The following is a 54210-nucleotide window of genomic DNA, read 5'->3' as shown; positions in this document are numbered from 1 at the left end:
ACCTGCAGGCAGTAAGCCAGAACAAGATTTTGCCAAGCTCGGTATCGAGCTAAAAAGCATTCCGATTAGCTACTCTGGCAAGCCACTCGAAACCACCTTTGTGTGTGTTGCTCCTTTGATGGGTGTGCAAGGCATAACTTGGGAAACCAGCCACGTTCGAAACAAGCTGTCTAAGGTGTTGTGGATCCCTGTCGAGGGAGAAAGAGAGATCCCGCTAGCAGAGAGGCATGTAGGATCCCCATTATTATGGACACCTAGCCAAGCTGAAGACGAACTCTTGAAGCGAGATTGGGAAGAACTGATGGAGTTGATCGTTTTAGGCAATGTTGAACAGATAACAGCAAGGCACGGTGAAGCGCTGCATCTACGACCAAAAGCCGCCAACAGCCGAGTGTTAACGGAAGCCTACGGTGCAAGTGGAAAACCTATCAAAACTAAACCACGTGGTTTCTATCTGCGAACTCAATTCACCCATAAATTACTGACAACACATTACGCATAGATCGTTTAATCGAGCCTCGATAGCCAAAACTATCAGTGCGTTAAAAAACAGTCTGGAATTAGAATCAATATCTCGCTACCAACGCCTCTTAATGAGGTTTGAGCGCCAGTTCAATATCACAGTAGCTTTGGCTTGGCTCATTACCAAACTCATCATAGGCGTTGTGTAAGCGAAGATACGCCTTTTCAAAGCCGAGCCGGAGTAACTCTTCTTTCACTTGATCCAAGGATCCAAAGTGAAGCGGCTCACCGTCTTGCTTTACCGGTTCTAGCTTGTGTTTATATTCCACTGCTAATAGATATTCCGAGATATCGGAACAGCCAATAACGTATACCTTTGGTGTTTGATACGAGTCTTTGTGCTCTCCATGTAACCACATGTCTAATTGATGCTTTTGCATAGCCAGCCTCCCTTGCTCTATAAAGCGTAGTAGAACTCTTTTTCTTTACTAGATAACGACTTAAAAAAGCACACATAACGGCTTAAAAAAGCAAAAAAGAGAAGCAAGTGCTTCTCTTTTTTGGCCAGTTCTAGTTCAAAAGCTTGCACTTCCGACGCCACAACTATCGCTGATATTTATCTTAAGGGGTGAAAGGCGCTATCACCCCACAAGATTACGTCGGTATTCGCGCGCTTAAGACTCGACGAAGGTAACGAACTCGACGTTCAATCGTAACGACTTCAGGTTCAGAAAAACCAATTGGTCGACCATCGGCTTCAAGGCCAATATCTCTCAATAAATGAGTATTGTTCCATGGTAGATCGTATGAACTACGACGAACTTTTCGTTGCCATTCACGTTCTTCACGACGAAGGTCTGCACGGATAAGGACTGTTGCTAGTTTTAAGTATACTGAGTGACGCATAATAACTCTCCAGTTGTAAAATAAACTGAGGAAAAATAGCGTGTTAAATAGTATGAGGGCTTCTCACTTAGCTGCTATTTTTCCGCAGCCAAATAAGGGTACGGATCTATTAGTTAGGTTTATCTTGGGTGTTTCGATCGGCCATGGCTGATGTTTGTGACATAACAGTCACCATGTCAGTACACGGATCAAACGACGCGCAAATATGCTGTATAAAATCGAAATGTTTCATTTGCGCCTCCAAACTAACTAAAAAATCCAAAAAGAAATGAGATAATAAAAGCAAATAAGTCTTTGTTAAACCATTGCTTTCACGGTTAAAGTCTAACCAAGTGAGTATATTATTCAACCGATAATTGATTAACAATTTCAAAACAAATGATTCACCCAAAATATTAGTTGCATATTACTTTATATATAACATATTCACTATGATTATATAAAATCACAGAACATCTCTCTTAAAGACCGAGCCTCTAATAGCTCAATCTATCAACCTGTCAATCTGTCAGCAGTCAACGATCAACGATCAACGAGAAGTTGTAGCAATGGATATAAAAAAACCACGCATCATGCGTGGCTCTTAGATTGACACTAACGGGATAGAATCAATGAATAGAGAGCTCTAAACAACACCTTCAGAAATCAGGCTATGTTTGTTCAGCAATCGGTACATGGTTGCACGCGAAACTCCAAGCTCCTTAGCGGCCAACGATACTTGACCACCATAAGATTCCAGAACAATCAGCAACGCATCTCGCTCTGAACGCTCACGGATACTTTTGAGACTGCGGCGCTCATCATTCTGTTTTGGTAAATCCAGTTGGTGATCCTCAATGATCACAGCATCAGACATCAACACAACACGCTTAATCTGATTCATCAGCTCACGCACATTTCCAGGCCAATGGTATCGATTCATCGAACGGATAGCATCGTCTGAGAAGCTCTTCGCTTGAGCATTAAACTCTTTCGAGTACTCACGCAGAAAATGATTCGCCAGTACTGAAATATCGCTCACACGTTCTTTTAAGCTTGGAACATGAATACGCAGAACATTGATATAGTGATAAAGCTCTTCATTGAAGTCGCCCTCGATCAACGCCTTCTCGATATCAGAGGAGTTCGCGGCCAGAATACGCACATCGACAGATTTAGGTCCATTCGCAGTTTCAATCTTACCTTCTTGTAGAAAGCGCAACAGGTTCAGTTGTTGATTGCGTGGCATCGCTAAAACATCATTAAGCAAGATGGTTCCGCCATCGGCTTCTTCCAACATACAAGGCGCAGTCGCTGACTGTGCTGATATGCCAAACACCTCGGCCTCTATTCTCATTTCAGACAAGGCACGACAGTTAACCGTTAAAAATGGTTTCTGTGCTCGCGACGAATTTTGATGAATCGAGCGTGCAATCGTCTCTTTACCAGCCCCACTCTCGCCATAAATCAAGATACTGACATCAGTCGGCCCAATACGCTTTACTTGGTCTCTCAAGCGCTTCACGGCCACAGAATCGCCTAGCAGTCCCATGTTGTTATTGATGCCGTAGTTTGGCCATACCTTCTGCTCAAGCTTAAGCATACCCAGTTGGTGACCAATGGTACTCAGCAATTGAGCATCTGGGATTGGTGCCGTGAAAAAGTCGATACAGAAGTTGACGATAAACTGGCAGATCGTATCAGAGCTTAATTGAGATTCACGGATAAAGGCGAGCCATCTCACCTGCTTGTTATTGCTCACAAGGTTAGCAATACCGTTGAGACTGAACTCATCATGACTAAGATCGACAATACCAATACATGGGCCAATATCAGCAATCAAGGCATCGGCTTTTCGTAAATCTGCACACTGGGTACACTGCCAACCCACTTGTTCTAACACTGATAACCAGGGTTCGTACGCACCACCAACGACGATAAGAGAACCTGGTAAGGAATCCATCTTAAATTGAGTTCCCATCCTTCTTCCTTATTCTATTTTTATTTAAATCAGACTAATACGAGTCACTGCTTCATCGTTCGACAAAATGCCGCGAGAGCGTATTCAGCGCAGAGACGTATAGTAGTGAGACTATCTTAGATTTTATGTCTCAATAGTAAGACTATGTCAGAAATAACGATTTTTCGAATCAAGAGTGCGGTACAGACTAGGTTTTGAAGCCCCAAAACAGAAAAAGCCACCCGAAGGTGGCTTTTTAATTACATAGGCTGTTACGCCCTATAAGCGAGAATTACGCCTGTGGACGCATTGCCGGGAACAAGATCACGTCACGGATTGTGTGCGTGTTTGTAAATAGCATTGCTAGACGGTCGATACCGATACCTTGACCCGCTGTTGGCGGTAGGCCGTGCTCTAGTGCAGTAATGTAGTCTGCATCGTAGTACATCGCTTCGTCATCACCCGCGTCTTTCGCGTTAACTTGCGCTTTGAAACGCTCGTCTTGGTCTTGTGCATCGTTAAGCTCAGAGAAACCATTCGCAACTTCACGGCCACCGATGAAGAACTCAAAACGGTCTGTGAAGAACGGGTTGTCATCGCTACGACGAGCTAGAGGAGAGATGTCCGCTGGGTAGCCAGTGATGAACGTTGGTTGAATTAGCTGAGGCTCAGCCGTTTCACCAAAGATCTCTTCTAGAAGCTGACCACATGTCCAGAACGTTTCTACGTCTACGTGTACAGATTTTGCGATAGCAACCATCTTTTCACGGTCTTGTAGGTCTGCTTCTGTTAGCGCTTGAATCTCAGCGTGCTCAGGGTTGTAGTGTTTGATTGCATCGAACATGCTCATGCGAGCGTAAGTGCCACCGAACTCAACCGTTTCGTCACCGTAAGGCATAGAAGTAGAACCAAGAACGTCCATTGCTGCCGTGCTTAGCATCTCTTCTGTCAGATCCATAAGGTCTTTGTAGTCAGAGTACGCTTGGTAGAATTCCATCATTGTGAATTCTGGGTTGTGACGTGGAGATAGACCTTCGTTACGGAAGTTACGGTTGATCTCGAATACACGGTCAAAACCACCCACCACTAGACGCTTAAGGTAAAGCTCTGGTGCAACACGTAGGTACATGTCGATGTCTAGTGCATTGTGATGAGTGATGAACGGACGTGCAGTTGCGCCACCCGGGATCACGTGCATCATTGGCGTTTCAACTTCTAGGTAGCCTTTCGCGCTCATGAAGTTACGGATTGAAGATACAAGCTTAGAACGCACGATGAATGCATTACGAGAATCTTCGTTCACGATTAGGTCAACGTAACGCTGACGGTAACGCATCTCTTGGTCAGTTAGACCGTGGAACTTCTCTGGTAGAGGACGAAGTGCTTTAGTCAGCAATTCAAACTCTTCCATGTTCACGTAAAGGTCGCCTTTACCTGATTTGTGAAGCGCACCTTTAACACCGATGATGTCACCGATATCTAGGCCTTGGTACTTCTCTTTCAGTACTTTTTGAACGTCTTTCGCTGCGTATGCTTGGATACGACCAGAAGTTTCTTGAATCGCAAGGAATGGACCACGCTTCGCCATAACACGACCAGCGATCGCAACGATGTGGTTAAGCTCTTCTAGCTCTTCCTTAGTCTTCTCACCGAATTCCGCTTGAAGATCGCCAGCTAGGTGCTCACGACGGAAGTCATTTGGGTGACCGTTAGCTTTGCAGTTTTGGCGGATGTGATCCAGCTTGCTGCGGCGCTCAGCGATTAGTTTGTTCTCTTCAGGTGAAGAAGCTTCTTGTGCGTTTTCGTTTTGAACAGCATCAGTCATTAGAGATGTACCCTGCTTTTAAAATTTGGACCGCTATATTTTTGCAAATATAGGCATTTTTACCAATATTATTGGTAAAGCTTAATAGTTGATAAAGCTTACAGACCTGATTTCAGGCTAGCTTCAATAAACTTGTCTAAGTCACCGTCAAGAACCGCTTGAGTATTACGGTTTTCGATGCCGGTGCGTAAATCTTTGATACGAGAATCATCCAGCACGTAAGAGCGGATTTGACTGCCCCAACCGATGTCTGATTTCGTCTCTTCGCTCGCTTGTTTTTCAGCATTTTGTTTTTGAATCTCAAGTTCAAAAAGCTTAGCACGTAGCTGCTTCATCGCTTGATCTTTGTTCTTATGCTGCGAACGGTCATTCTGACACTGAACCACAGTGTTAGTCGGAACGTGAGTAATACGTACCGCTGATTCCGTGGTGTTTACGTGCTGACCACCAGCGCCAGAGGCACGGTATACGTCAATACGTAGGTCAGAAGGATTAATGTCGATCGTAATGTTGTCATCAATCTCAGGATAGATAAACGCAGATGCAAATGAAGTATGACGACGACCACTTGAATCAAATGGTGACTTACGAACTAGACGGTGAACACCAGTCTCTGTGCGTAACCAACCGTAAGCATACTCACCAGAAATACGTACCGTTGCGCCTTTAAGGCCAGCAACATCGCCATCCGACACTTCGATAACTTCAGTCTTGAAGCCTTTCGAATCTGCCCAACGTAAGTACATGCGCAACATCATTGAAGTCCAGTCTTGAGCTTCTGTACCGCCCGAACCTGACTGTAAATCGATGTAGCAATCTGATGCATCGTGATCACCAGAGAACATACGACGGAATTCCAGCTTCTCTAGCTTAGCTTCAAGCTCGGCCAGTTCTGGTTCAATTTCATCGAACGTTTCTTGATCTTCTTCTTCAACCGCAAGCTCTAATAGGCCATCAACATCCTCAACACCTTGGTCAAGTTGGTCGATCGTTTCTACTACCGCTTCCAATGCAGAACGTTCTTTACCTAGCGCTTGAGCACGCTCAGGTTCGTTCCATACATCCGGTTGTTCTAATTCTGCGTTTACTTCTTCTAGACGCTCTTTCTTAGCGTCATAGTCAAAGATACCCCCTCAGGATATTTGTGCGCTCAGACACATCCTGCAGACGGTTTTTTATAGGATTGATTTCAAACATTTTAGCTCATCATTTATGAGTAGAATTTAACCGAAGAATTGTACTCAAAAGTGTGACGGAGATACAGAATTTTTTAGAGTGGTGAACCAAGATTCAACAACTTAATGGGATATAAAATTGACAGGCATAAAAAACACGTAAATTTTGTAAGGGCAGGAAGGAAAACAAGCCCTGTTTTTGAACAGAGCTTGTTGAATTTGGCACTATATGATGAGCATTATTGAGCCCAAAATCACTATTTGGCTTCGATATGATCAATCATCAGCTGCAACGATTGGTTGCCGCGAAATTCGTTGATATCGAGCTTAAATGCAAGATGAACGGTTTTTACTGATGCATCAGGCCAGCGACGTAGGTCGACGTTAAAGGCAATACCGTCAATCATCACATTGGTTGGGTGGCCTTTGTAGAGCGGCTCAAGCATCAGCTTAAGGTGCTTTTCACCCACCAGCTTTTGGTGCAGCACTTTAAACTCACCATCGAAGATTGGCTCAGGGAAAGCTTGTCCCCACGGGCCACCTGAACGCAGCGTTTCAGCGGTGTGCATCGAGAACTCTTCTGGTAACAGCTCACCATCAGACAAGATAATGCCCTTCAGTGCTGTTTCTCCAAGTTCATTCTTCACCACATCATTGAACAGCTTGCTGAAGCGTTCAAAGTCCTTTTCCATGATGGTTAAACCAGCCGCCATTGCGTGGCCACCAAATTTAAGAATCAAGCCAGGGTTTTGAGTATCAATTCGGTCCAATGCATCACGCATGTGCAGACCCGGAATTGAACGACATGAACCTTTGATACTGCCTTCGCCGCCATCTGCAAACGCAATCACTGGGCGGTGGTATTTGTCTTTGATACGCGAAGCCAAAATACCAATCACACCTTGGTGCCAATCACGTTGGAATAGTGCCAAGCCAGAAGGTAGGTCGTCTTTACCAAATTCAAGGCGCTCACAAAAAGCCATCGCTTCTTGCTTCATACCCTCTTCGATCTCTTTACGTGTTTGGTTCAAGCCATCTAACTCACTCGCCATTCGACGAGCCGCATGGATGTTGTTACTCATTAGCAGCTCAACACCAAAAGACATGTCGTCTAATCGACCAGCTGCATTGATACGAGGACCAAGAGCAAAGCCAAAGTCAGACGCCACCAAACGCTTAGCGTCTCGCTTAGCAATTTCGATCAAGGCTTGAATGCCCGGACGAGCTTTACCCGCACGAATACGTTGCAAACCTTGATGAACTAAAATTCGGTTGTTTTCATCGAGTGGAACCACGTCGGCAACCGTACCCAGCGCCACAAGGTCAATCAGTTCCATCAACTTAGGTTCTGTCATGCCGCGCTCTGCAAACCAACCCAATTTACGCATGTGAACACACAATGCCATCATCAGGTAAAAAGCGACACCAACCCCCGCTAGGGCTTTCGAAGGAAAAGCACAACTTTCAAGGTTTGGGTTAACCATAGCATCGACCATTGGCAGTTCATTGCCCGGCAAGTGATGATCGGTAACCAGAACCTCTAGCCCTTTCTCTTTAGCAAAGCGAACACCTTCAATTGAAGATACACCGTTGTCGACCGTCATGATCACTTCAGCACCAAGCTCGATTGCCTGTTCAACAACCTCAGGGCTCAAGCCATAACCATCTTCAAAACGGTTTGGTACCAGATAGTCGACGTTAGAGCTGCCGAGCATACGTAACGCTAAAACAGACAGCGCCGAGCTGGTCGCGCCATCGGCATCAAAGTCACCAACAATGATGATGCGTTTTTGCTGCTGAATAGCTTTGAACAACAGCTCAACCGCAGCATCAATGCCGCCCAGTTTTTGATAAGAGTGCAAGCCTTTCGCTGCTGTCTCTAGTTGGTCGGCACTGTCGATTCCACGACTCACATAAATGCGCTTTAACAAGTCAGGTAAGTGAGCAGGTAAGACTGAAATGTCGACCTCAGGACGGCGTTGGATCTCTATCATATAAAAATGGGCCCGATATCAATCAGGCCACTCCTTAAATCAAAAACATGGGGGATAAATTGGCAATACAGAAAACGAGATTATTGCTCTAAACGTTGAAGAAGTTGTGCTGGCGGTAAGTAACCACTCACCAACTCACCACTTGCTAGCACGATAGCCGGTGTGCCATTGATGCCAAGCTCACGACCCAGTTGGTATTGTTTAGCAATGATCTGCTTTTGCTCTGCTAGGTCTTTACCAGACGCTGGCATTTGACGATTTACTTTAGCGTCATGCATCGCTGTTTTTGGATCATCTGAAGCCCAGATTGCTGCCATTTGATCGGCAACTTGCCCTGTCGCACCTTGGCGTGGGTAAGCCATGTAACGAACGGTAATACCCAGATCGTTGTAGCCCTGCATTTGGCTGTGCAGACGAACACAGTAGCCACACGTAATGTCAGTAAATACCGTCACAACATACTTTTCGTTATCGGCTTTGTATTCAATAACCGTATCCGACATCGCTGCCACTTTTTCAGCATTCAGCGGAGCTTGACGCTCAGCCAAAACATCACTGAACTTTCCGTTTTCATCCAAAGAGTAAAGAGTGCCGGCTAGAAAGTGATCGCCCTCTGGAGAAGAAAAGATAATGCCGCTGTTGGTTTGAACTTCTAAAAGACCATCGATATCCGAAGGCACAATCTTATCGACCTTAATACCGATTTTTTCAAAACGCTTAGTTAACGCAGCTGTATCAATAGCTTGAGCTGGAGCAGCTTCTACGGCTGTTGATGTTGTTTCTACTTTCGCTTCTGATGCATTACATGCAGTAATCATAAGAGGAAGCGCTAGTAGAGGAAGACGGCGTAATACGCTCATTAAGTTCACCTTAAAAATAAATGGATTTAAGCACGTGGGTGATGCTGCGCGTGAATTTGCTTCAGCCTTTCAGTCGCCACGTGAGTATAAATTTGGGTTGTCGATAAGTCACTATGCCCAAGTAACATCTGTACGACCCTGAGATCTGCGCCATAGTTCAGTAAATGCGTCGCAAAAGCGTGTCTCAATACGTGTGGTGACAACAGCTCTGTATCGATCCCAGCGACGACCGAGTAGTGCTTAATACGATACCAGAACGTCTGACGGGTCATTTGCTTGGCGCGTTTACTCGGAAAAACCACATCAGAACTGTTTTCGCCAAGTAGATGTGGACGACCTTGTTCAATAAAAGTCTCTATCCAATCCACCGCATTTTCGCCCATTGGTACTAAGCGCTCTTTGCCACCCTTACCAATAACACGCACCACGCCCTGTCTTAGGCTGATGTTTTCCATCGTCAAGCTAACCAGTTCTGTCACACGCAAACCGGTTGCATAGAGTAACTCAAGCATCGCCTTATCGCGAAGCTCAATCGGATCGTTCGGATCTGGCGCATCGAGCAAAGCATCAACCTGCTCTTCGCTCAAATCTTTCGGCAAGCGTTGCGGCAGCTTCGGGCTGATCAACAAGGCACTTGGATCATCGCCTCTGATTTTCTCGCGGTGCAAATATTGGAACAAGCGACGAATCGCCGACAACATACGGGCACGAGAGGTCTGCTTAAAATCGGCGTCGGCTAACCAGCCTTGATAATCCTGTAAACCTGAAAGGCTAATGAAGTCGAGGCGGTAATTGTTCTTTTCCATCCACGCTAATAACTTGGACAAATCGGTACGGTACGAGACAAGCGTATTCTCCGATAATCCTCGCTCCATCCACATAGCATCTAAAAACTGCTCAACGAGACCGTGGTCTGCGCTCTGCCCTTGAGGCGACTGCATAGTGTTACTCACAATATTGGAAACTGTTTTGAGAGTATGCCAGAGCAAATATGAATGCCATAAAAATTACGACTTGAGCGGATAATCGCTGCAATCGAAGTCGATTTATGGTTAGAATTCGCCATCTGAAATTAAAATCGAACGTTTGCTATGAAAATTGGATTATTTTACGGCTCAACCACCTGCTACACAGAAATGGCAGCAGAGAAAATTCGCGGCATTATTGGTGAAGACCTAGTTGATATCCATAACGTGAAAGAAAGCCCTCTTTCATTGATGGCGGACTACGACCTTTTATTGCTGGGCATCTCGACTTGGGACTTCGGTGAAATCCAAGAAGATTGGAATGAACTGTGGGAAGACATCGCAACCACGCCTATGAAAGGCAAGGTTGTGGCTCTGTTTGGTTTGGGTGACCAAGAAGGCTACGGCGAATGGTTCCTAGATGCGATGGGTCTATTGCATGATGAACTGAAAACCGCGGGTGCAGAGTTTGTTGGCTTCTGGCCAAACGATGACAGCTACGAGTTCGAAGCGTCTAAAGCGTTAACCGAAGACAAATCTCAATTCGTTGGTTTGGCGCTTGATGAAGATTCACAATACGAGCTAAGCGACGACCGTATCGCAAGCTGGGTTGAGCAAGTACTGGTTGAGTACAGCGAAAAGCTATAACCAAACAGAAGTACTCCCGGCTAAGTAGCTAACCAAGTAACTAGCTGGATATAAAAAGACCACAGAATACAAAAAGGCCTCATTACTGCGAAGTAATGAGGCCTTTTCTATTTCATCTCGAAGGACAATCTAATCTCAACGGAAGATTAAACAGTCTCCTCAGCCATCTCTTGCTCTGTTGATTTACCAACGAAGAACATACAGATGATTGCAGCAGTCGTTGGAAGCAACCAACCCATACCGATCTCAAACAGTGGCAGCATCTTAAGTGCAGACACGTCTACACCCGCTACTTTAGCGCCATCAATAAGAGCAAACAGCAGTGACACTAATACTACTACGCGGTAAGCCACTTTTGGATTAGGGAAACGGCTACGTAAGAATGTCAGAGCAACCAACGCGATAGCGACTGGGTACAGTGCAAACAGTACTGGAACAGACAGAGAAATCAGTTGAGAAAGACCAACGTTCGCAACGGTTGCACAAGCTACACCATTGATGATTACCCAAGTCTTGTAAGACAGAGGCGTTAGCGAGCTGAAGTAATCAGAACATGCTGACACAAGGCCAATCGCCGTAGTTAGACATGCTAATAGTACGATCACAGAAAGCACTAGCTGACCAGAAGGACCAAACAACGATTGAACGTATAGGCTTAAAATAGCACCGCCATTGTCTGCACCAGCTGCGACTGTTGCACTTGTTGCGCCTAGGAAAAATAGAGAGATGTAAACAAACGCCAGACCCGCTGCGGCAATACAACCCGCGCTAATTAGGTACTTAGTCGTCGCTGCACGGTCAGTAATGCCCTTGCTACGAATCGCATCAACAATCAGCATACCAAACATCAAAGAAGCAAAAGTATCCATGGTGTTGTAGCCTTCAAGGAAACCTTTGGTCAGTGGTTGAGTGATGTACTCACCGTGAGCCGCAAGAATATCGCCTTGAGGGTTAACGAATACAGCAATCGCCAGCACAACCAAACCAACGAACAGTGCAGGTGTTAGCACCTTACCAATGACGTCAATAAGCTTACCTTGCGACCATGAGAAGAACATCGCTACTGCAAAAAATGCAATCGAAAAGAGAGTTAGGTGAGCTTGAGAGGCATCGATGAAGAACGGTTTCACCGCCATCTCATAGGCAACAAGGCCAGTACGCGGTGCAGCAAATGCAGGACCGATAATGATAAAGATCAGTACAGCCATGATGGTTGCTGCTTTCTTAGGAAGATCTTTAGTTAAGTGACCCCAAGAGCCACCAGCCACTGCGACCGCGACGATAGTGATTAACGGCAGACCAACGGCAGTCAGCAGAAAACCAGACATCGCTGGAAGGAAGTGATCACCGGCTAATTGGCCAGCTAGAGGTGGGAAGATGATGTTACCCGCACCCAAGAAAAACGCAAAAAGCATAAAGCCCAATGCCATTATATCTGTTAGTTTTAGACTCTGTTTCACAGATAATCCTTAATTATATTTATGAATTTATGTTGTGCTTACATGAATGTTACAGCTCAAAGCTGCCAATCAATCTATAAAATAGTCGCGCATAATGACGAAACAACTGGCTAGCTGCAAGTCACCACACAAAAACACCATATAAATTTGCATATGAGAACAAAAAGCAGTGGATTCCACTAGCTATAGAAAAATAGCCACAATTATAAACTAACCATAATGCACAACAATATTTTTTCAAGCAGAACATTAACTCATACAAGCGGTTAACATTAGAGCTAATCACTTAAAATATCTCGATACTCAGAACATTAATGAAAGACAAAACAGTGCAAACTAAAAGCTTCAATTTTAAGCAATTCTCAATTTACGGCGGGAAAAGCGGTATGCCAGTCAGTACCGATGGCGTATTACTTGGCGCTTGGGTAAGCCTGCCACAAAGATCATGTGTACTCGATATTGGAACCGGGACAGGTCTGCTGGCTTTAATGGCTGCGCAGCGTTTTGAAGATGCTTCAATCTCTGCGATAGATATTGATCAACACGCTATTGATGCTGCCACTGTCAATATTGAGCAGTCGCCTTGGCAAAATCGTATCTCCCTTGATCACGGCAGCGTGTTAACAACCGACTTTCCACAAAGGTTTGATGCGATCATCTGTAACCCGCCCTACTTCAACTCTGGAGAACAGGCGCAGCAAAGCCAAAGAGCCACCGCCAGGCACACCGACAGCTTGGATCATTTAGCGCTTGCCCAGCGTTGTTTCGAGATAACAACCGACGCCGCGACTGCCAGTTTCATCCTACCGACGCCTGAGGGGGAAGGTTTTATCAAGCTTGCCGAGCAATGTGGTTGGTATCTAGCAAAACGCCTTGATGTAAAAACAACAGATAAAAAGCCAGCTAGCCGAATTTTATTCGAGTTATCTAAAGATCCTGCTTGCGAGCAAGATTTGCAGCGCGAATCGCTTACAATTCACCATCAAGGTGGTTATAGCGAAGCATTTATTGCGCTCACTAAAGATTTTTATCTCAAGATGTAGCAAATACCATGTGATCCTAATCACTAATGCTTCTATAATGTCCGACTACTCTTTTTTATCGTCTGCTTTTTGAGGCAGAAACATTTATTGCTTGTGGAGAAACAACAGTGATCAGAACCTTTGCAGAACTCGATCTAAACCAAGAGCTGCTTAAAGCAATTGACGAAATGGGCTACGAACGTCCAACACAGATACAAGCTGAAGCAATCCCACAAGCGTTAGATGGAAGAGACGTTTTGGCTTCTGCGCCAACAGGTACTGGTAAAACAGCATCATTTGTATTGCCAGCACTGCAATACCTACTGGATTTCCCACGTAAGAAATCTGGCCCTGCACGTATGCTTATCCTGACGCCAACGCGTGAGCTAGCAATGCAGATCACCGAACAAGCACGTGAGCTTGCTAAATACACCAGCCTAAATATCTTCACGATCACGGGCGGTGTTATGTACCAAGAGCACGCAGATATCTTAAGTACAACTCAAGATATCGTGGTGGCAACACCTGGCCGTTTGATGGAATACATTGAAGGCGAGCGTTTTGACTGTCGTGCGATTGAATGGCTGGTTCTAGATGAAGCCGACCGCATGCTAGACATGGGCTTTGGTCCTGTTGTTGACCGTCTGTCTGCAGAGTGTCGCTGGCGTAAACAAACTTTACTGTTCTCAGCAACACTAGAAGGTAAAGGCATTGAAGGCTTCACTGAAGATCTACTTAAAAACCCAGCGGAGATCGATGCGAAATCATCACTTCGTGAGCGTAAGAAGATCACTCAGTGGTACCACCGTGCAGACACGGCAGAGCACAAGCTAAACATCCTAAAGCACGTCATCACAGAGCAAGCTGAGCGCAGCATCGTATTCTTGAAGACGCGTGATCGTCTAGGTGATCTACGAGCTCAACTTGAAAGCGCGCAAATCCCATGTGCGTGGATCCAAGGTGAAATGCCTCAAGATCGTCGTAACAACGCGATTGCTCGTTTCCGTGACGGCTCTGTAAACGTACTACTAGCGACTGACGTTGCTGCTCGTGGTATCGACCTTCCAGACGTAAGCCACGTAATCAACTACGACATGCCACGTACTGCTGACGTATACCTACACCGTATTGGCCGTACGGCTCGTGCTGGTAAAAAAGGTAACGCGGTTTCTATCATTGAAGCGCACGATCAACTAATGATTGAGCGTGTGGCTCGTTACACAGACGAACCAATCAAAGAACGCTTCATCGAAGGCATGCGCCCTACGCATAAGAAAGCGGCCGTGACTAAGAAGAAGAAGCCGAAGAAAGAAGATAAGAAAGCGGTAGAGAAACAAAAAATCGCGAAGAAGAAAAAAATCGCGAAGAAAAAGAAAGCAGCAAAGAAGAAGTAATCTACCAGCTTCAACGATTCAATAAAAAAGCCCCATGCAGTTCGCTGCATGGGGCTTTTCTCTATCTGGTCTGTCTCGGTCTCTAATATTAACTACAGGCTAAAACCGAGAGCTACTCGTTAGCCAAGGACTACTAGTTTTGCTCTTCGCGCTTAAAGACAAGCTCTTTCGCGTTCGACTCTTCTTCAACGAAGTAGTAGCCCGCCGTATCAAACTGGGTCAGCGCCTCAACCGAGTCGATCTTGTTCTCGATGATGTAGCGAGCCATCATGCCACGCGCTTTCTTCGCGTAGAAACTGATCACCTTGTACTGACCGTTCTTGCAGTCTTTGAATACAGGGGTAATCACTTGGCCATCCAAGTTCTTCGGCTTCACGGCTTTAAAGTATTCGTTAGACGCCAAGTTGATCAACACATTGTCGCCTTGAGCATTCAACGCTTCATTCAGCTTGTCTGTGATTATGTTGCCCCAGAACTGGTACAAGTTAGTACCACGAGCATTGGCTAAGCGTGTACCCATCTCTAGGCGGTATGGCTGCATCAAATCTAATGGCTTAAGCAAGCCATATAACCCAGAAAGCATGCGCAGGTGGTCTTGTGCGTAGTCAAAATCTTCATCCGATAGCGTTTCAGCGTCTAGGCCAGTGTATACATCGCCTTTAAAGGCTAGGATTGCTTGGCGTGCGTTGTCTTGGGTAAAGGTCTCGCTCCACTGCTCAAAGCGCGCTACGTTCAACCCTGCGATTTTATCGCTGACTTTCATCAGTGCAGAAATATCTACTGGCGTCAGTTTGCGGCACTCTTCAATCAGCTCAGCAGAGTGTTCAACAAACTCAGGCTGACTAAAGCGTTCCGTCGCTAATGGTGATTCGTAATCAAGTGTTTTGGCTGGAGAAACGACAACTAACATAACTTTACCCTAATCGGTTATCTAACTGGATGCTGCTAGAGTATAGAAAAAACATCAACTTGTCTTTATGACTGTTCCTATTACTTCGATAGGGAGAATGAGCTTCGATAGACAGAATGAGACAAATGACAGGCAAACAAAAAGGCTAAGGTCGAAACCTTAGCCTTTCTAATCACTTTAGGATGAGCCGTTTATCGCTCCAACAAGATTACTTCTTGTTGTTGTCCCAAATACCGTCTTCCAGCTGAGACTTAAGCTCTGGGAAGTCATTCGAATCGAATGTTGGTACTTTACCCGCGTCTAGTTGGCGGTTGTAGTCTTTAGCTAGCTTAATCACGATGCCTGATAGCAGGATAATCGCCACCAAGTTAACAATCGCCATTAGGCCCATCGATACGTCAGCCAGTGCCCATACCGTTGGTAGAGTTGCTAGAGAACCGAACATAACCATACCCAGAACAACGATACGGAACAGCACTAGGCCTTTCTTGTTGTTGTGCTCAAGGAAGATAAGGTTCGTTTCAGCGTACGAGTAGTTTGCAATGATTGAAGTGAAAGCGAAGAAGAAAATCGCTACCGCTACAAAAATGCCGCCCCATTCGCCCACTTGTGCTGTTAGTGCACGTTGCGTTAGTTCGATACCCGTTACTTCACCGTGTGGTACATACTCACCAGACATCAGGATGATTGCGACTGTTGCTGAACAGATAACAATGGTATCCATGAACACGCCTAGCATTTGCACGTAACCTTGTGATGCTGGGTGCGGTGGGTAAGGCGTAGCAGAAGCTGCTGCGTTTGGCGCAGAACCCATACCCGCTTCGTTCGAGAACAAACCACGTTTGATGCCGTTAATCATCGCTTGTGCGATCGCGTAACCTAGGCCACCCGCTGCTGCTTCTTGCAGACCGAATGCACTCTTGAAGATAAGAGCCAGAACTTCAGGCACTTTCTCAATGTTCATTAGCATTACGTAGATAGCGATAGCTAAGTAAGCCAATGCCATGATTGGAACAATGATTTCTGCAGTGCGGGCAATCTTACGGATACCACCGAAGATAACGAATGCAGAGATAATTACGATACCAACACCAACGTAGCCACGCTCAAAGTCGAATGCCGTGTTCATTGCACTTGCAATCGCGTTCGCTTGAACCGCGTTGAATACTAGACCAAATGCGATGATTAGGAAGATAGAGAATAGAACCCCCATCCAACGCATACCTAGGCCTTTCTCCATGTAGTATGCAGGGCCGCCACGGTAGTTACCGTCGTTATCACGCGTTTTGTATAGCTGTGCTAGTGTGCTTTCAGCAAATGATGTTGCCATACCTAGCATGGCGATTAGCCACATCCAGAAGATAGCACCAGGGCCACCGGCGGTTAGTGCCACAGCAACACCTGCCATGTTACCTGTACCTACACGAGCAGCAAGACTAGTACAAAGAGCTTGGAAAGAAGAGATACCAGCACTGTCTGCTTTACGGCTGTTTCTAAGAACAGAGAACATGTGGCCGAAATGGCGGAATTGAATGAAGCCTAGTCGTACAGTGAAGTAGATACCCACACCAACGAGTAAGTAAACTAAGATAGATCCCCAAAGGAGATCGTTCATCAAATTGATTAAGTCTGTCACGTGAACCTCGTAATTGAGTTTAAGCACCGATCTTGCTTCCGAGCCTTCCTCTAGATCACCTATGCCAGTGTCAATAGTTGTGTCGGCATTAGATTTATATTTATTTGTTGCGATCTAGATTGTAAATGTCGCTTCATGCATCCATTTTACGTATCAGTGTATTTTTTGACGGGCGGATAATGCAGCGATACGGCCTAAAAATCAATATGCAAATACATTTATATTAAAATGACATTTCACTAATAACACACCTTTTGTTAACACAATTTTCAACAATACAGCCCAATAAAAGTCACATTATCGGGACATAATATCAACAACAACCAAGGTACCACCAAAACAAGAACGACATCCTATAAAGATGACGTCAGCCTAGGTTTTACAAGGTATAGTGAAGATCTGTATTTTTTTCTAGGGCAATGAGAACCCGCTACCGCACGGCGCAATACGCACTTAAATGCAGTGTAGTAAAAATACCATTCCATTCGCACAATGAATTAACATTCCATAACCCCTAATTTAATCGTTTACTTAGGTTTGTTTGCTTGTTTTTTGTACATAAAAATCCCCACAATGTGTGAGCATGCATAAGAAAACAGAACAAAACCTTCATAGATTTGAAACAAATGAGAAACAAATCAAGGTTATTGTGAACCTAAATATGATATTTAATGGTTCGTAAGAACGATTCCCACGGAAGGAGATATGGCTTATGGATAGCTTTCAATTCGATGAACTATCAGAACTAGAAATGCCTCGTGCAACTCAAAAAACTCGCTCGAAACCACTCAAGCGTAAATGGCGTGAAATCGAGGCAATCAACGATCGTCGGCAGCTTGAGAAAGAGCTCAGAGAGATGAATCTCGGTCTCGATTTTAGCCTTGATGATATAAAGATTTAATCTGCACGACAAAAAATCAGATAGCAAAAGGCACCTATGCAGGTGCCTTTTTATTGTATGAAACCACTCTTCGATTTAGAGCACAATTTGAAAGCGAGCGTCTTAATAGAGAGCGCCTAATAATAGCAGCGTTTCAATACGACAACGGGCTACACGCACTCTTGCTCATTCTGTCGAACACGAGCCGCGAGTTGGCGGTACTGATCGGCAATTGTCTCTCCAAAGACAGGGTCGTCTTCCGGTTGAAGCCATTGAGACTCTACTTCTTGCCAATCTTTGACCGTGAATGCCTTCACAATCATCGGTAACACATGCTTCTCTTCATACTCCATGTGCTTTCGTTGAGCTTTAACAAAGGCTTCAAGCTGCTCAATAAAGACTTGCTGAGGAACAACCGCATCTTGGAGGATCATATCGACCACACCTAAAAAGTCCGCGGTTTTCTCAGAAAGCAATTGATGTTCCAGCTCCAAGTCTTCAATCATTTGATCGCTGCCGTATTGCTTGAGGTAGTAACGATAAATAACGTCTTCTTTCGGGTGATGCACCTTATCTGAATGGTTCATGAGATAATGAACCACCTCTGCGATCAAGCTATAGTTTATTTCTCGCTCTTGTTTTAGATGCTCTAACTTATTGTTGAGTATCGCGAGCAAGCGAGCCATATAGCCATGCTCTCGTCTTATCCTTTCAATCATCATAGTATTGCACTCCATTACACCTACTATTTACAAGTGTATACGAAGATGCTCATTTATGATTTGACCCTGCTCAGAAAACCACCAACCTACAACTCTGCTGATAATCGCCAATCTATAGGTTGTTGATCCATAGAAGAAAGCAGCTTATTGGTTGTTGAGAAATGCTGACAACCAAAGAAGCCACGATGGGCGGATAATGGCGATGGATGAGGTGCAGTCAACACATGGTGCTTGTCTGCATCAATGGCTTGGCCTTTCTTTTGGGCATGCGCGCCCCATAATAAGAAGATGATCGGCTCAGAACGCTGATTTAGCTCAGCAATGATGGCATCGGTAAAGGTTTCCCAACCACACTTAGCATGTGAGTGTGCTTTTGCCTCTTCTACGGTCAGTACCGTATTCAACATTAATACCCCTTGAGATGCCCAAGTGTCGAGGTAGCCATGACTAGGGATCTCAAAGCCGTCTATATCTTGTGCGAGTTCTTTGTACATATTACGTAGAGACGGTGGAATTTTAACGCCAGGTAGCACAGAGAATGCTAAACCGTGAGCTTGCTTAGCGCCGTGATAAGGGTCTTGCCCAAGGATAACCACGCGTACAGACTCAAAAGGCGTCATATCGAAAGCACTGAACACTTGCTCTTGAGGAGGGTAGATGGTTTTTCCACTATTACGTTGCTGTTCGACAAAAGCGAGAACACTCTGAAAGTACTCTTTGTCACGTTCATCATTAATAATGGATTCCCAACTCTTTGGTGCGCTCATCGTTTTACTTCCCAATCATCAAGGTTTCTAGGGGCTTTCACCAGACAAAAAAATAGCTGTATCGGCTAACTGTCCTAAATAAGGCTCTAGTTATACCTCATACAGCTATCAATAAACATGATGTGTAGGGTTCACTTGTTGATGAATCATAATAATCAGTTCAAGTTGTGTTTATCTCGATTAACCACTTTTTTGCTGTGTACGATGGTGGCCATGGCTATGCACGTGACGGTTTGGTGTCGGTAAACGGCTGGCGACAGCAACAGTTGAAGTTGAAGTTTGGGTGATTGAATACATAAAGGCACCTCCTGTAAGACATCGTGAACTACATATTCACTTTAATACTATGAAAGAAAGGTGCCAATTATTAGAAATAGATGGAAATAAATTTCCCCCTCTATTATTACGCTTCTTCGCTCGCTAGCGTTACTGAGCGATGAAACATTCTAAGTTGTTGAATTTCCTCTTTCCAGATCGTCGAATCAATGGTTTCCAAGATAAGAGGAATACCATTAAAGCGAGAATCAGAGGCAATATACTCAAAACAATCCCAGCCAATTTCGCCTTTTCCTAAAGAATGATGTCGATCGACTCGGCTCGCAAACTCAGCTTTTGAATCATTGATGTGCATTGCTCTTAGATAGTGCATACCCACAATGCGCTCGAACTCAGCAAAAGTATGCTCACACGCTTCTTTTGTTCGTAAGTCATAACCGGCCGTAAACGTATGGCAAGTATCTAAACACACACCGACACGCGACTTATCTTCTACTTGGTCGATGATCTCTGCTAGGTGCTCAAACCTCCAACCCAGATTAGTCCCCTGCCCTGAGGTATTCTCAATCACTGCAATTACATCAGGCACCGCTTGATGAGCTAGGTTGATCGATTCAGCGATCTTCGCCAAACATTCGCTTTCTGAGATTTTCTTCAAATGACTCCCAGGATGAAAATTCAAAAGCGTGAGTCCTAGTTGGTTACAACGCTCCATTTCATCAATAAAAGCCGCGCGTGATTTCTCTAGCTTCTCTTCTTCTGGTGCTCCTAGGTTAATTAGGTAGGAGTCATGAGGAAGAATATTCTCAGCACTAAAACCCAACATTTTGCAATTGGCTTTAAAGGCACTAATGGTTTTCGCTTCTAGTGGTTTTGCCGCCCACTGTCTCTGGTTCTTGGTAAACAGTGCAAACGCATTGGCGCCAATTTCACGTGCACGCATAGGCGCCTGATCAACTCCACCAGCAGCCGAGACATGAGCGCCAATAAACTTAATATTTGTTTCCGGTTTTGAGGATGAATTATTGTTTGTCATTAAATCACTTTACACTTTCAGAATGCTTAATAAATAAAGGGTCGTATCGGTTGTAGTTCAATAAAAACACAACAAATGTAGTAAACTTACAACAAATATGGCTGTTAAATATTTTTTATACTTTAAAATATTTTGTAATTACTTTGTTTTCAAAGGTTTTATTGATTTACCTCAATATAATCACCTTTGTAAAAATATGGTTTTTGGTTGTTTTTTGACTTAAATCAATGTTAACCTTACTAATATTAGGTATATATTACCCAGCTCAATAAAAATCGAAAGTTAACACCATAATCAAACCACATTCAGTGGACTAGGAGATAGTTATGATCCAAGGTATTCAAATTACTAAAGCAGCAAACGATGACCTACTAAACTCAATCTGGCTACTAGATAGCGAGAAGAATGAAGCTCGTTGTGTTGTTGCTACTGCAGGTTTCGAAGCTGACCAAGTTATCTCAGCTGCAGACCTAGGCGAGTACGAAAGCCGTGAAGTTGCAATCGAAGCAGCACCACGCATCGAAGGTGGCCAACACCTAAACGTTAACGTTCTTAAGCGTGAAACGCTAGAAGATGCAGTTGCTCACCCAGAGAACTACCCACAGCTAACTATCCGTGTATCGGGTTACGCTGTACGTTTCAACTCTCTAACAACTGAACAGCAACGTGACGTTATCGCACGTACGTTCACTGAGTCTCTATAATTTTTAGAGCTTAAATTAGAATACAAAAACGGCGCTCATTGAGCGCCGTTTTTATTTGTTCGAAAAACAAATGGACGTTACGGTTGAACTCGACGAAGCACAGCTTTTAGCGCTTCAAAATCGTTATCAAGATCTTCAGACAACAATTCCATCGCCGCGTGTTTTGCTAGCGGGCCAGGCAGTTCGATATCAGAACCTAGGATGTCATCAACCACTTCTTTGAATTTCGCTGGGTGTGCTGTACACAGGAACAAGCCAGTTTCGTTCTCTTGCAGTTGCTCTTCCAGTAGACGGTAAGCAATCGCACCATGTGGTTCACATAGGTAACCTTGTGCTTTTAGGTCGCGAACTGACTCAGCGCTCTGCTCGTCAGATACTTTACCTTTGCCTAGTGTATCTAAGCCCCAACCTTTCAGTTGGCAAAGCTCTTCGATACGAGGCCAGTTGTTTGGTTGGCTTACGTCCATCGCGTTCGATGTTGTCGCAACAGTCGGTTTTGGATCCCATTGACCTGTTTCTAGGTAACGAGGAACAGTGTCATTTTCGTTAGTTGCTGCGATAAAACGCTTAACAGGTAGACCTAGCGCTTTAGCCAATAGACCAGCCGTTAGGTTACCAAAGTTACCACTTGGTACAGAGATAACGAGGTTTTCACGTTGCTCTTTAGTCAGCTGAGAAGCCGCCTCAAAGTAGTAACAGATCTGAGCCATTAAACGACTGATGTTGATCGAGTTTGCCGAGTTAAGACCGATCTCTTTACGCAGTTCAGCGTCATCAAATGAGTCTTTAACTAGAGCCTGACACGCATCAAAGTCACCATCAATCGCCACAGTGTGGATGTTCTTGCCAAGCGTACAGAACAGCTTCTCTTGCAGTGGGCTGATCTTGCCTTTCGGGTAAAGAATCACAACATTGATGTCTTCCATGCCGTAGAAAGCATGCGCAACCGCCGCACCAGTATCACCTGATGTTGCCGTTAAGATAGTGATTTGACCACCATCAGAAACAGCTGCTAAAGATTGAGCCATAAAGCGGCCACCGAAATCTTTAAACGCCAGTGTTGGACCGTGGAAAAGCTCAAGCGCGTAAACGCCGTCTTTTACTTGGTTGATTGGTGCAGGGAATTGGAACGCTGCATCCACCATTTGGTCGATCTGTTCTTTTGGTAATTCATCACCAATCAATGCTGACAGAATCTTTGAGCTACGAGGGACAAAGTCCTCTGCTAGCAGCGCATCGATATCATCAAACTTTGGCAGTTCAGATGGGAAAAATAGACCTTGATTACGGCCTAAGCCTTGACGAACGGCTTGGCCAAAAGAGACTTGTTCATCATTTTCTTTGATGTTGTACAGTTTCATAACTCACTTCCTGTAACGATCGAACCCTGCTTATCTAGGCGACAAACGTGAACGAATCCTTCTTCATTTTGTACGTAATTTTGTTCTAACCAGCGTGCAACACGCTCGGCGACATCTTGTTCTTTGCAAATGCTAAATAGAGTTGGACCACTACCAGAAATACCAGTAGCCAGTGCCCCAGCTGACAGCGCGTATTTACGAGCATCAGCAAACCCTGGAAGCAGTTTCTCACGATATGGTTCAGCGATCACGTCTTTGATCATCTTCGCCGCCAGTTCAGGTTGACCTGAATGACACGCGTGGATAAAGCCCGCTAAGTGACGACCATGAGCAATAATATCCTGACGACGATATTGAGATGGTAGGATCTCTCTCGCTTCAGCCGTTGAAACCTTAATACCCGGATAAGCCATTACCCAGTACCAGTCGTCAAAACACGGTACTTCTTGGCTGATGATGCCTAGCTCTTCAAGCATGAGCTGCACACCACCAAGGTAACATGGCGCAACGTTATCGTAGTGGATACCACCTGAAATCTTGCCTTCCATTTCACCCATCAGAGCAAGCAGTTCAGTTTCATTCAGGGGCTGACCGTGAAAACGGTTTAGCGCATCCAGTGCCGCGACGATTGAACATGCACTAGAACCCAAACCTGAACCGATAGGCATGTTCTTTTCTAGTGTCATTTCTAAAGGCTTTAGCGTAACGCCTTTTTTATCAAGCTCTCTCGAGAACACCACCCAGCAGTCGTAAACGATGTTTTCTTTTGCTTCAGTTGGCAGCTTAGAAACAAAGCTGCCTGCAGTTTTAAGTGAGAATGGTTCATCACCGGCTTTAACCATAACTCGGTCACCTAGCAGCGTGCCATCCACTGGAGACACAGCGGCCCCCAGCACATCAAACCCTACACTGACATTACCGATTGATGCAGGAGCATAAACGACAACATCCATATCACTTGAACTCATTCTTAAACTCCTAATTTCCAACCAAGAGTACGCATCACATCAGAGAATACGCCAGCAGCTGTTACTTCAGTACCCGCGCCGTAGCCACGCAGTACTAGAGGGATTGGTTGGTAGTAACGGCTGTAGAATGCTAATGCGTTCTCGCCATCTTTAATCTTGAACATTGGGTCGTCGCCATCAACAGCAGCGATACGAACCTTACACTTACCTTCAGCGATTTCACCCACATAACGAAGTACTTTACCTTCTTCTGCTGCGATAGCTGACTGCTCTTTGAAGTAAGCATCCGCTTCTGGTAGGCGAGCCATGAACTCTTCAACCGTACCTGAATCATCAAAACCCGGTGGCAGAGCTTGGTCTACTTCAACATCTTCAAGTTCAAGCGCCATGCCTGCTTCACGAGCAAGAATAAGCAACTTACGCGCCACATCCATACCAGATAGATCATCTCGAGGATCCGGTTCAGTGAAGCCGTTATCTTTTGCAATATTGGTTGCCTGGCTCAGTGTCATACCTTCATCAAGCTTGCCGAAGATGTAAGACAGTGAACCTGAAAGAATGCCGTTGAACTTCTCAAGTTCATCACCTGCAGAGATAAGGTTCTGTAGGTTTTCGATGACCGGTAGACCTGCACCTACTGTTGTCTCGTACATCAGCTTACGACGTGAGTTGCGTGCAACTTCACGAAGCTGATGGTAGTAAGCCATGCTTGCTGTGTTTGCTTTCTTGTTTGGTGTTACTACGTGGAAACCAGCCGCTAGGAAATCAGCGTACTGCGCCGCAATACCTTCGCTAGACGTACAATCAACCAATACTGGGTTGATGATGTGGTTACGTTGAACCAAAGCCGCTAAACGCGCTAGGCTGAACTTTTCAGTCGCACTCGACATACGGTCACGCCACTGCTCTAACGGTAGACCATCGCTGTCTAGCAACAAACCTTTACTGTTTGCTAAACCACATACGCGAATCACGATGCCTTTTTCAGCCAGTTTGCCTTGCTGACGTTGGATCTGGTCAACAAGCTCGCCACCAACACCGCCGACACCCACAACGAATACATCTAGGAAGTGCTTAGAGTTAAATAGGTTCTCGTGACACGCTTTGATTGCTTCAGAGATTTTGTCTTCAGGGATAACCGCTGAAATAGCGCGCTCTGAAGAACCTTGAGCAATAGCAACAATGTTGACGTTCACTTCAGCTAAAGAAGAGAAGAACTGAGATGCTACGCCACGTGAAGTGCGCATACCGTCACCCACCAGCGTTACAATCGCAACGTCATCCATGAACTCAACCGGCTCTAACAGGCCATCTTTAAGTTCAAGTTCAAACGCGTCTGACAACACTTGTTTCGCTTTCACCTTATCAGCCGATTCAATACAGAAGCTGATGCTGTACTCAGAAGAAGATTGAGTAATAAGGACAATAGAAACGCCAGCAGAAGACATCGCGCCGAATACACGACTCGCCATACCTACCATGCCCTTCATGCCTGGGCCTGATACGTTAACCATGGTTAGGTCACTTAGCGTCGTAATACCTTTGATTGCTAGGTTATCTTCGCCAGTGTCTTGGCCAATCAAAGTACCTGCGCCTTGTGGGTTGAAGCTGTTTTTGATCAGACAAGGAATGTGGAATTGCGCAATAGGAGCAATGGTTTTCGGGTGTAGAACCGAAGCACCAAAGTAAGAAAGCTCCATCGCCTCTTGGTAGCTAAGAGACTTGAGCAGACGAGCATCATCAACTAAGCGTGGGTCACAGTTGTAAACGCCATCGACATCAGTCCAGATTTCACAGCAATCAGCACGTAGACACGCCGCTAACACAGCCGCTGAGTAGTCAGAACCATTACGACCTAGTGTGACTAGCTCACCTTTTTCATTACCCGCAGTAAAGCCAGGCATGATGTTAACGTGACCTTTAGGAAGTGGAGATTGTTGGAAGTTCTGAGTAGAGACATCCACATCGACCATAGCTTCAAGGTGATCGCCTTTAGCGTATAGGTATTGGACAGGGTCAATCAGGCTTGCTGGTTGGCCTTTCGCTTCCAGTACCGCTTTCATTAACTGGATAGAGATTCGCTCACCTTTACTGATGATGCGAGCATTAACGTGGTTCGGGCACATACCAAGTAGGTTGATGCCATTCACGAACTGCTTTAGCTGAGCAAGAGAGGTATCCACCTGCTCTTGAAACGCGGCACCATCGATAGAAGGCACGACCGCTTTGATCTCTGCAAACAGTGTGTTAAATGAAGATTCGATCTCTGTAATCTGTGCGTCAGCTTCACCATTTTTCAGTGCAGCTTCAATAACAGCGACCAACTTATTAGTTGTTTTTCCTGGAGCCGATAGTACAACGGCTAGCTCTTCTTGCTGGGCATTATTAGCGATGATATCAGCCGCTCGTAAAAAACGATCTGCATCAGCTAATGATGAACCTCCAAACTTTAAAACGCGCATCCCTTTCTCCATAAGTCATAAAAATGGTACAAAAAAAGGCCTGTATCTTGTTGGATACAGGCCTTTTTTTTAAAATCCGTTACTTAGCAGCCTGCCCCAACAATGTTAATGTCGGTAATAATAATGGTTGTGGTCATTACTAGGTGGCTTACGTGCTGCATATCAAATTCTCTGCTTGTGCTTTACTCTACGTGTATCAATTTTTACCACTGGACGTCAATGAAAAGTTGCGTTTTTTTTACATTCGCACCGTTTTTCAGAGCAAACCGTCATTTAAGGGATAAAACACCCTGTATAAACCTTCACTTAAGATACTGGATTTACTCATTGAACAGGCAGGAGTGATCAATTGCATATATAGTCATAACAAAATGCTATATCGATTGTGCAGCGAACGTACAAGTTCTGTGCTTTAATTGAACGATAACGTTCGAAGAACAATAATAATGACATCAGGAGTGGGAAATGAAGAGATTACTTATTCTTTTGGCTTTTGCTATGCCTGTTGTTTGTTCAGCGAATAGCTTGCCTCTACTACCCAGCCAGATCGATAGTTCTTCTCATAAATTCTTTATCTCCACACAAAACGCGTCGAGTGAAAGCTTCGATACTTGGAAGATAGACAGTGGCTACTCTTATAGCTTGTTTTCAGATGTGGATCTTTACGTCGGTACACGTATCAATAGTGCGGCACTGAAACAGGAAAGTGGATTCTTGAGTGGTGTCAGTTATCAGTTCTCAGAAAGAGTCTCTTTTAACAGTTCTCTACACACCTATAAAGACGAGACCGAAGACAATGAGAAATCGGTAGCCGCAGAGGTTTCCAGCCGAGTGCAACTAACAGATAACCTAGATTTGCATGCCACCCTTGATTATGAAGAGTGGCAGCAAGGTGTTGAAGTGGGACTAGGGTTTCGCTTTTAGTCTCTTTAGCTTGTTCTTTATTAACAGATTAGTGCGGATTGAGATCCAAACTTTTAGTACATCACAAACCATTCCCCGTTCTAATCTATCAACGGCATTCAATTTGAGTCAGTTACGATTCAATTAACAGCTCAGATGAAATTAACACGCCATTCCAATCGGCATAAATATAGTCACCAGGCTGAATCAGTTGATTATGTATAGAGAGTGTCACATTCACTTGGCCGACACCGCGTTTCTCTGTTTTGAATGGCGATGCACCTAACGCCTGAACGCCAAGGTCCATTTGCGACATCATGCCTACATCACGCACCGCACCGTTTACAATCACGCCTTCCCAACCGTTTTCTATCGCGAGAATAGCGAGTTGATCGCCAAGCAGCGCCTTCTGGCATGAGCCATTTCCGTCAACGACAAGCACTTTGCCACAGCCGTCGGTCTCTAAAACCTCGCGAACCTTGGAATTATCGTGATAACAACGAACTGTTACAATTTTTCCAAAGAACGCACCACGTTGGCCGAAGTTCTGCAATGGCATGTTCAGTAGGGTGACTTCGCTTTCAAACTCATCACACAAGTCGGGTGTTATATCGTGCATATATCCTCCGTGAGTAAGGCGTTACCGGTTATGTCAGGCTAGCCTCTATGCTTTTATATGTTATTAAAATTAATCCTTTGTTTTCATTGTTCTATGCTCAATTTATTACTCAATAAAGGTTGATTGAGCATATTTATCTACTAGACTCTTAAGACAGCTTTCAGCTTCCTTGGTTCATAATCCGGTCTTTAGCAGGCAAGATGTGAGAAGCATCTCGAATAATCATTCTAGTTTTGCTGCTAAATAACCACCATAACATTGGTTAAGTTGTAGCCATACTATTAAAGTTTGTTGCGATACGGCAATTGATGTAAATCAACAAAGTGAATGGAATTAACATTCTCGCGTTGTTAGCATGCTGTTAACATTATAGAATCCACTGCAATCACTAACAGAATGATTGAAAGGCGTACTGGATCTACGTTATTGGGCAATACTTCAAGGAAGGCAGATAGCTGGAAGTAAGTGTTTTTTTGAAAACTTTAAGTTATCATCAAAAATACATTACCTGTATGTTATGTTTTTGCCTAGAATTTATTCTATTAGCACAGTTTCGTCACAAATTTAGGTACCGCCAAATGCAAACCCCGCAGATTCTTATCGTTGAAGATGAGCAAGTAACTCGTAACACTCTAAAGAGTATTTTTGAAGCAGAGGGATATGCTGTTTTTGAGGCTAGCGACGGTGAAGAGATGCACCAAGTGCTATCTGACAACCAAGTTAACCTTGTAATTATGGACATCAACCTTCCAGGTAAGAATGGTCTACTACTTGCGCGTGAACTACGTGAGCAAGCAAACGTAGCGCTTATGTTCTTAACTGGTCGTGATAATGAAGTTGATAAGATCCTTGGCCTAGAGATCGGCGCTGATGACTACATCACTAAGCCTTTCAACCCTCGTGAACTGACTATCCGTGCACGCAACCTTCTGAACCGTTCAATGAGCACAAGCTCTGTTCAAGAAGAGAAGCGTAGCGTTGAGAAGTATGAGTTCAACGGTTGGGTACTAGATATCAACAGTCGTTCTCTGGTTAGCCCAGATGGCGAAGGCTACAAGCTACCTCGTTCAGAGTTCCGTGCTCTACTTCACTTCTGTGAGAACCCAGGTAAGATCCAAACACGTGCTGACCTTCTTAAGAAGATGACTGGCCGTGAGCTTAAGCCACACGATCGTACTGTAGACGTAACAATCCGTCGTATTCGTAAGCACTTTGAATCTGTTTCTGGTACGCCAGAAATCATCGCAACGATTCACGGTGAAGGCTACCGCTTTTGTGGTGACCTAGAAGACTAATTCGATTCGCGCCTCTTACCATTTAGCACTACTCACCAGTAAGTGTTTTGAACACTAGAAGCGTCATCAATAGTTATTAAAAAGGGAGAATGCCAACGCATTCTACCTTTTTTATTGTTCTTAATTGGATAAGATTTTAGTAAACCGTATCCACCTTAACGTCTTTCTCTACTAACCACTTCACGGTTTCGCCATCTTTAAGTTCCACCGCCACATCAACAGGCTTGTCACTGTCGATTTCTAGCTGCCATACAAACGCGACTTCCCATTGAGTTTCACTGTGTGTTCTTAAATCAAGATCGTCAGCCGTTACCAACAAGGTGTCTGCACCCTGTTTAACCGTAACACTTTCAACCGCAAGCGTTGCTGGCAGTTGTGAGTCTGACTCTAGGTAGATAGCACCATGTAGGGTCTTATCTTGAGTCTCGCCAATCGTTGGCATCTTGTTGTGCCAAAGGTTGCTTTTCATGGTAACTGTTGCTGCAGATACTTCGACTTGATTATCTTGCTGCCATTCTACTTGTGGCGCAGAACAACCCGCTAATGCCACTACACATGCGGCGAATGCTAATTTTTTCATTATTCTTCTACCTTTGATTTAACCAACTCTTTAAAACTTCAATGTCATTCTGGTATTCGTTATTTATCTCATCAACCCAATCTGAAATGTTCTCCCACCACGCAGGCAAATCTGGAGATTGAACTTTCTGGGCAACTTGTTGGATGCGTTTCAGACCAATAGAACCTGCAGCACCTTTAATCTTATGTGCCTCAGAAACGATACTGGCTTTATCTTTCGCGACCATGTTGGAGTTCAATATTTCCATATACTCCGGCATCATATCTTCGAACATCGCGATGCTATCCAAAACCGGTTTCGGTCCAACAATATCAACATAAGACTCTAGCATATCAATATCAAGCAAAGTGGTATCAATTTCTGAAAGAACAGGCTTACTCGCGTCGACTTTATCAATGCTCTCAACCTTATCGGTGCCCGCTACCTTCTCAATTACCTCTGGTGCATCTTCGATAAGTTCACTGATGACATCTTGGATAGCTCGAACCGACAAAGGTTTACTGATCGCTTCGTCCATGCCTTTCTGGAAGTACTCTTGCTTGTTGTTTAATACGTTCGCAGTTAACGCCACCAAAGGCGGTAGCTGGCTGTATTTCTCGCGGTAGTATTGAGCAATATCGAAACCCGTCATATCTGGCAGTTGGATATCCAACAACACCAAATCATAGTCTTCAGGATTGAAAGCAATTTGCGCCTCTTTACCCGTCATCACGACTGTCACTTCATGGCCAAGGCTTTCAAGTAGAGAGCGAGCCACTGTGATATTGAGTTCAATGTCTTCGACCATAAAGATCTTAAGATTCGACTGTTTTCTTGGCGTTTTGATCAGAGCCTGAGTATCGTGATTCACTGGAACTCGAATCGAAACCGTAAAGGTACTGCCAAAGCCCTCTTCACTGATGACTTCAATGTGGCCATCCATCATATTAATCAGCTGTTGAGAGACAGCGAGACCAATACCCGTGCCGACAGCGTGCAAGTTGTCCGTGCCCGATTTCACCTGATAGTACATCGCGAAGATCTTCTCGATTTCACTTTCAGGGATACCAATACCAGTATCTTCCACTTCCATCGTAATGTTGGCAAAGTCACCATCAATGTCGGCGCTGACTGTCATCACCACTCCACCATCTTTGGTGAACTTCATCGCGTTACTAACAAGGTTCCACAGTACCTGTCTAAGACGAGTACCATCCACCTCAACAGCAGCTGGAAGATCAGACAATCTTTCTAGATCGAACCTTAACCCTTTCTGCTCAGCCATCAACGCAGAGATACTTTCGATCTCGACAACGAAATCTTCAAAGTTAATAGGCGTAGGGAAGAGTTCAAGCTTACGGCGGTCGAACTTATCCATATCAATAATATCGTTGAAGATATTACCCAGTGTCACCGCGCTCACCTTGATGGTTTGCATCTGCTTGCGCTGTTCGGTGGTCAGTTGGCTATCAAGCAGCATGCGGCTCAAGCCAATGATGCCGTTGAGCGGCGTTCTTAACTCGTGGCTAATAGTTGAGATAAAGGTGGTCTTATCGCGGCTGGCTTTTTCTAACGACTCTTGATGCTCTTTACGTTCAGTAATATCGCGGCCAAAACCAACCAAGCCCAAGTGACGACCATCTTTGCTGTAGAAAGGCACTTTACGCAGTTCGAAGTAACTCTTGCGGCCATCTGGGTATTCAAGCCATTGGTCATAAGTCAGTGCTTGGTTGTCAGCAAATACTTTCTTATCGGTTTCAACAACTTGCTGAGCGACCTCTTTACTGTAAACATCCCAAGGAGTTAAACCAACTAGCTCTTTTTCTGTTTTACCAGTGAGCTCTTCAACCGCACGGTTACAACCAGAGAACACACCATCTTCATTACGGTAGTAAATAAGGTCAGGCGAGGCATCGATAAACGAGCGTAACAGTGCAGTACGTTCTGCGAGTTCAAGCTGAGTACGCTCGCGCTGGAACACCTCGTTTTCGAGATCTTGCATTGCTTCTGCGCGCGCTTCTTCCGCTTTTTCACGCTCTTCAATTTCTTGATTAAGCTTCTCGATATTGAGCTGCATTTTATTGTTGAGTTCTTGGTCTCGCTCACGCATGTCGCCAAGTTTAGAGACCAATTTCGCTAACCTTTGACGTGATTCTTCCAACTGGTCCACGACCACTGACAGAAAATAAACCGCCCAAGGCGTGATCACTAAACCGAAGAAAACTGAACGGACAATGTCGATGTCATCAACATTGCCTTTGAGTGCAAGGGTGATACCGACTTGCACAACAACAGCGAGGGCAACAAGCGCTAGGGCGAGTAAGATAGAAAAGCGGACAATCCCCAGTTTTACGAGTAGATCCACGTAATACTGGGCAAGATTTTTCATGGGTTTCATTTAGCGCTCCATGCGATAAGACTAGCAACATTCTACCCTGTTTGAAGATGGGAGGTAAGCTAGCTACATCACACGCAGCAAGTGTTCAGCGGTAATTTCGAAGGTTAATTAACCAATACAAATACTAACTAAGCAAAAATAGCCGGGGATAATCAAATTGCCAATTTTATAGCGTTAGCGAATTGAGTATGGATGCACCATTGAACGGTTGCGACCGTCTGATTTCGCTTGATACAACGCACTATCAGCCAAGGCAACAGCCGATTCCATTTCATCATCAGGTGTAGGAATGTAAGAGATAATACCAATACTCACCGTGATGAATTCAGAGACTGTCGACTTCTCATGCGCAAGTTCCAATTTTAGGACTTCATCATGAATACGCTGCGCCACCAGCTGAGCACCTTCGGTCGTTGTATTTGGCAGAATAAAGCCGAACTCTTCACCACCATAACGAGCCACACAATCAGATGAACGATTCAACACCTGCTTAAATGCCTGAGAAACCTGAATCAAAGCATCATCGCCTTTTTGGTGTCCGTAAAAGTCGTTGTAGCCTTTAAAGAAGTCGATATCACATAGCATGATCGTCAGTGGCAGCTTCTCACGCACATGATAATGCCACAGTGTAGAGAGCTGTTCATCGAAACGACGTCGGTTAGACACTTTAGTCAGGCTATCCATAAAGCTGAGGCGTTCAAGTTCAAGGTTGGCTTCTTCAAGCTTTTGTTCTGCTAGATAACGCTCTGTAATATCACGCGCCATGATCAACACACCATTAGTGCTCGATGCTGGATCTCTAAACGGTGATTTGACTACATCATACCAAGTAAATGTTCCATCACTTGAGACCACTTTGTCGATATAACGCAGTGATTTACTTTGATGAAGCACTTGATGATCGGTTTCTGATATTCGCGTATAGATGCTATGTGGCACCACATCTTGTAAACGTTTACCGATCAAGTCACTGACTTCAGAGATACCCAGCGCAGCCACAAATGGTTTATTACACGCTTGATAAACCATGTTTTCATTAAAGATACCAATCGAGTCTGGGCTGGCCTCCAGGATGTTTTGCAAGATGGTGTCACGCTGCGCAAGTGCCACTTCGGTATCTTTTCGCTTCTCCATCTCGCCACGCAGTTTCTGCTGCATGTCATGCCAATCGGTCACATCATGACTAATAGAGAGCGTGCCGATGGTTTCTCCATCTTGGGAAAGCAGCACACTTTGGTAGGTTTCAAGCAAGCAGCTTTTTCCATCTTGATCTGTAGTCCAAGAGCGTTCACTTACACGACCTTTTAATACTCCACCAGAAACACTCAGGGTGCCCTCTTCAGCACGACCATGCCAAAACTTTTTAAACGAGCGATTACTCGTCACTAACTGACCTTTCTGATCTTTCACGTAGATCAGCTCAGACAAAGAATCCAAAGCGGTACGAGCAACATTCAGTTCTCGAACTTCTTGGGACAGTTCTTCGTTAGTGTTTTTATAAGGTGAGGCGTGAATCATCCAAGCCTGCTTATTTCTAAAATGGATCTTACGACCGATCAAGTTGATCTTGAACGACTCAAATTCAGAAAGCGCCCACAGGGAGACCTGCTCGAAGGCTCGAGAGTTGATGTGGTTGGTTAAGTAGTGACGAAAGCTGTTCTCGCTTTCCACAGTAGGAAAGCGAAAATTAACACCGATTTGGCGGATACCAAGCAACTGCATGGCTTGGCGATTGGCATAGAGTATTTCGCCACTTCGAACATCAACAAAGTAGAGTGGCGACGGGGTAGCAAGTAGAAGCGTTTCGATATGCGACTGATAACGAGAATAGAGATGCCAGCAGATGAGAGCAATCAGCAATACAACAACGATATAAATACCGTAGCCATACGCCCTGTCCCACAACCAAGTCATTACCAGTTCCATTTACTCTCAATCTATACCATAAAATCTATTAGGGAAATGTTACCACTATTTATTGGTTTTATCTGCTGTTACCGACAGTCACCATTTTCTATCAATTAACTGCGTTTAAAACGGGCAGTGTGTACTCGAATGCAGAGCCAGTTTTGATGCCTTGTGCGCCAGTTTTATCAAGCGAACGGCCAATCTCAGTCATCGCTAACCAGCGGTTCTCACACCATAAAGGAGAAAGTAAGGTTGGGCGTCTCGCCGCTGAAGAAACACGGTGATAAACCACGTCCGCAGGCGTGCGTTGAATGATCTCACTCGCGATATCGATGTACTCTTCGAGGCTTGGGGCTTCTAGCTTTCCTGCCTTCCACGCCTTAGCCATGGTACTGCCCTCTACTATATGAAGGCCGTGCAGCTTAATACCATCGGTGCCAACGGCTAATACCTTGTCTAAGGTTTCAAGGTTATCCGCTTTGGTTTCTTTTGGTAGGCCAACAATCAGATGAGTACACACCTTGATACCTAAAGCGCGTGCGCGTTGGGTGATCGTTTCATACACTGCAAAATCGTGGCCGCGGTTAATTCGCTTGAGGGTTTTATCATTGGCGGTTTGCAGGCCAAGCTCGAGCCAAATCTCATAGCCTTGTTTAACGTAGCCCGCTAACAGATCCAACACCGCATCAGGCACACAGTCTGGTCGCGTACCAACACAAAGGCCGACGATCTCTGCACCGGGTGCTTTTAGCGCCTCTTCATACATATTCTTGAGCACTTGCACCTCAGCATAAGTGCTGGTGTACGCCTGAAAGTAAGCCAGGTACTTCTTGGCACGAGCAATCTCACCCGCACGATCTTTTAGCTGGTCAGCAATACTTTGAATTTGAGTTTGTTCATCGGCAAAGGAAGCCACGTTACAAAACGTGCAACCTCCACGGCCAATTGTCCCGTCTCGGTTTGGGCAGCTGAAACCACCATGAAGCGTCAGCTTGTGAACCTTCTCGCCATAACGGCGTTGAAGGTCTTGGCCGATAGTATTGACCAACTCGTGTAATTGCATATTTTCAAAGCACTCAAGTAAATAAGAATGAATATCAGTCTTTTTTTGAAAAAAAATTACATCCCTGCAAAATTCGACCAATTAGTTTACTCAAGGCTTTTTGCGAGCAACCTAACAAATATCAATAAACATGCAAAAAAATCGGCTCTATTTGCCTAATGTTGCACATTTGTTAGGCATTAAATTCAAAATAAAACGAAAAAAATGGTCTACATGGGTCAACTTTCATTGCAATTCGCCCAGACAAAATTGTAGGATACTTACACATATTGGCTATTTTTGAGTATTTACTTACAACGAAAACTTGCTAATAAGTCGGTGATATCTAACTCCCACCTATATAAACCACTAGTTTGTGGTTAAAAATAAACAGGTATCACCAAGGATTGTTTTTCTCGCAATACTTTTCCTGCGAGATACGGAAAGGATTCAAACCGCCAGCATAGGCAGGTTTAGACCCATAAATATAAAAGGACAAGGCTGACTTTATACAAATAAGTTGCGCCTAGATTTAACTGGAAGGATGTATCTATGGTAGATCAAGAGCAGAACTCACAGGGTCTGTATACTCCTGAATTGGAGCATGACGCTTGTGGTATCGGTTTTGTTGCGCATCTAAAGAATCGCAAATCTCATGATGTAGTAACTCAAGCACTCGATATGCTTGCACGTATGGAACACCGTGGCGGCCAAGGCTGCGATCCGTGTTCTGGTGATGGTGCAGGTATCCTGCTACAGAAGCCGCACGAATTCTTACTAGAAGAAGCCGTAAAGCTTGGAATTAAGCTGCCATCTTTTGAAAAATATGGTGTTGGTGTTGTACTTTTCCCTAAAGATGAACACAAACGTGCACAGTGTCGTGACATTCTAGAACGCAATGCACAACGCCTTGAGTTAGAAGTTATCGGTTACCGTGAACTTCCAACGGACAATTCAATGATTGGTGCTGACCCACTAAGCACTGAACCTCAATTTGAACACGTATTTATTTCTGGCGGCCCTGGTATCACACCAGAAGAGCTTGAGCGTAAACTGTATGTTCTACGTAACTACACGGTTCGTGTATGCCTAGAAAGCGTTTCAAATATCGGTGATGACTTCTACATCAACTCTATGTCTTACAAGACATTGGTGTACAAAGGTCAGCTAACAACTGAACAAGTTCCTCAGTACTTCCTAGATCTGCAAAACCCAACCATGGTGACAGCTCTAGCACTAGTACACTCTCGCTTCTCTACCAATACATTCCCACGTTGGCGTCTAGCTCAGCCTTTCCGTTACATCGCGCACAATGGCGAAATCAATACGGTTCGCGGCAACCTGAACTGGATGAAAGCACGTGAAGCAATCCTAGAATCGGACCTGTTTACACAAGCTGAAATCGACATGCTGCTTCCTATCTGTCAGGAAGGTAGTTCGGATTCATCAAACTTCGATATGGCACTGGAACTACTTGTTCTTTCAGGTCGTACTCTGCCACACGCGTTGATGATGATGATCCCGGAAGCATGGCAAGAAAACAAAAACATGGATCCAACTCGTCGTGCGTTCTACCAGTACCACGCGAACGTAATGGAACCATGGGATGGCCCAGCATCAGTATGTTTCACCGATGGTGTTCAAGTAGGTGCAACACTTGACCGTAACGGTCTGCGTCCTTCTCGCTACACAGTAACTAAAGACGACTTCCTAGTAATGGCGTCTGAGTCTGGTGTTGTTGAGATTGCACCTGAAAACGTTGAGTACCGTGGTCGTCTACAACCAGGTCGTATCTTCGTTGCTGACCTTGAGCAAGGCCGCATCATTTCTGATGAAGAAGTGAAAGACAGCATTGCTAAAGCACAACCTTACGAAAAGTGGGTTGAAGAGAACCTTCTGAGCCTGAAAAAGCTACCGGATGCGAGCAACGAATTTAGCCAACCTTCTCCAGAGAAACTACTACACAAACAACAATCGTTTGGCGTGAGTTCTGAAGAAGTAAACGAAATCATTCTACCTCTTGCGAAAACAGGCTACGAGCCACTTTCTGCAATGGGTGCTGACTGGCCGCTAGCGATTCTTTCTCACCAATCGCAGCACCTTTCAAACTACTTCAAACAGTTGTTTGCACAAGTAACTAACCCGCCGATCGACCCGATTCGTGAGCGCATGGTTATGTCTCTGAACACTTACCTAGGTAAAGACCAGAACTTACTTGCTGAAACACCTGAGCACTGTCAAAAAGTAGAACTTGAGTCTCCAGTACTGTCTAACTCTGAGTTAGAAAAACTGCGTGCAATCGATAACGAGCACCTTCAGGCGAAGACGCTGGATATCGTATTCCAAGCAAATGGCGACCAAGGTAAGTTAGAGCGCGCACTTAAGCGTATCTGCCAATACGCAGAAGACGCAGTGATTGATGGCTACTCTATCATCCTACTGACAGACCGTGCGGTTAACTCTAACCATGCCGCTATTCCAGCAATGCTGGCGGTTGGCGCGGTTCACCACCACCTAATCCGTAAAGGTCTACGTGCTAAGTGTGACATCGTTGTTGAAACGGGCGACGCTCGTGAGACACACCACTTTGCAACGCTTATCGGTTATGGTGCAAACGCAGTTAACCCATACCTAGTTATTGAAACGATTGTTGAACTGCAACGTACTAAGAAGCTAGATCCAAACGTACACCCACGTGAGTTATTCGATAACTACCGTAAAGGTGTTAACGGCGGTCTACTTAAGATCTTCTCTAAGATGGGGATCTCTACGCTGCAGTCTTACCACGGTGCACAAATCTTTGAAGCACTTGGTGTTAGCAAATCAGTGGTTGAAAAATACTTCACAGGTACTGTTTCTCGTATCCAAGGTCTAACGATCGACGATATCGCGCGAGAAGTATTGGTTCGTCACCGTGTTGGTTACCCAGCTCGTGAAATTCCAGCTCAGATCCTTGATGTTGGTGGTGTTTACCAGTGGAAACAACGTGGTGAGAAACACTTATTCAACCCAGAAACGATTTCTCTACTTCAAGAATCGACGCGTAACAAAGATTACGGTCAGTTCAAGAAGTACGCAAAAGCAGTTGATGACCAAGGCGACAACGCAGCAACGCTACGTAGCCAACTGGACTTCATCAAGAACCCTGCAGGCTCTATTCCTCTAGCAGAAGTAGAACCAATCGAGAACATTCTTAAGCGTTTCGCAACCGGCGCAATGAGCTTTGGTTCAATCTCGCATGAGGCTCACTCAACACTGGCTGTTGCGATGAACCGCATTGGCGCGAAATCAAACTCAGGTGAAGGTGGTGAAGATCCAGCACGTTTCGAACGTAAAGAAAACGGCGACTGGGAACGTTCAGCAATCAAACAGGTGGCTTCTGGTCGCTTTGGTGTAACGTCTTACTACCTATCTAACGCTGATGAGCTACAAATCAAGATGGCTCAAGGTGCGAAACCGGGCGAAGGTGGTCAACTACCTGGTGATAAGGTTGATGACTGGATCGGCGCAACGCGTCACTCGACTCCAGGCGTAGGTCTTATCTCGCCACCGCCACACCACGATATCTACTCAATCGAAGATTTGGCTCAGCTAATCTACGATCTGAAGAACGCGAACCGTAACGGCCGTGTCAACGTGAAGCTAGTATCAGAAGCTGGCGTAGGTACGATTGCATCAGGTGTAGCAAAAGCGAAAGCTGACGTAGTACTTATCGCAGGTTTCGATGGTGGTACGGGTGCATCTCCGATGTCTTCTATCCGTCACACAGGTCTGCCTTGGGAACTAGGTCTAGCAGAAACGCACCAAACACTACTGAAAAACGGCCTACGTAACCGTATCGTTGTTCAGTCTGATGGTCAGATGAAAACACCACGTGACCTTGCAGTAGCAACGTTACTTGGCGCTGAAGAATGGGGCGTAGCAACAGCAGCTCTAGTGGTTGAAGGCTGTATCATGATGCGTAAGTGTCACAAGAATACATGTCCTGTTGGTATCGCAACACAGAACAAGACTCTGCGTGAGCGTTTCGACGGCCGCGTAGAAGACGTAGTCACTTTCTTCCAATACATGGCTGAAGGCCTGCGTGAAGTAATGGCTGAACTTGGCTTCCGCTCTATCGATGAGATGGTTGGTCAATCGCACAAACTTAAAGTTCGTGATGACATCGGTCACTGGAAGTACAAGAACCTAGATCTAACACCGGTACTGCACATCGAGCAGGCGCGTGAAGAAGATGGTATCTACAACCAGACACAACAAAACCACAACCTAGAAGACGTTCTAGACCGCAAGTTGATTCAAGCTGCGATTCCAGCTCTTGAGAAAGGCGAAGCCGTGAATGCAAGCTTCCCTATCATCAACACGGACCGCTCTGCAGGTACCATGCTGTCGAACGAAATCTCGAAGGTTTACAAAGACCAAGGTTTACCACAACCAATGAACGTTAAGTTCCACGGTAGTGCTGGCCAATCTTTCGGTGCGTTCCTTGCGAAAGGCGTTAAGTTCGAAGTAGAAGGCGACGCGAACGATTACTGGGGTAAAGGTCTGTCTGGCGGTACTTTGGTACTGTACCCAGATGCGAAATCGACTATCGTTGCTGAAGACAACATCGTGGTAGGTAACGTATGTTTCTACGGTGCGACCTCAGGTGAATCTTTCATTCGCGGTATGGCTGGCGAACGTTTCTGTGTTCGTAACTCTGGTGCTAAGGTTGTTGTTGAAGGCGTTGGTGACCACGGTTGTGAATACATGACTGGCGGTGTTGCGATTATCCTTGGCTCAACAGGTCGTAACTTTGCTGCGGGCATGAGTGGCGGTGTGGCTTATGTATGGGATAAAGCGGGTGACTTCGAAACCAAGCTGAACTCTGAACTTGTAGACCTAGATCCAATTGAACAAGAAGATAAAGATCTTCTACTAGATATGCTAACGAAGCATGTTGAATTCACAGGAAGTGAAGTTGCTCAGTCTTTCCTAGACAACTTTGAAGCAAGTGTTGCATCGCTAGTTAAAGTAATGCCACGCGACTACAAAGCGGTTCTTGAAAAGCGTAAAGCTGAAGCACAACAGGCACAAACGGAAGAAGTGGAGGCAGTATAATGGGTAAGCCTACTGGATTTTTAGAACACGGTCGTGAGCTTCCAAAGAAGCTCGACCCGTCAGTTCGAATTGAAGACAACAAAGAGTTCGTACTTAACGAAGAGTTTGGTGAAAAGATCAATACTCAAGCCTCTCGTTGTATGGACTGTGGCGTACCTTTCTGTCACAACGGCTGTCCGATTGGTAACATCATCCCAGAATTCAATGATGCGGTTTACCGTGACAGCTGGGAAGAGGCTTGGAATATCCTAAGCTCTACCAACAACTTCCCTGAGTTTACCGGTCGTGTTTGTCCTGCTCCTTGTGAAAGTGCCTGTGTTCTTGGTATCAACCAAGACCCAATCACTATCTGTAATATCGAGAAAACGATTGTTGAAACTGCGTACCGTGAAGGGTACGCAAAACCTAAAACACCACGCTCTCGCACAGGTAAAACTGTCGCAGTTATCGGTTCAGGTCCTGCTGGCTTAGCCGCAGCGGAGCAGCTAAACAGCGCTGGTCACTCGGTAACGGTATTTGAACGTGACGAGAAAGTCGGTGGTCTACTTCGCTTCGGTATCCCAGATTTCAAACTGGGTATGGACGTGATTGATCGTAAGATCAACCTAATGGCTGAAGCGGGCGTTGAGTTTAAAGTTAACCAACACATCGGTGTTGATGTTAACGCTCAGCAGCTACGCCAAGAGTTTGATGTGGTATTGCTAACGGGTGGTTCTACGGTTCCACGTGACTTGCCAATCCCTGGTCGTGAGTTGAAAGGCGTTCACTTTGCCATGGAATTCCTTGGTCAAAACAACCGCCGTGCTAACAACCTAGATCTTAAAACAGAAGAGATTCACGCTAAAGATAAGCACGTTGTGGTTATCGGTGGTGGTGATACTGGTTCTGACTGTGTGGGCACATCAAACCGTCATAAGGCAGCGAGCATTACTCAGGTTGAGATCATGCCGATCCCACCAGAGAAGCGCCCTGCAAACATGCCTTGGCCTCAATACCCAATGATCATGAAAACCACCACTTCTCACGAAGAAGGTTGTGAACGTCACTGGAACATCTTAACCAAAGAGTTCATCGGTAACGAGCAAGGTCAAGTGACGGGTCTACGTATTGCTGACATCGTTTGGCAAGATGCGAAACCAGGTGAGCGTCCAGGCTTTGATGAAGTCGCGAACTCTGAACGTGTTATTCCTTGTGACATGGCATTCCTAGCAATGGGCTTCTTACACCCGGAGCCAACCGGCGTGCTTGCTCAACTAGACATTAAACTGGACGAGCGCGGTAACGTCGCTTCTGAAGGTTTTGCAACGAACCAGAAAGGCGTTTTCGCTGCTGGTGATATGCGTACTGGTCAATCTCTAGTTGTACGTTGTATTAATGAAGGTCGTGAATGTGCAATTGCCATTGATGACTTCTTAATGGGTAACTCAAACTTAGAAGCGAAAGCTGATTCACTCATGCTTTCCGCATAATATTTCTCGGGCTAACGTCAATTACGTTAGCCTAGAGGAAAAGCAATACCCTTCCTAACTTTTATATTTGGCTAGCACTCGATGCTAGCCTTTTTTCTATCTGGCATTTGTCGTTTTCAAAATCATCCTGTTGTATATGTTAAATCTCGTTAACATTCACCTTATATATCTCATTGATATCCATCGACTATTTTAGATTATTAAGTGGCTAATCGCGTTTATGCATGATAATTAACCATGAACTTGACCTTAAACACAATTAGCTATACGTTGTAAAGCTGATGAAAATAAAATCAATCGGTTTTGTTAACACAACCAATAACGTTTTAACTGGCTAAAGCAAACTATCAGTTTATAAAAAACAACAAGTATATGAATAGTTAGTCATTTACTGTCTGGATGACAGAGAAGCAAAAGGGAGAATTGCAATGGCTCTATATGATCCTAGTCTTGAAAAAGACAACTGTGGATTTGGTTTAATAGCGCAAATGGAAGGCCAACCTAGTCATAAGTTGGTAAGAACTGCTATTTCAGCCCTCGATCGCATGACACACCGTGGTGGTATCGCTGCGGATGGTAAAACCGGGGATGGCTGTGGCTTATTACTACAGAAGCCTGACTCTTATCTCAGAATTATTGCTGAAGAGAATAACTTCAAGCTCGGCAAGCAATACGCTGTCGGCATGATTTTCTTCAGCCAAGATCCAATCAAAGCGCAATCCGCGCAAGACATCGTCAATAAAGAGCTCGCTCAAGAGACCTTAACGGTTGCAGGTTGGCGCGTAGTACCGACCAACACCGACGTATTAGGTCCGATTGCCAAAGATTCAGTTCCCAATATTCAGCAAGTGTTTATCTCGGCCCCCGCGGGTTGGCGTGAACGCGATATTGAACGACGCCTTTATATCGCTCGTCGCAGAATTGAAAAACAGATCACCGAAGACAAAGATTTCTATATTTGTAGCCTTTCAACACAAGTAATGGTCTACAAAGGTCTGTGTATGCCAGCCGATCTTCCGCGATTTTACCTCGATCTTGCAGACTTACGCATGGAATCGGCGATATGTCTGTTCCACCAGCGTTTCTCAACCAATACTCAGCCACGTTGGCCACTGGCTCAACCATTCCGCTATTTAGCGCACAATGGTGAGATCAATACCATTGAAGGTAACCGACAATGGGCTAAGGCTCGTGCCTATAAATTCTCTTCGCCGTTGCTGCCAGATTTACAAACCGCCGCACCCTTTGTGAATGAGACAGGCTCAGATTCATCAAGCCTAGATAACATGCTCGACCTGTTCCTTGCCGGTGGTATGGATGTGTTCCGAGCGATGCGCATGCTTGTGCCGCCCGCTTGGCAAAACCACCCAGATATGGACCCAGATCTACGTGCATTCTACGACTTCAACTCCAAGCACATGGAACCGTGGGATGGCCCTGCAGGTATCGTACTTTCTGATGGTCGTTACGCTGCGTGTAACCTCGATAGAAATGGCCTGCGTCCTGCGCGTTATGTCATCACCAAAGACAACCTGATCACCTTGGCATCTGAGGTCGGTATCTGGAACTACGCGCCAGATGAAGTGGCAGAGAAAGGCCGTGTCGGCCCAGGTGAATTGCTCGTCATAGATACGCGCCGCGGTAAATTGTGGCAATCTAACGAGATCGACAATGACCTTAAAGGTCGCCATCCTTATAAAGAGTGGATGGAAAAGAACGTTCACAAACTCACACCGTTTTCCGATCTGCCCGATGAGCAAGTCGGTAAGCGCAGCTTTGACGATGACACGCTCAAGACCTACCAAAAACAGTTTGCGATGAGCAACGAAGAGTCGGACCAAGTACTGCGTGTGCTTGGTGATATGGGACAAGAGGCCGTAGGCTCGATGGGCGATGATACGCCGATGGCTGTGCTCTCTTCAAAAGAACGCTTGGTCACTGATTACTTCCGTCAAAAGTTTGCACAAGTCACCAACCCACCGATTGATCCATTGCGTGAAAAACACGTGATGTCTTTGGCGACCAGTATTGGGAAAGAGATGAACGTGTTCTGTGAAACAGACGGTCACGCCTATCGTGTCACGTTTGATTCACCAGTACTGCTTTACTCAGACATGCAGCAGATTCTGCAGTTGAGTCAAAAACATTATCGTCATGTCATTCTCAGCATGCACTACGACCCGAATAACCAAGATCTAGAACAAGCAATCAAAGCAGTATGTGATAGCGCCGAACAAGAAGTCAGCGAAGGTGCGGTTTTAGTTGTGCTGTCGGACAAAGGTTTAGAGAAAGGAAAACTACCGATCCCTGCAGCCATGTTGGTTGGTGCGGTGCAAACAAGGCTTGCTGATACCAACCTGCGTTGTGATGCCAACATCGTTGTTGAGACAGCAACTGCGCGCGACCCACACCAATTTGCTGTGCTGCTTGGCTTCGGTGCAACCGCGGTTTACCCATACCTCGCTTATGAAGCGTTAGGTAAAATGTTGGATGATGGCTCTTTAGATAAAGATTATCGTGCCGCAATGCAAAATTACCAAAACGGCATCAACAAAGGTCTGTACAAGATCATGTCGAAGATGGGAATTTCAACCATTGCCTCTTATCGCTGTTCACAGCTTTTCGAAGCCGTTGGCCTTCATTCCGATGTTGTTGAGCTCTGTTTCCGCGGAGTTACCACTCGAATCCAAGGCGCAAGCTTTAGCGATTTCCAGCAAGATATCTATAACTTATCTCGTAAAGCCTGGACTAAGCGTAAGCCAATCGAGCACGGTGGTTTACTCAAATACGTACACGGCGGCGAATATCACGCCTATAACCCTGATGTGGTTGGCACTCTGCAAACTGCAGTAAAAACAGGTGAGACATCGGATTATCTCTCTTTTGCTAAGCAAGTAAATGCTCGTCCAGCTGCGATGTTACGCGACTTAATGAGCCTCAAAAAAGCCGATCAGCCTCTACCACTAGAGCAAGTCGAGCCTAACAGCGATCTGTTTAAACGCTTCGACTCTGCGGCAATGTCGATCGGTGCTTTGAGCCCAGAAGCGCATGAAGCATTAGCAATGGCGATGAACCGCTTGGGTGGTTACTCAAACTCTGGTGAAGGTGGTGAAGACCCTCGACGCTTTGGTACTGACCGTAACTCTCGTATCAAGCAGATAGCTTCCGGTCGTTTTGGTGTGACGCCACATTACTTAACCAATGCGGATGTTTTGCAGATCAAGGTCGCGCAAGGTGCGAAGCCTGGAGAAGGTGGTCAACTGCCCGGCCATAAAGTTACCGCAGAAATCGCTAAGCTGAGATATTCAGTTCAAGGGGTGACACTGATCTCCCCTCCTCCACATCACGATATTTATTCTATCGAGGATCTAGCGCAGCTGATTTTCGACCTTAAACAAGTGAACCCTAAAGCCTTGGTTTCAGTAAAGTTAGTATCGGAACCGGGTGTAGGCACGATTGCAACTGGTGTAGCGAAAGCCTATGCCGATCTGATCACCATTTCTGGCTACGATGGCGGTACCGCGGCAAGCCCTCTAACCTCGGTAAAATACGCAGGTTGCCCTTGGGAGCTTGGCTTAGCAGAAACTCAACAAGCACTGGTTGCTAACGGGCTTCGTCATAAGATCCGCCTGCAAGTCGATGGTGGTTTAAAAACTGGCCTTGATGTGATTAAAGGTGCGATTCTCGGTGCAGAAAGCTTTGGTTTTGGTACCGCGCCAATGGTCGCAATGGGTTGTAAGTTCTTACGAATTTGTCACCTAAACAACTGTGCGACGGGTGTTGCGACTCAAGATGAAACACTACGCCGCGAATACTTCAAAGGCCTGCCAGACATGGTGGTGAACTACTTTACAGGCCTAGCCGATGAAGTTCGCCAATACCTTGCAGAACTCGGCGTAGAAAAACTCACGGACCTGATTGGTCGTACTGACTTACTTGAAGCCGTTCAAGGCCTCACCGCGAAACAGAACAAGCTCGATCTCTCTTCAATACTCGAAGCTCCGGTATCTCCAGAAGGTCACCCTCTGTTTTGGACCGAGCCAAACGCACCATTTGATAAGGCTCAGCTCAACCAGCAGATCCTTGATGATGCCATTGATGCGATTGAGAAACGTCAATCCACCAGCCTTTACTACAACGTAATCAACACCGATCGCTCGGTTGGCGCTCGTATCTCTGGCGAAATCGCGAAACGCTACGGTAACCAAGGCATGGCGGGCTCACCAATTAAGTTGTACCTCGATGGTACAGCAGGCCAATCTTTTGCGGTTTGGAACGCCGGTGGCGTCGAGTTATACCTAACGGGCGATGCCAATGACTATGTTGGCAAAGGCATGGCTGGCGGCAAAGTGGTTATCAAGCCTCACCAAGGCACTGCATTTGTTTGTAACGAAGCGACCATCATCGGTAACACCTGTTTGTATGGTGCAACCGGAGGCAAGCTATTTGCAGCAGGAACTGCCGGCGAGCGATTTGGCGTGCGTAACTCAGGCACGGTTGCTGTGATTGAAGGCGCTGGTGACAACGCCTGTGAATACATGACCGGCGGTATTGTTGCCATTCTTGGCGCAACTGGCGTCAACTTCGGTGCAGGTATGACAGGTGGCTTCGCTTATGTCATGGATAAGAACGAAGACTTCCAAGGTCGAGTAAATAACGAGTCGGTCGAGGCACTTTCTCTGTCTGACTTATTTATCCACCAAGAACATCTGCGTGGCTTAATTGCAGAGCACTTAGAAGAGACAGGTTCAGTACACGCTGAAGCGATTCTGGCGAACTTTGATGAATGGATTCCGAAGTTCTACCTAGTGAAGCCAAAGACGGCGGATCTTAATACCTTGCTCGGTCACCAAAGCCGCAGCTCTGCTGAACTTCGTGTTCAAGCGCAATAATTGGAAGGAGCCAATAATGAGCCAGAATGTATACCAATTTATTGATGTGAATCGCGTAGACCCAGCGAAGAAACCAATCAAGATACGTAAGATTGAGTTTGTAGAGATCTACGAACCTTTCACTAAACAGCAAGCGAAAGCGCAAGCAGACCGTTGTTTAGACTGTGGTAACCCATACTGTGAATGGAAATGTCCTGTTCACAACTACATCCCTCAGTGGCTTAAGCTTGCCAATGAAGGGCGCATTATCGAAGCCGCTGAACTGTCTCACCAAACCAACAGCCTGCCTGAGGTTTGCGGTCGAGTTTGCCCTCAAGACCGCTTGTGTGAGGGCTCTTGTACCCTCAATGACGATTTCGGTGCCGTAACCATTGGCAATATTGAAAAGTACATTACCGACAAAGCCTTTGAGATGGGTTGGAAGCCTGACATGTCTCACGTTGAGTGGACTGATAAAAAGGTCGCGATCATCGGTGCGGGGCCAGCAGGTCTAGCGGCGGCTGACATCCTAGTTCGTAATGGCGTAAAAGCCGTTGTGTTTGACCGCTATCCGGAGATCGGTGGCCTACTGACGTTTGGTATTCCATCGTTCAAGCTTGAGAAAGGCATCATGGAAAATCGTCGCCGTATCTTTAGCGAGATGGGCGTCGAGTTCCAAATGAATACCGAAGTCGGCAAAGATGTACAACTTCAGCAACTCGTCGATGACTACGACGCTGTTTTCCTTGGTGTCGGCACCTATAAAAACATGCGTGCGGGTTTAGACAACGAAGATGCACCGGGCGTTTATGATGCTCTGCCATTCTTGATTTCTAATACCTACAAGGTCATGGAACTGGAAAACCCAACCCCATTTATCGATATGCAAGGTAAGAAAGTCGTCGTGCTTGGTGGTGGTGATACGGCGATGGACTGCGTTCGAACCTCTATTCGTCAGAATGCGGCAGATGTGGTGTGTGCTTACCGCCGAGATGAAGCCAACATGCCAGGTTCTCGCCGTGAGGTAAAAAATGCACGTGAAGAGGGGGTGAAGTTCAAGTTCAACCTACAACCTATCGGCTTAGAGCTTAACAGCGCTGGTCATGTGGTTGGTGTGAAATTCGTGAAAACCGCTTTGGGTGAGCCTGATGAAGCAGGCCGTCGTCGTCCAGAACCTGTCGAAGGCAGTGAGCATGTTCTTGAGGCTGATGCCGTAATTATGGCATTTGGTTTCCAACCTCATACGATGGAATGGCTAGAACCTTTCGGTGTGGAGCTCGATCAGTGGGGTCGCATCAAGGCTCCTAACAAACAAGAGTTTCAATACCAAACCACCAACAGCAAGATATTTGCAGGTGGCGATGCGGTTCGAGGATCTGACTTAGTGGTGACCGCTATCGATGAAGGCCGTAAAGCCGCAGAAGGGATCTTGGACTACCTAGAAGTGTGACTAATCTAAGGTTTCCTTTATTACTCAGGCCGTTACTATAAAAAAGGGATCCAATGATGGATCCTTTTTTGAATTAGATACGTTTATCACAAGCATATCGAAAAATACGTAAAACAATCGCAAACAAGCCAATACCTATAACTAAAATTAAAACAACGCCATAGGAAACATTATGAAAAAAGCAGCTCTCCTCTCGTTATCACTTTTAACGTTAACCGCTTGCAGCCAAGGAATCACGGACATGAAAGACAGAACTTCATCACCTTGTGGAGACAAACCAAACTGCGTATCAACTCAAGATGATCGTGAGCAACATGCATTGGCCGCGTTTGAGTTGTCAGATTCAGCGAGCTTAGATGCGATTGAGCAGGTTGCGCTAACCTTACCGGGATCAAAAACCGCGAGTAAAACAGAAGATTATCTGCGTGTTGAATGTACTTCGCGCATCATGCGTTTTGTCGATGACTTAGAACTTAAAATCACGGATGGCAAACTGATCGTGCGTTCAGAGTCTCGTACTGGCCATTCTGATTTTGGCGTAAACCGAAAACGAGCTGAACAACTTCGTGCTAGCTTGAAAAGCGAAGGCCTAATCAAATAGATAAAAGAATACGCAGATAAATCGCTACTATTCGGATGAGAAGTGCCTCTGGGCAGTCGCTCGACACTTCTTATCCATGCTACAATTTCGCTCTACTGTTTAAATATTATTTATTAAGAGACTACACATGAAAATCGGCATCATTGGCGCAATGGAGCAAGAAGTTGCGATCCTAAAAGCAGCAATTTCAGACATTACTGAAGTTAATAAAGGCGGTTGTACCTTTTTCTCTGGTCAGCTAAATGGTGTTGACGTTGTTTTGCTTCAATCTGGCATTGGTAAAGTAGCAGCGGCTGTTGGTACTTCAATCCTACTAAGCGAATACCAACCAGATGTCGTTCTTAACACGGGCTCTGCTGGCGGTTTTGATTCAACACTGTACCTTGGCGATGTGGTTATCTCAACTGAAGTTCGACACCACGATGCAGACGTTACAGCTTTCGGTTACGAAATCGGCCAAATGGCAGGTCAACCTGCAGCGTTCAAAGCTGACGACAAACTGATGGCTGTTGCTGAACAAGCACTAGCACAAATGGAAGACAAGCATGCCGTTCGCGGTCTTATCTGTACTGGCGACGCATTTGTTTGCACAGCAGAACGCCAAGAGTTCATCCGCAAGCACTTCCCATCTGTTGTTGCTGTAGAGATGGAAGCATCGGCTATCGCTCAAGCTTGTCACCAATTCCAAGTACCATTCGTGGTTGTTCGTGCAATCTCTGATGTTGCAGACAAAGAATCACCAATGAGCTTCGAAGAGTTCCTGCCACTAGCAGCGCAAAGCTCTTCTGAAATGGTTATCAAGATGGTTGCCCTACTAAAGTAAGCGACTAGACATGCAAACACTGTTTGATCAGGTATTTGCAAATGGCGTGCTCCTTGTGATGTGGGGAGCACTGCTTTTTCATTTAATTTTACCTATCCCCCATGCCGCACACCCCACGACCTTATGGCATAAGTTTGCTGAGCTTTTAGCAAGCAAGGTTAATAACAACCACAACTATTCCCAAAGTTTAATCTCAGGCACATTAGCCTGGGGGTTAATGGTACTGCCAACTCTGGTTATTCTATTGGCACTGCAACCATTGGTTTGGCAATCTCAACTGTTTGAATTGGCACTGTTATTACTCGCGATTGATTGGCGCAATAATGAAAAGCTGGCTAACCAACTGATCAAAGTACTTGGCCGAGAAGATAAAGCGGCCGCTCGTCAGTTACTGGCTCCGATTGTCAACCGTCAAACCGAATCACTTTCGTCACTTGGCCTCGGCAAAGCCGCCACAGAAACCATAATCATGGGTTACGCTCGTAACGTAGTTTGTGTGTTGTTCTGGTACGCCATTGGTGGTGGAATCGCTGCGTTAATGTATCGCCTTGTGGTCGAGTTAGCTCGAGCTTGGTCGCCAAGTCGCAAGCAGTTTTCTCCTTTCGGCTCAACGGCAATCAAGATCGTCGCTATCCTAGAACTTATACCAATGCGCTTATTTGCCTTGATGATCGTCTTTGGTGATAAAGCAACGCACACATTTAAGATGATGCTAGTCCAAAGTCGCTCTTGGCCACTACCCGGCCCAGCCTGGTTAATCACGGCTGTTGGCAACAAGCTGGAGTTATCATTAGGTGGCCCTGCGATTTACGACAACACTAAAGCCATTCGCGCGAAAGTAGGCGGAAGAATCGCACCGTCAGCTCTGCATCTATCTCAGGTTCAGAAACTACTCTTTGGTCGCATCGCTATCTGGATATTTTTACAAAGCCTAGCCTTACTATTTATTCACCAAGGGATTTAGAGTGAAACCTTCAGCACTTGTTACAAGCCTTACTATTTTGTCTTCCAGCTTATGGCTGCCTTTATCATTTGCAGAAGAAGCACCACGGACTCAAGAACAAGTACAGCCGGCTCAACGCGTAGTCAGCCTTGCTCCTCATGCCACTGAACTCGCGTACAGCGCTGGTTTAGGCAACAACCTTGTTGCCGTAAGTGAACGAAGTGATTACCCACCACAAGCCGATAAGCTTGAAAAAGTGGCAAACTATCAAGGTATCAAGGTTGAGAAGATCATCGCACTTCAGCCTGATTTGATTCTTGCGTGGCCAGCGGGAAACCCGCCCAGAGAGCTCGCGAAACTAGAGCAATTTGGTTTTAATATTTACTACTCCAAGACCAAAAGCCTAGACAGTATCGCAACCAATATTGAACAACTGAGCGAATACGCTAGCGATCCAAGCATTGGCGAAAATAACGCTCAGCAATACAGAGAGCAGCTCAACGCGTTGAGACTAGAATACAAAGATGCCGAGCCAGTAAACTACTTCTACCAGCTCAGTGAAAAGCCGATCATCACTGTTGCTCAAGGACACTGGCCAAGTGAGGTGTTTGAGTTTTGTGGTGGACACAATATTTTTGAAGACAGCGCCTCGCCATATCCGCAAGTTGGTATTGAACAAGTTGTATTAAGAAAACCGCAAGTGATTTTCACTTCTCAGCACGCGATTGAGAATGGAACCATGTGGCAAACATGGGAAGATGAAATCCCAGCAGTCGCTCAAAATCAGATTTGGTCCCTCAATTCAGACTGGATTAATCGCCCGACAACGAGAACTTTGAAAGCGATCCAACAAGTGTGCGATTTCTTCGATAGAGCTAGGCAAAATCACTAACTATTTGCTGCGTTTTTTCGTACAATTCGCCACCGACCTGTCCCTACAATTTTAACTATAAGAGCACCAGTATCATGGACTCCATGCTGCTTTATATTATCGATTTATTTGGCACTGCCATCTTTGCCGTCTCAGGCGTATTTGTCGCTGGCCGTCTTAAGATGGATCCCTTTGGCGTCGCCGTTCTAGGCAGTGTAACCGCGATTGGCGGCGGCACAATTCGTGACATGGCATTGGGTGCAACTCCCGTGTTTTGGATCACCGATACCACCTACCTTTGGGTCATCATCATCACCTGTTTGCTGACCATGATTATTGTAAGACGCCCGAAACGTCTGGCTTGGTGGATATTGCCGGTATGTGATGCGATTGGCCTAGCGGTGTTTGTTGGCATTGGTGTAGAAAAAGCACTTATCTATCAAGATTCAGCACTAGTGGCGATCATCATGGGTGTCATCACCGGCTGCGGTGGCGGTATTATCCGCGACGTACTTGCCCGTGAAGTGCCTATGATTCTAAGAAGTGAAGTCTACGCGACCGCTTGTATCATTGGTGGCGCTTTCCATACCGTGGCGATCAGCATGGGGCACGACTCAGAAACTGCATTTCTGGCCGGCGTGTTCTCAACACTATTGATCAGGCTTGGCGCTATTCGTTGGCATTTATCATTGCCAACCTTCGCCATCAAATAAGCTATCGTTACAAAGTGAAAGGCTCCGCAAAGGGGCCTCTATCATCTACATTTTAGTGTGAACTAAGCAGCCTTCACGAAATGACCTGCTACGAAATACCAATCCCTTCCAATTTTCATCATTGATTTGTGTGCGTTTACTCGCACACGTTTAAGAGGCCTCTCTCGTACACAAATTGCAAAATATCTCCAAGTCAGTCGAACCAAGATAAATAAGTGGGGGGATTGAGGTTAGCCCCCCCCCCTTTAATTACACCTGTATAAGCTATCGCTCACAAACGGTAAAGTTAAATATTGGAATAAATATAAAGGTGCTGCTCACCACATAGCCATAGACTCAACAGAACTCAGGACCTTTAGAGAGAGTGAGTAAAAGATGAAAAACATGGCTCGAAAAGCAGAGAACATAGCGTAAGCTTTGACGTTGATATCCACGAAGCCATTAGTTATTAGATTAGCCTTGTAAAGCTTGGCGATAATGAGGTGATGCCAACATTATTTATTTCTTTACGTAGAAAGATCCGCGCCGTCTCAGAGGGGGGAGACTTACGACACAAAAATTCAGCACTTTGGAAAGACGGACATCCCAGAAATGAAAGAGTAACAGCTCTGAAAAATGGGATTATAACGGAGTGGAAAGCCAAGCTTGGTTATCACTACCTGAAATCGCAATGCCGCGATATAAAGGGCTATTCAGTGGTCAATTAAGCTTGAGATATTACAACGTTCAAGGGGCAAATCTTGTCGTTAATATATGATTATATTGAAATTCACCTCATTATCACGCCGAAAAACTGGTTAAGTTCGAAGATTACAAACCTCAAATTGCAACAAAAAGAATCAATTAGACACTCTCTCACAAAAAAACTTACCATCTGGTTAGTAAAAAAAGTGACCGCCATCAAACTTTCTAGTTAAAGTTCCTTATCTACAACCATAAGCTCACTCAATCAAAATAAACCCATCGATAAAAATCTGAACAAACATCACAAAAATGGAACACTCATCGGCACCAATAAATTATGTTACAAATGGTTTCTAGTGCAAACTCAATTTGCGCATGGCTACAATGACGCGCTCAAAAGTCAATCAGACATAAGTGTTCGAAAAAGCACTTTTAAAACTCAACTAGCCCATAGAAACTGAGTTTATAGAAACAGTACGCATCTGCTTGGCGATCAATTATCGAGCAATTGAGATGGTTATTAACCTTTAATCACGAAATAGAAATCACCCAAAATAAATTATTGACATTGGAATGGTTGTACGTAAAAAAACCTGACAGAACTTTTTATTACAAATATAATTTATTACACTTCCATGACAATTAACAAAAATAAAATAAAAGTGAAACAATTAATGCATTTGACTTAATTGTTCTACGTGGATTAACCTTTTAGAACACAAACACTAATTAGGGGATTAAAATGAACGACTCAATTAAAGAAGCTAGACTTAAGAACAACATGAAGAACCCAATTGTTGCCTTAGCACTTGGCTTCTTTATTCCAGGTGCTGGTCAAATGTACGCAGGAAGCGTCATGTGGGGTATTATTAATCTAATCATTGCTATTGTATGTGCAATTACCGTGATTGCATCTCCAATTAGTTTCATCATTTGGGCTGTAGCACTATTTATGGGTTACAAAGGCACAAAAGAGTTTAACAACAAAGTATTGGATACAGCGGAAAGCCAAGCCTAGTCTTTGCAAGAGCAATCGCACAATATATACACTCAATAGTTTGATTTAGTGGCTAGTCAAAGCCAAACTGACGACTTAAATAAAGACCTTTAACTAATATTAAAGTTACCATCATGACGATTAGAATCTTCACCATTAGCCTTGCTACTATTCTTATAACTGGCTGTGGCAACGACTCGAAAAAAGTTGAGTCTCTTGTTGAACAAGGCATCATTGAAGCAACTGGAGCTACTATGGGGCTTGTAGAAACGACCATCGATAAAATCAACTGCTCAAAGAAAAAACACCCTAATGTTAGAAATACATCATACTTTTGCGATGTATCTATCACAGTAGCAAATAAAGACTTTGGCATTGAAGAGGCAATTTCTGAATCAGGTTATTTTGACTTTGATGGTAAATAGACAATTACCCCTCTCGACTAATTTCAATCTATTAATTTAAAACACAAAATAGAACAATCGATTATCAAATGACATAGTTCAAGCTGTTTTATCAAAATTTAAATAACATATGGTGACCAAAATTATCTAAATTATTTTTGGTCACTACCTATTGCTATGAAAAATAT

Annotated in this window: 41 protein-coding genes, 2 pseudogenes and 1 other annotated feature; of the genes and pseudogenes, 21 read left to right on the top strand and 22 right to left on the bottom strand. The window is 45.1% G+C overall.

Annotation, left to right across the window (positions count from 1 at the left end; genetic code table 11):
* Positions 1 to 502: DNA mismatch repair endonuclease MutH (mutH, locus tag AB4323_RS07060; RefSeq protein ID WP_372152006.1), on the top strand; the 502-nt coding region annotated here is incomplete at its 5' end.
* A gap of 88 nt (positions 503 to 590) precedes the next feature.
* On the opposite strand, the gene AB4323_RS07055 is transcribed toward mutH, so the two are convergent.
* From AB4323_RS07055 to xerD, 8 genes are all read right to left on the bottom strand, one after another.
* Positions 591 to 902, bottom strand: coding sequence for a DUF6482 family protein (locus AB4323_RS07055; protein ID WP_004735016.1), 312 nt, complete (start codon positions 900 to 902; stop codon positions 591 to 593).
* 214 nt (positions 903 to 1116) lie between these two features.
* Entirely contained in the window at positions 1117 to 1368 is a 252-nt protein-coding gene (locus AB4323_RS07050) for a DUF1127 domain-containing protein (RefSeq protein ID WP_139683863.1), read from the bottom strand.
* Between the two features lie 625 nt (positions 1369 to 1993).
* Positions 1994 to 3328 (bottom strand): cyclic-di-GMP-binding transcriptional regulator VpsR, encoded by a 1335-nt coding sequence (gene vpsR, locus AB4323_RS07045; protein ID WP_017062873.1) that lies wholly within the window; start codon positions 3326 to 3328, stop codon positions 1994 to 1996.
* A gap of 271 nt (positions 3329 to 3599) precedes the next feature.
* Positions 3600 to 5132 (bottom strand): lysine--tRNA ligase, encoded by a 1533-nt coding sequence (gene lysS, locus AB4323_RS07040; RefSeq protein WP_017059330.1) that lies wholly within the window; start codon positions 5130 to 5132, stop codon positions 3600 to 3602.
* A 98-nt stretch (positions 5133 to 5230) separates the two neighbouring features.
* A protein-coding gene (gene prfB, locus AB4323_RS07035) for a peptide chain release factor 2 (protein ID WP_100208942.1) occupies positions 5231 to 6329 on the bottom strand; the annotation gives its coding sequence in 2 pieces (ribosomal slippage) (positions 5231 to 6253 and positions 6255 to 6329; 1098 coding nt in all).
* A gap of 235 nt (positions 6330 to 6564) precedes the next feature.
* Positions 6565 to 8301 carry a single-stranded-DNA-specific exonuclease RecJ gene (gene recJ / locus AB4323_RS07030; protein ID WP_017059329.1) on the bottom strand — a complete coding sequence of 579 codons (1737 nt, stop codon included), beginning with the start codon at positions 8299 to 8301 and terminating at the stop codon, positions 6565 to 6567.
* Between the two features lie 80 nt (positions 8302 to 8381).
* Positions 8382 to 9161, bottom strand: coding sequence for a thioredoxin fold domain-containing protein (locus AB4323_RS07025; protein ID WP_017062874.1), 780 nt, complete (start codon positions 9159 to 9161; stop codon positions 8382 to 8384).
* A gap of 26 nt (positions 9162 to 9187) precedes the next feature.
* Positions 9188 to 10102 (bottom strand): site-specific tyrosine recombinase XerD, encoded by a 915-nt coding sequence (xerD, locus tag AB4323_RS07020; RefSeq protein ID WP_017059327.1) that lies wholly within the window; start codon positions 10100 to 10102, stop codon positions 9188 to 9190.
* A gap of 150 nt (positions 10103 to 10252) precedes the next feature.
* Here xerD and fldB point away from each other — a divergent pair, with 150 nt between their 5' ends.
* Complete coding sequence (gene fldB / locus AB4323_RS07015; RefSeq protein WP_017062875.1) at positions 10253 to 10774, top strand: flavodoxin FldB; 522 nt, start codon at positions 10253 to 10255, stop codon at positions 10772 to 10774.
* A 146-nt stretch (positions 10775 to 10920) separates the two neighbouring features.
* Here the strand turns inward: fldB and brnQ are convergent, their stop codons facing one another.
* A complete protein-coding gene (gene brnQ / locus AB4323_RS07010; RefSeq protein WP_065584721.1) occupies positions 10921 to 12234 on the bottom strand; it encodes a branched-chain amino acid transport system II carrier protein in 1314 nt (437 codons plus the stop codon).
* Positions 12235 to 12548: 314 nt separating this feature from the next.
* On the opposite strand from brnQ, the gene AB4323_RS07005 reads away from it, so the two are divergent.
* On the top strand, positions 12549 to 13277 hold the full coding sequence (locus AB4323_RS07005) for a tRNA1(Val) (adenine(37)-N6)-methyltransferase (protein WP_017062876.1): 729 nt from the start codon (positions 12549 to 12551) through the stop codon (positions 13275 to 13277).
* A gap of 107 nt (positions 13278 to 13384) precedes the next feature.
* Complete coding sequence (gene srmB, locus AB4323_RS07000; protein WP_017059323.1) at positions 13385 to 14650, top strand: ATP-dependent RNA helicase SrmB; 1266 nt, start codon at positions 13385 to 13387, stop codon at positions 14648 to 14650.
* A 133-nt stretch (positions 14651 to 14783) separates the two neighbouring features.
* Here srmB and yaaA read toward each other — a convergent pair whose 3' ends face one another.
* Both yaaA and AB4323_RS06990 read right to left on the bottom strand, forming a co-directional pair.
* Positions 14784 to 15560, bottom strand: coding sequence for a peroxide stress protein YaaA (gene yaaA, locus AB4323_RS06995; protein ID WP_017059322.1), 777 nt, complete (start codon positions 15558 to 15560; stop codon positions 14784 to 14786).
* A 208-nt stretch (positions 15561 to 15768) separates the two neighbouring features.
* On the bottom strand, positions 15769 to 17196 hold the full coding sequence (locus AB4323_RS06990) for an alanine/glycine:cation symporter family protein (protein ID WP_372152004.1): 1428 nt from the start codon (positions 17194 to 17196) through the stop codon (positions 15769 to 15771).
* A gap of 712 nt (positions 17197 to 17908) precedes the next feature.
* Here AB4323_RS06990 and AB4323_RS06985 point away from each other — a divergent pair.
* On the top strand, positions 17909 to 18097 hold the full coding sequence (locus AB4323_RS06985; protein WP_372152002.1) for a DUF3545 family protein: 189 nt from the start codon (positions 17909 to 17911) through the stop codon (positions 18095 to 18097).
* Between the two features lie 149 nt (positions 18098 to 18246).
* Here AB4323_RS06985 and AB4323_RS06980 read toward each other — a convergent pair whose 3' ends face one another.
* The 3 genes from AB4323_RS06980 to nfo all read right to left on the bottom strand — a co-directional run bounded on the left by AB4323_RS06980 (position 18247) and on the right by nfo (position 20877).
* Positions 18247 to 18798, bottom strand: a complete 552-nt coding sequence (locus AB4323_RS06980) for a hemerythrin domain-containing protein (protein WP_004735001.1) — start codon at positions 18796 to 18798, stop codon at positions 18247 to 18249.
* Positions 18799 to 18884: 86 nt separating this feature from the next.
* Entirely contained in the window at positions 18885 to 19565 is a 681-nt protein-coding gene (ung, locus tag AB4323_RS06975) for a uracil-DNA glycosylase (RefSeq protein ID WP_372152000.1), read from the bottom strand.
* A 403-nt stretch (positions 19566 to 19968) separates the two neighbouring features.
* The gene (gene nfo / locus AB4323_RS06970) at positions 19969 to 20877 is read right to left on the bottom strand and encodes a deoxyribonuclease IV (RefSeq protein WP_372151998.1); all 909 of its coding nucleotides are present in this window, start codon (positions 20875 to 20877) and stop codon (positions 19969 to 19971) included.
* A 326-nt stretch (positions 20878 to 21203) separates the two neighbouring features.
* Here nfo and grcA point away from each other — a divergent pair, with 326 nt between their 5' ends.
* Positions 21204 to 21581 carry an autonomous glycyl radical cofactor GrcA gene (gene grcA / locus AB4323_RS06965; protein ID WP_017059315.1) on the top strand — a complete coding sequence of 126 codons (378 nt, stop codon included), beginning with the start codon at positions 21204 to 21206 and terminating at the stop codon, positions 21579 to 21581.
* A 77-nt stretch (positions 21582 to 21658) separates the two neighbouring features.
* Here the strand turns inward: grcA and thrC are convergent, their stop codons facing one another.
* From thrC to thrA, 3 genes are read right to left on the bottom strand one after another with little or no spacing between them, the layout of a single operon-like run.
* Entirely contained in the window at positions 21659 to 22942 is a 1284-nt protein-coding gene (thrC, locus tag AB4323_RS06960; RefSeq protein WP_017059314.1) for a threonine synthase, read from the bottom strand.
* A complete protein-coding gene (gene thrB, locus AB4323_RS06955) occupies positions 22939 to 23895 on the bottom strand; it encodes a homoserine kinase (RefSeq protein WP_032545653.1) in 957 nt (318 codons plus the stop codon). The genes thrC and thrB overlap by 4 nt, the downstream gene beginning before the upstream one ends.
* Positions 23896 to 23912: 17 nt before the next feature.
* Positions 23913 to 26372, bottom strand: a complete 2460-nt coding sequence (thrA, locus tag AB4323_RS06950; RefSeq protein WP_372151996.1) for a bifunctional aspartate kinase/homoserine dehydrogenase I — start codon at positions 26370 to 26372, stop codon at positions 23913 to 23915.
* 29 nt (positions 26373 to 26401) lie between these two features.
* Positions 26402 to 26520, bottom strand: a sequence feature (Thr leader region).
* A gap of 317 nt (positions 26521 to 26837) precedes the next feature.
* Here thrA and AB4323_RS06945 point away from each other — a divergent pair.
* Positions 26838 to 27296 carry a hypothetical protein gene (locus AB4323_RS06945; RefSeq protein WP_017070076.1) on the top strand — a complete coding sequence of 153 codons (459 nt, stop codon included), beginning with the start codon at positions 26838 to 26840 and terminating at the stop codon, positions 27294 to 27296.
* 112 nt (positions 27297 to 27408) lie between these two features.
* Here the strand turns inward: AB4323_RS06945 and AB4323_RS06940 are convergent, their stop codons facing one another.
* Entirely contained in the window at positions 27409 to 27894 is a 486-nt protein-coding gene (locus tag AB4323_RS06940) for a putative 4-hydroxy-4-methyl-2-oxoglutarate aldolase (RefSeq protein ID WP_017059310.1), read from the bottom strand.
* A 47-nt stretch (positions 27895 to 27941) separates the two neighbouring features.
* On the opposite strand from AB4323_RS06940, the pseudogene AB4323_RS06935 reads away from it, so the two are divergent.
* Together AB4323_RS06935 and arcA are read left to right on the top strand one after the other, a co-directional pair.
* Positions 27942 to 28043 (top strand): annotated as a pseudogene (locus AB4323_RS06935) (ribonuclease activity regulator protein RraA); the annotation flags it as partial.
* A gap of 429 nt (positions 28044 to 28472) precedes the next feature.
* Positions 28473 to 29189 (top strand): two-component system response regulator ArcA, encoded by a 717-nt coding sequence (gene arcA / locus AB4323_RS06930; RefSeq protein ID WP_004741534.1) that lies wholly within the window; start codon positions 28473 to 28475, stop codon positions 29187 to 29189.
* Between the two features lie 136 nt (positions 29190 to 29325).
* Here the strand turns inward: arcA and AB4323_RS06925 are convergent, their stop codons facing one another.
* The 4 genes from AB4323_RS06925 to AB4323_RS06910 form a co-directional block, all read right to left on the bottom strand.
* Positions 29326 to 29769 carry a hypothetical protein gene (locus AB4323_RS06925; RefSeq protein ID WP_017062884.1) on the bottom strand — a complete coding sequence of 148 codons (444 nt, stop codon included), beginning with the start codon at positions 29767 to 29769 and terminating at the stop codon, positions 29326 to 29328.
* 7 nt (positions 29770 to 29776) lie between these two features.
* A complete protein-coding gene (gene arcB, locus AB4323_RS06920; protein ID WP_372151994.1) occupies positions 29777 to 32146 on the bottom strand; it encodes an aerobic respiration two-component sensor histidine kinase ArcB in 2370 nt (789 codons plus the stop codon).
* Between the two features lie 174 nt (positions 32147 to 32320).
* Positions 32321 to 34072: a diguanylate cyclase domain-containing protein gene (locus tag AB4323_RS06915; protein WP_372106035.1), complete on the bottom strand. Its 1752-nt coding sequence runs from the start codon at positions 34070 to 34072 to the stop codon at positions 32321 to 32323.
* Positions 34073 to 34163: 91 nt separating this feature from the next.
* Positions 34164 to 35117, bottom strand: a complete 954-nt coding sequence (locus AB4323_RS06910; RefSeq protein WP_372106033.1) for a TIGR01212 family radical SAM protein — start codon at positions 35115 to 35117, stop codon at positions 34164 to 34166.
* A 531-nt stretch (positions 35118 to 35648) separates the two neighbouring features.
* Between AB4323_RS06910 and gltB (AB4323_RS06905) the strand changes: the two genes are divergently transcribed.
* The 12 genes and pseudogenes from gltB (AB4323_RS06905) to AB4323_RS06850 all read left to right on the top strand — a co-directional run bounded on the left by gltB (AB4323_RS06905) (position 35649) and on the right by AB4323_RS06850 (position 54043).
* Entirely contained in the window at positions 35649 to 40196 is a 4548-nt protein-coding gene (gltB, locus tag AB4323_RS06905) for a glutamate synthase large subunit (protein WP_017072314.1), read from the top strand.
* The gene (locus AB4323_RS06900; protein WP_017066517.1) at positions 40196 to 41665 is read left to right on the top strand and encodes a glutamate synthase subunit beta; all 1470 of its coding nucleotides are present in this window, start codon (positions 40196 to 40198) and stop codon (positions 41663 to 41665) included. Before gltB (AB4323_RS06905) ends, AB4323_RS06900 begins: the two co-directional genes overlap by 1 nt.
* Before the next feature lie 428 nt (positions 41666 to 42093).
* A complete protein-coding gene (gltB, locus tag AB4323_RS06895; RefSeq protein WP_372151992.1) occupies positions 42094 to 46557 on the top strand; it encodes a glutamate synthase large subunit in 4464 nt (1487 codons plus the stop codon).
* A 16-nt stretch (positions 46558 to 46573) separates the two neighbouring features.
* Entirely contained in the window at positions 46574 to 47986 is a 1413-nt protein-coding gene (locus tag AB4323_RS06890) for an FAD-dependent oxidoreductase (protein WP_017059302.1), read from the top strand.
* A 172-nt stretch (positions 47987 to 48158) separates the two neighbouring features.
* Complete coding sequence (locus tag AB4323_RS06885) at positions 48159 to 48587, top strand: DUF1499 domain-containing protein (protein ID WP_017059301.1); 429 nt, start codon at positions 48159 to 48161, stop codon at positions 48585 to 48587.
* Positions 48588 to 48714: 127 nt separating this feature from the next.
* Positions 48715 to 49410 (top strand): 5'-methylthioadenosine/S-adenosylhomocysteine nucleosidase, encoded by a 696-nt coding sequence (mtnN, locus tag AB4323_RS06880; RefSeq protein WP_017066514.1) that lies wholly within the window; start codon positions 48715 to 48717, stop codon positions 49408 to 49410.
* Positions 49411 to 49420: 10 nt separating this feature from the next.
* The gene (locus tag AB4323_RS06875) at positions 49421 to 50374 is read left to right on the top strand and encodes a cobalamin biosynthesis family protein (protein ID WP_372151990.1); all 954 of its coding nucleotides are present in this window, start codon (positions 49421 to 49423) and stop codon (positions 50372 to 50374) included.
* A 1-nt stretch (position 50375) separates the two neighbouring features.
* A complete protein-coding gene (gene btuF, locus AB4323_RS06870) occupies positions 50376 to 51245 on the top strand; it encodes a vitamin B12 ABC transporter substrate-binding protein BtuF (RefSeq protein ID WP_017066512.1) in 870 nt (289 codons plus the stop codon).
* Positions 51246 to 51319: 74 nt separating this feature from the next.
* Positions 51320 to 51937, top strand: a complete 618-nt coding sequence (locus AB4323_RS06865; RefSeq protein WP_017070823.1) for a TRIC cation channel family protein — start codon at positions 51320 to 51322, stop codon at positions 51935 to 51937.
* Between the two features lie 247 nt (positions 51938 to 52184).
* Positions 52185 to 52694: pseudogene (locus AB4323_RS06860) on the top strand (IS5/IS1182 family transposase); the annotation flags it as partial.
* 669 nt (positions 52695 to 53363) lie between these two features.
* Positions 53364 to 53639, top strand: a complete 276-nt coding sequence (locus AB4323_RS06855) for a hypothetical protein (protein ID WP_017066511.1) — start codon at positions 53364 to 53366, stop codon at positions 53637 to 53639.
* Positions 53640 to 53752: 113 nt separating this feature from the next.
* Entirely contained in the window at positions 53753 to 54043 is a 291-nt protein-coding gene (locus AB4323_RS06850; RefSeq protein WP_372151988.1) for a hypothetical protein, read from the top strand.
* Positions 54044 to 54210: the final 167 nt, after the last annotated feature.

This window comes from Vibrio sp. 10N.261.52.C11, from assembly GCF_041471405.1.
In the GTDB taxonomy this organism is placed as follows: domain Bacteria; phylum Pseudomonadota; class Gammaproteobacteria; order Enterobacterales; family Vibrionaceae; genus Vibrio; species Vibrio crassostreae_C.
Note: the sequence above shows the minus strand (reverse complement) of the source record. Positions and strands in the feature narration are given on the sequence as shown.

Bases quoted from the DNA above. Each gene is read 5' to 3' on its own strand.
- AB4323_RS06885 (WP_017059301.1), top strand. From the start codon at position 48,159: ATGAAAAAAGCAGCTCTCCTCTCGTTATCACTTTTAACGTTAACCGCT.
- AB4323_RS06945 (WP_017070076.1), top strand. From the start codon at position 26,838: ATGAAGAGATTACTTATTCTTTTGGCTTTTGCTATGCCTGTTGTTTGT.
- AB4323_RS07055 (WP_004735016.1), bottom strand. From the start codon at position 902: ATGCAAAAGCATCAATTAGACATGTGGTTACATGGAGAGCACAAAGAC.
- thrC (WP_017059314.1), bottom strand. From the start codon at position 22,942: ATGAAACTGTACAACATCAAAGAAAATGATGAACAAGTCTCTTTTGGC.
- mtnN (WP_017066514.1), top strand. From the start codon at position 48,715: ATGAAAATCGGCATCATTGGCGCAATGGAGCAAGAAGTTGCGATCCTA.
- ung (WP_372152000.1), bottom strand. From the start codon at position 19,565: ATGAGCGCACCAAAGAGTTGGGAATCCATTATTAATGATGAACGTGAC.
- fldB (WP_017062875.1), top strand. From the start codon at position 10,253: ATGAAAATTGGATTATTTTACGGCTCAACCACCTGCTACACAGAAATG.
- AB4323_RS06940 (WP_017059310.1), bottom strand. From the start codon at position 27,894: ATGCACGATATAACACCCGACTTGTGTGATGAGTTTGAAAGCGAAGTC.
- AB4323_RS07050 (WP_139683863.1), bottom strand. From the start codon at position 1,368: ATGCGTCACTCAGTATACTTAAAACTAGCAACAGTCCTTATCCGTGCA.
- yaaA (WP_017059322.1), bottom strand. From the start codon at position 15,560: ATGTTAGTTGTCGTTTCTCCAGCCAAAACACTTGATTACGAATCACCA.
- AB4323_RS06980 (WP_004735001.1), bottom strand. From the start codon at position 18,798: ATGATGATTGAAAGGATAAGACGAGAGCATGGCTATATGGCTCGCTTG.
- AB4323_RS06850 (WP_372151988.1), top strand. From the start codon at position 53,753: ATGACGATTAGAATCTTCACCATTAGCCTTGCTACTATTCTTATAACT.
- AB4323_RS06855 (WP_017066511.1), top strand. From the start codon at position 53,364: ATGAACGACTCAATTAAAGAAGCTAGACTTAAGAACAACATGAAGAAC.
- nfo (WP_372151998.1), bottom strand. From the start codon at position 20,877: ATGACAAACAATAATTCATCCTCAAAACCGGAAACAAATATTAAGTTT.
- gltB (WP_372151992.1), top strand. From the start codon at position 42,094: ATGGCTCTATATGATCCTAGTCTTGAAAAAGACAACTGTGGATTTGGT.
- AB4323_RS06910 (WP_372106033.1), bottom strand. From the start codon at position 35,117: ATGCAATTACACGAGTTGGTCAATACTATCGGCCAAGACCTTCAACGC.
- AB4323_RS06985 (WP_372152002.1), top strand. From the start codon at position 17,909: ATGGATAGCTTTCAATTCGATGAACTATCAGAACTAGAAATGCCTCGT.
- AB4323_RS06865 (WP_017070823.1), top strand. From the start codon at position 51,320: ATGGACTCCATGCTGCTTTATATTATCGATTTATTTGGCACTGCCATC.
- thrA (WP_372151996.1), bottom strand. From the start codon at position 26,372: ATGCGCGTTTTAAAGTTTGGAGGTTCATCATTAGCTGATGCAGATCGT.
- thrB (WP_032545653.1), bottom strand. From the start codon at position 23,895: ATGGATGTTGTCGTTTATGCTCCTGCATCAATCGGTAATGTCAGTGTA.
- arcA (WP_004741534.1), top strand. From the start codon at position 28,473: ATGCAAACCCCGCAGATTCTTATCGTTGAAGATGAGCAAGTAACTCGT.
- AB4323_RS06925 (WP_017062884.1), bottom strand. From the start codon at position 29,769: ATGAAAAAATTAGCATTCGCCGCATGTGTAGTGGCATTAGCGGGTTGT.
- AB4323_RS07025 (WP_017062874.1), bottom strand. From the start codon at position 9,161: ATGAGCGTATTACGCCGTCTTCCTCTACTAGCGCTTCCTCTTATGATT.
- lysS (WP_017059330.1), bottom strand. From the start codon at position 5,132: ATGACTGATGCTGTTCAAAACGAAAACGCACAAGAAGCTTCTTCACCT.
- xerD (WP_017059327.1), bottom strand. From the start codon at position 10,102: ATGCAGTCGCCTCAAGGGCAGAGCGCAGACCACGGTCTCGTTGAGCAG.
- AB4323_RS06900 (WP_017066517.1), top strand. From the start codon at position 40,196: ATGGGTAAGCCTACTGGATTTTTAGAACACGGTCGTGAGCTTCCAAAG.
- AB4323_RS06875 (WP_372151990.1), top strand. From the start codon at position 49,421: ATGCAAACACTGTTTGATCAGGTATTTGCAAATGGCGTGCTCCTTGTG.
- AB4323_RS07005 (WP_017062876.1), top strand. From the start codon at position 12,549: ATGAAAGACAAAACAGTGCAAACTAAAAGCTTCAATTTTAAGCAATTC.
- arcB (WP_372151994.1), bottom strand. From the start codon at position 32,146: ATGAAACCCATGAAAAATCTTGCCCAGTATTACGTGGATCTACTCGTA.
- AB4323_RS06915 (WP_372106035.1), bottom strand. From the start codon at position 34,072: ATGGAACTGGTAATGACTTGGTTGTGGGACAGGGCGTATGGCTACGGT.
- recJ (WP_017059329.1), bottom strand. From the start codon at position 8,301: ATGATAGAGATCCAACGCCGTCCTGAGGTCGACATTTCAGTCTTACCT.
- vpsR (WP_017062873.1), bottom strand. From the start codon at position 3,328: ATGGGAACTCAATTTAAGATGGATTCCTTACCAGGTTCTCTTATCGTC.
- AB4323_RS06890 (WP_017059302.1), top strand. From the start codon at position 46,574: ATGAGCCAGAATGTATACCAATTTATTGATGTGAATCGCGTAGACCCA.
- grcA (WP_017059315.1), top strand. From the start codon at position 21,204: ATGATCCAAGGTATTCAAATTACTAAAGCAGCAAACGATGACCTACTA.
- gltB (WP_017072314.1), top strand. From the start codon at position 35,649: ATGGTAGATCAAGAGCAGAACTCACAGGGTCTGTATACTCCTGAATTG.